This is a genomic window from Pseudomonas sp. P1_C12 (assembly GCF_056406435.1).
This window is the reverse complement of sequence record NZ_JBFUAE010000006.1, coordinates 1-57,671: the sequence shown is the minus strand read 5'-3', so window position 1 is coordinate 57,671 and position 57,671 is coordinate 1. Positions and strand designations below refer to the sequence as shown.

47 protein-coding genes and 5 pseudogenes (1 of these 52 running past the window's edge) are annotated in these 57,671 nt (G+C 52.4%); 23 read left to right on the top strand and 29 right to left on the bottom strand.

Annotation, left to right across the window (positions count from 1 at the left end; translation table 11 throughout):
* The 3 genes from AC1D19_RS12500 to AC1D19_RS12490 all read left to right on the top strand — a co-directional run.
* Window positions 1-266, top strand: partial view of an amidohydrolase family protein gene (locus AC1D19_RS12500; protein ID WP_477763383.1) — the 3' end only. 598 nt of this gene lie to the left of the window's left edge; only the last 266 of its 864 coding nucleotides appear in the window; the start codon falls outside the window, past its left edge; it ends in the stop codon at window positions 264-266.
* A 53-nt stretch (window positions 267-319) separates the two neighbouring features.
* A complete protein-coding gene (locus tag AC1D19_RS12495) occupies window positions 320-1,633 on the top strand; it encodes a dicarboxylate/amino acid:cation symporter (RefSeq protein ID WP_477763382.1) in 1,314 nt (437 codons plus the stop codon).
* 83 nt (window positions 1,634-1,716) lie between these two features.
* Window positions 1,717-2,946 (top strand): OprD family porin, encoded by a 1,230-nt coding sequence (locus AC1D19_RS12490; RefSeq protein ID WP_477763381.1) that lies wholly within the window; start codon window positions 1,717-1,719, stop codon window positions 2,944-2,946.
* A 158-nt stretch (window positions 2,947-3,104) separates the two neighbouring features.
* Here AC1D19_RS12490 and AC1D19_RS12485 read toward each other — a convergent pair whose 3' ends face one another.
* From AC1D19_RS12485 to AC1D19_RS12475, 3 genes are all read right to left on the bottom strand, one after another.
* Window positions 3,105-4,160 (bottom strand): ABC transporter substrate-binding protein, encoded by a 1,056-nt coding sequence (locus AC1D19_RS12485; RefSeq protein ID WP_477763380.1) that lies wholly within the window; start codon window positions 4,158-4,160, stop codon window positions 3,105-3,107.
* Window positions 4,161-4,281: 121 nt separating this feature from the next.
* A complete protein-coding gene (locus AC1D19_RS12480) occupies window positions 4,282-5,934 on the bottom strand; it encodes an electron transfer flavoprotein-ubiquinone oxidoreductase (protein WP_477763379.1) in 1,653 nt (550 codons plus the stop codon).
* Between the two features lie 140 nt (window positions 5,935-6,074).
* Window positions 6,075-6,995 (bottom strand): LysR family transcriptional regulator, encoded by a 921-nt coding sequence (locus tag AC1D19_RS12475; RefSeq protein ID WP_477763378.1) that lies wholly within the window; start codon window positions 6,993-6,995, stop codon window positions 6,075-6,077.
* Window positions 6,996-7,155: 160 nt separating this feature from the next.
* Here AC1D19_RS12475 and aptA point away from each other — a divergent pair, with 160 nt between their 5' ends.
* Both aptA and AC1D19_RS12465 read left to right on the top strand, forming a co-directional pair.
* Window positions 7,156-8,502, top strand: a complete 1,347-nt coding sequence (gene aptA / locus AC1D19_RS12470) for an omega-aminotransferase AptA (RefSeq protein WP_477763377.1) — start codon at window positions 7,156-7,158, stop codon at window positions 8,500-8,502.
* Window positions 8,503-8,589: 87 nt separating this feature from the next.
* Complete coding sequence (locus AC1D19_RS12465; protein WP_477763376.1) at window positions 8,590-10,086, top strand: CoA-acylating methylmalonate-semialdehyde dehydrogenase; 1,497 nt, start codon at window positions 8,590-8,592, stop codon at window positions 10,084-10,086.
* Between the two features lie 43 nt (window positions 10,087-10,129).
* Here the strand turns inward: AC1D19_RS12465 and AC1D19_RS12460 are convergent, their stop codons facing one another.
* Both AC1D19_RS12460 and AC1D19_RS12455 read right to left on the bottom strand, forming a co-directional pair.
* Entirely contained in the window at window positions 10,130-11,803 is a 1,674-nt protein-coding gene (locus tag AC1D19_RS12460) for a Shedu anti-phage system protein SduA domain-containing protein (RefSeq protein WP_477763375.1), read from the bottom strand.
* 46 nt (window positions 11,804-11,849) lie between these two features.
* Window positions 11,850-12,725: a LysR family transcriptional regulator gene (locus AC1D19_RS12455; protein ID WP_477763374.1), complete on the bottom strand. Its 876-nt coding sequence runs from the start codon at window positions 12,723-12,725 to the stop codon at window positions 11,850-11,852.
* A gap of 147 nt (window positions 12,726-12,872) precedes the next feature.
* On the opposite strand from AC1D19_RS12455, the gene AC1D19_RS12450 reads away from it, so the two are divergent.
* Together AC1D19_RS12450 and folD are read left to right on the top strand one after the other, a co-directional pair.
* The gene (locus AC1D19_RS12450; protein WP_477763373.1) at window positions 12,873-15,302 is read left to right on the top strand and encodes an FAD-dependent oxidoreductase; all 2,430 of its coding nucleotides are present in this window, start codon (window positions 12,873-12,875) and stop codon (window positions 15,300-15,302) included.
* A gap of 60 nt (window positions 15,303-15,362) precedes the next feature.
* Complete coding sequence (gene folD / locus AC1D19_RS12445; RefSeq protein ID WP_477763372.1) at window positions 15,363-16,280, top strand: bifunctional methylenetetrahydrofolate dehydrogenase/methenyltetrahydrofolate cyclohydrolase FolD; 918 nt, start codon at window positions 15,363-15,365, stop codon at window positions 16,278-16,280.
* A gap of 462 nt (window positions 16,281-16,742) precedes the next feature.
* Here folD and AC1D19_RS12440 read toward each other — a convergent pair whose 3' ends face one another.
* From AC1D19_RS12440 to AC1D19_RS12405, 8 genes and pseudogenes are all read right to left on the bottom strand, one after another.
* On the bottom strand, window positions 16,743-17,318 hold the full coding sequence (locus AC1D19_RS12440) for an HNH endonuclease signature motif containing protein (RefSeq protein WP_477763371.1): 576 nt from the start codon (window positions 17,316-17,318) through the stop codon (window positions 16,743-16,745).
* A 4-nt stretch (window positions 17,319-17,322) separates the two neighbouring features.
* Entirely contained in the window at window positions 17,323-17,799 is a 477-nt protein-coding gene (locus AC1D19_RS12435; protein WP_477763370.1) for a hypothetical protein, read from the bottom strand.
* A gap of 66 nt (window positions 17,800-17,865) precedes the next feature.
* The gene (locus AC1D19_RS12430) at window positions 17,866-18,234 is read right to left on the bottom strand and encodes a hypothetical protein (RefSeq protein ID WP_477763369.1); all 369 of its coding nucleotides are present in this window, start codon (window positions 18,232-18,234) and stop codon (window positions 17,866-17,868) included.
* A 13-nt stretch (window positions 18,235-18,247) separates the two neighbouring features.
* A complete protein-coding gene (locus AC1D19_RS12425) occupies window positions 18,248-18,703 on the bottom strand; it encodes a hypothetical protein (protein ID WP_477763368.1) in 456 nt (151 codons plus the stop codon).
* A 3-nt stretch (window positions 18,704-18,706) separates the two neighbouring features.
* On the bottom strand, window positions 18,707-19,285 hold the full coding sequence (locus AC1D19_RS12420) for a hypothetical protein (RefSeq protein WP_477763367.1): 579 nt from the start codon (window positions 19,283-19,285) through the stop codon (window positions 18,707-18,709).
* Between the two features lie 100 nt (window positions 19,286-19,385).
* Window positions 19,386-19,574, bottom strand: coding sequence for a hypothetical protein (locus AC1D19_RS12415; protein ID WP_477763366.1), 189 nt, complete (start codon window positions 19,572-19,574; stop codon window positions 19,386-19,388).
* On the bottom strand, window positions 19,571-20,203 hold the full coding sequence (locus AC1D19_RS12410) for a hypothetical protein (RefSeq protein ID WP_477763365.1): 633 nt from the start codon (window positions 20,201-20,203) through the stop codon (window positions 19,571-19,573). Before AC1D19_RS12410 ends, AC1D19_RS12415 begins: the two co-directional genes overlap by 4 nt.
* A 40-nt stretch (window positions 20,204-20,243) precedes the next feature.
* Window positions 20,244-20,462 (bottom strand): annotated as a pseudogene (locus tag AC1D19_RS12405) (hypothetical protein).
* 502 nt (window positions 20,463-20,964) lie between these two features.
* Here AC1D19_RS12405 and AC1D19_RS12400 point away from each other — a divergent pair.
* Window positions 20,965-21,603 carry a hypothetical protein gene (locus AC1D19_RS12400; RefSeq protein WP_477763364.1) on the top strand — a complete coding sequence of 213 codons (639 nt, stop codon included), beginning with the start codon at window positions 20,965-20,967 and terminating at the stop codon, window positions 21,601-21,603.
* 227 nt (window positions 21,604-21,830) lie between these two features.
* Here AC1D19_RS12400 and AC1D19_RS12395 read toward each other — a convergent pair whose 3' ends face one another.
* Both AC1D19_RS12395 and AC1D19_RS12390 read right to left on the bottom strand, forming a co-directional pair.
* Complete coding sequence (locus AC1D19_RS12395) at window positions 21,831-22,154, bottom strand: hypothetical protein (RefSeq protein WP_477763363.1); 324 nt, start codon at window positions 22,152-22,154, stop codon at window positions 21,831-21,833.
* A gap of 285 nt (window positions 22,155-22,439) precedes the next feature.
* On the bottom strand, window positions 22,440-25,922 hold the full coding sequence (locus AC1D19_RS12390) for a tetratricopeptide repeat protein (protein WP_477763362.1): 3,483 nt from the start codon (window positions 25,920-25,922) through the stop codon (window positions 22,440-22,442).
* Between the two features lie 622 nt (window positions 25,923-26,544).
* Between AC1D19_RS12390 and dsr1 the strand changes: the two genes are divergently transcribed.
* The 6 genes from dsr1 to AC1D19_RS12360 all read left to right on the top strand — a co-directional run bounded on the left by dsr1 (window position 26,545) and on the right by AC1D19_RS12360 (window position 35,881).
* On the top strand, window positions 26,545-30,366 hold the full coding sequence (dsr1, locus tag AC1D19_RS12385) for an anti-phage defense-associated sirtuin Dsr1 (protein ID WP_477763361.1): 3,822 nt from the start codon (window positions 26,545-26,547) through the stop codon (window positions 30,364-30,366).
* Between the two features lie 265 nt (window positions 30,367-30,631).
* Window positions 30,632-31,534, top strand: coding sequence for a hypothetical protein (locus tag AC1D19_RS12380; protein ID WP_477763360.1), 903 nt, complete (start codon window positions 30,632-30,634; stop codon window positions 31,532-31,534).
* Between the two features lie 44 nt (window positions 31,535-31,578).
* Window positions 31,579-32,490 carry an HNH endonuclease gene (locus AC1D19_RS12375; protein WP_477763359.1) on the top strand — a complete coding sequence of 304 codons (912 nt, stop codon included), beginning with the start codon at window positions 31,579-31,581 and terminating at the stop codon, window positions 32,488-32,490.
* A 51-nt stretch (window positions 32,491-32,541) separates the two neighbouring features.
* Entirely contained in the window at window positions 32,542-33,945 is a 1,404-nt protein-coding gene (locus AC1D19_RS12370; protein ID WP_477763358.1) for a phospholipase D-like domain-containing protein, read from the top strand.
* 42 nt (window positions 33,946-33,987) lie between these two features.
* Window positions 33,988-34,974, top strand: a complete 987-nt coding sequence (locus AC1D19_RS12365; protein WP_477763357.1) for a hypothetical protein — start codon at window positions 33,988-33,990, stop codon at window positions 34,972-34,974.
* A 145-nt stretch (window positions 34,975-35,119) separates the two neighbouring features.
* A complete protein-coding gene (locus tag AC1D19_RS12360) occupies window positions 35,120-35,881 on the top strand; it encodes a hypothetical protein (RefSeq protein ID WP_477763356.1) in 762 nt (253 codons plus the stop codon).
* Window positions 35,882-35,968: 87 nt separating this feature from the next.
* On the opposite strand, the gene AC1D19_RS12355 is transcribed toward AC1D19_RS12360, so the two are convergent.
* The 4 genes and pseudogenes from AC1D19_RS12355 to AC1D19_RS12340 all read right to left on the bottom strand — a co-directional run bounded on the left by AC1D19_RS12355 (window position 35,969) and on the right by AC1D19_RS12340 (window position 38,687).
* On the bottom strand, window positions 35,969-36,568 hold the full coding sequence (locus tag AC1D19_RS12355; RefSeq protein ID WP_477763355.1) for a restriction endonuclease: 600 nt from the start codon (window positions 36,566-36,568) through the stop codon (window positions 35,969-35,971).
* A 102-nt stretch (window positions 36,569-36,670) separates the two neighbouring features.
* Window positions 36,671-37,411 carry a hypothetical protein gene (locus AC1D19_RS12350; RefSeq protein WP_477763354.1) on the bottom strand — a complete coding sequence of 247 codons (741 nt, stop codon included), beginning with the start codon at window positions 37,409-37,411 and terminating at the stop codon, window positions 36,671-36,673.
* Between the two features lie 164 nt (window positions 37,412-37,575).
* Window positions 37,576-38,376: a DUF5677 domain-containing protein gene (locus AC1D19_RS12345; RefSeq protein WP_477763353.1), complete on the bottom strand. Its 801-nt coding sequence runs from the start codon at window positions 38,374-38,376 to the stop codon at window positions 37,576-37,578.
* A gap of 104 nt (window positions 38,377-38,480) precedes the next feature.
* Window positions 38,481-38,687: pseudogene (locus tag AC1D19_RS12340) on the bottom strand (hypothetical protein).
* 106 nt (window positions 38,688-38,793) lie between these two features.
* On the opposite strand from AC1D19_RS12340, the gene AC1D19_RS12335 reads away from it, so the two are divergent.
* The gene (locus AC1D19_RS12335; protein ID WP_477763352.1) at window positions 38,794-39,846 is read left to right on the top strand and encodes a hypothetical protein; all 1,053 of its coding nucleotides are present in this window, start codon (window positions 38,794-38,796) and stop codon (window positions 39,844-39,846) included.
* 89 nt (window positions 39,847-39,935) lie between these two features.
* Here the strand turns inward: AC1D19_RS12335 and AC1D19_RS12330 are convergent, their stop codons facing one another.
* Window positions 39,936-40,175, bottom strand: coding sequence for a hypothetical protein (locus tag AC1D19_RS12330; protein ID WP_477763351.1), 240 nt, complete (start codon window positions 40,173-40,175; stop codon window positions 39,936-39,938).
* A gap of 242 nt (window positions 40,176-40,417) precedes the next feature.
* On the opposite strand from AC1D19_RS12330, the pseudogene AC1D19_RS12325 reads away from it, so the two are divergent.
* From AC1D19_RS12325 to codA, 4 genes and pseudogenes are all read left to right on the top strand, one after another.
* Window positions 40,418-41,197: pseudogene (locus tag AC1D19_RS12325) on the top strand (patatin-like phospholipase family protein); the annotation flags it as partial.
* Between the two features lie 75 nt (window positions 41,198-41,272).
* The gene (queD, locus tag AC1D19_RS12320; protein WP_008049817.1) at window positions 41,273-41,629 is read left to right on the top strand and encodes a 6-carboxytetrahydropterin synthase QueD; all 357 of its coding nucleotides are present in this window, start codon (window positions 41,273-41,275) and stop codon (window positions 41,627-41,629) included.
* 95 nt (window positions 41,630-41,724) lie between these two features.
* Window positions 41,725-42,555: an alpha/beta fold hydrolase gene (locus AC1D19_RS12315; RefSeq protein WP_477763350.1), complete on the top strand. Its 831-nt coding sequence runs from the start codon at window positions 41,725-41,727 to the stop codon at window positions 42,553-42,555.
* Between the two features lie 95 nt (window positions 42,556-42,650).
* On the top strand, window positions 42,651-43,895 hold the full coding sequence (gene codA / locus AC1D19_RS12310; RefSeq protein WP_477763349.1) for a cytosine deaminase: 1,245 nt from the start codon (window positions 42,651-42,653) through the stop codon (window positions 43,893-43,895).
* 113 nt (window positions 43,896-44,008) lie between these two features.
* Here codA and AC1D19_RS12305 read toward each other — a convergent pair whose 3' ends face one another.
* Window positions 44,009-45,001 carry a diaminopimelate epimerase gene (locus tag AC1D19_RS12305; RefSeq protein ID WP_477763348.1) on the bottom strand — a complete coding sequence of 331 codons (993 nt, stop codon included), beginning with the start codon at window positions 44,999-45,001 and terminating at the stop codon, window positions 44,009-44,011.
* Between the two features lie 165 nt (window positions 45,002-45,166).
* Between AC1D19_RS12305 and AC1D19_RS12300 the strand changes: the two genes are divergently transcribed.
* A complete protein-coding gene (locus tag AC1D19_RS12300) occupies window positions 45,167-46,318 on the top strand; it encodes an MFS transporter (protein ID WP_477763347.1) in 1,152 nt (383 codons plus the stop codon).
* A 175-nt stretch (window positions 46,319-46,493) separates the two neighbouring features.
* On the opposite strand, the gene AC1D19_RS12295 is transcribed toward AC1D19_RS12300, so the two are convergent.
* Window positions 46,494-47,888: an MFS transporter gene (locus AC1D19_RS12295; RefSeq protein ID WP_477763346.1), complete on the bottom strand. Its 1,395-nt coding sequence runs from the start codon at window positions 47,886-47,888 to the stop codon at window positions 46,494-46,496.
* A 579-nt stretch (window positions 47,889-48,467) separates the two neighbouring features.
* On the opposite strand from AC1D19_RS12295, the pseudogene tynA reads away from it, so the two are divergent.
* Window positions 48,468-50,749: pseudogene (tynA, locus tag AC1D19_RS12290) on the top strand (primary-amine oxidase).
* A 134-nt stretch (window positions 50,750-50,883) separates the two neighbouring features.
* On the opposite strand, the gene AC1D19_RS12285 reads toward tynA, so the two are convergent.
* Window positions 50,884-51,192, bottom strand: a complete 309-nt coding sequence (locus tag AC1D19_RS12285; RefSeq protein WP_477763345.1) for a cupredoxin domain-containing protein — start codon at window positions 51,190-51,192, stop codon at window positions 50,884-50,886.
* Between the two features lie 14 nt (window positions 51,193-51,206).
* Window positions 51,207-52,175, bottom strand: coding sequence for a metallophosphoesterase family protein (locus AC1D19_RS12280; RefSeq protein ID WP_477763344.1), 969 nt, complete (start codon window positions 52,173-52,175; stop codon window positions 51,207-51,209).
* Between the two features lie 154 nt (window positions 52,176-52,329).
* Between AC1D19_RS12280 and AC1D19_RS12275 the strand changes: the two genes are divergently transcribed.
* Window positions 52,330-52,842 carry a sigma-70 family RNA polymerase sigma factor gene (locus AC1D19_RS12275; RefSeq protein ID WP_477763343.1) on the top strand — a complete coding sequence of 171 codons (513 nt, stop codon included), beginning with the start codon at window positions 52,330-52,332 and terminating at the stop codon, window positions 52,840-52,842.
* The gene (locus AC1D19_RS12270) at window positions 52,835-53,587 is read left to right on the top strand and encodes an anti-sigma factor family protein (RefSeq protein ID WP_477763342.1); all 753 of its coding nucleotides are present in this window, start codon (window positions 52,835-52,837) and stop codon (window positions 53,585-53,587) included. The genes AC1D19_RS12275 and AC1D19_RS12270 overlap by 8 nt, the downstream gene beginning before the upstream one ends.
* A 99-nt stretch (window positions 53,588-53,686) precedes the next feature.
* Here AC1D19_RS12270 and AC1D19_RS12265 read toward each other — a convergent pair.
* From AC1D19_RS12265 to AC1D19_RS12245, 5 genes and pseudogenes are all read right to left on the bottom strand, one after another.
* Window positions 53,687-53,818: pseudogene (locus AC1D19_RS12265) on the bottom strand (LuxR C-terminal-related transcriptional regulator); the annotation flags it as partial.
* Between the two features lie 21 nt (window positions 53,819-53,839).
* Window positions 53,840-55,075: a protein-tyrosine phosphatase family protein gene (locus AC1D19_RS12260; protein WP_477763341.1), complete on the bottom strand. Its 1,236-nt coding sequence runs from the start codon at window positions 55,073-55,075 to the stop codon at window positions 53,840-53,842.
* Entirely contained in the window at window positions 55,056-55,622 is a 567-nt protein-coding gene (locus AC1D19_RS12255; RefSeq protein ID WP_477763340.1) for a hypothetical protein, read from the bottom strand. Before AC1D19_RS12255 ends, AC1D19_RS12260 begins: the two co-directional genes overlap by 20 nt.
* 183 nt (window positions 55,623-55,805) lie before the next feature.
* Window positions 55,806-56,306, bottom strand: coding sequence for a hypothetical protein (locus AC1D19_RS12250; RefSeq protein ID WP_477763339.1), 501 nt, complete (start codon window positions 56,304-56,306; stop codon window positions 55,806-55,808).
* Between the two features lie 4 nt (window positions 56,307-56,310).
* On the bottom strand, window positions 56,311-57,671 hold a 1,361-nt coding region (locus AC1D19_RS12245), incomplete at its 5' end, for a glycoside hydrolase family 19 protein (protein WP_477763338.1).

Sequence of the window (57,671 nt, the reverse complement as noted above, 5' to 3'; positions counted from 1 at the left end):
ATCCCCTGGCCTGGGTCAAGGTGTGTGGCGCCGAGCGAGTGTCCAGTGGTCGTCGACCGTTCGATGATGCTATCCCCTTCGCCGAACGGCTGATCCAGGTAGCACCGGATCGCGTGCTGTGGGGCACCGATTGGCCCCATCCCAATATCAGCAAAGACATGCCCAACGACGGCGGCCTAGTGGATCTGATGTTCCGCTTCTGCACCGACCCGTCATTGCGCCAGAAACTATTGATCGATAACCCGCTGAAACTGTACGGACGCTGACAGCAGGACCTTTTGCCACACCTCCAACAATAAGATGGCAGTGAGTAAACCTTATGAATCCTATCCCTGTGCCCGCTCAGGTCGAGACACCGACCAGCGCTAACGTAAAGACCAAGCAACCGTTTTACCGTGCGATGTATTTCCAGGTCCTGCTGGGGATCGTCCTCGGTGTGCTTGTCGGTCACTTCTGGCCTGACTTCGCTGCTGACCTCAAACCGTTGGGCGATGCGTTCATCAAACTGATCAAGATGATTATCGGACCCGTCGTTTTCTGTACGGTGGTCACCGGCATCGCTGGCATGCGAGATTTGAAAAAGGTCGGTCGTGTAGGCGGCAAAGCACTCCTGTACTTCGAAATCATTTCGACCGTCTCGCTACTGATCGGGTTGATCGGCGGCCACCTGTTCAACCCGGGTGGCGGCTTCAACGTTGACGTGAATACGCTCGATGCCAAAGCAGTGACCGGGTTCGCGGAAAAAGCCCAGCACCTGCACATGGTCGACTTCCTCATGGGCATAATTCCCACCACCTTCACCCAGGCGTTCACCGAGGGCAACGTACTTTGTATATTGCTGGTATCGGTGCTGTTCGGGTGTGCGCTGTCGGCTATGGGAGAGAAAGGCAAGCCGGTGTACGACATCATCGAAGGCTTGTCAGGTGTGTTTTTCCGCATCGTTCACATCATCGCCAAACTGTCTGCGATTGGCGCTTTCGGTGCCATCGCGTTTACCGTCGGCACTTACGGCGTCGAATCGTTGCTGCCGCTGCTGAAATTGATTGGCAGTTTCTACTTACTCTGCATATTTTTCGTGGTCGTTGTTCTCGGTGGTGTTGCACGACTTTGCGGCTTCAGCATTCTACGCTTCCTCGCCTACATCAAAGAGGAATTGCTGGTAGTGCTGGGGACCAGTTCGTCAGAAGTGGTGTTGCCGCAAATTATGGACAAGATGGAACGCCTGGGCTGCTCCAAACCTGTGGTGGGTTTGGTTATTCCGACCGGTTATTCCTTCAACCTCGATGGCACAAACATCTACCTGACGATGGCGGTGTTGTTCATTGCCCAGGCTTTGAACATCGACTTGACCCTGTCCCAGCAACTGACATTAGTGATCGTGGCGATGCTGACCTCCAAAGGGGCCAGCGGGGTGTCCGGCGCAGCCTTCGTTATGTTGACCAGCACCTTGATGGTCGTACCAATCGTCCCCGTGGCCGGCATGGTGTTGATCCTTGGCATCCACCGCTTCATGGGCACAGGGCTGGCCATGACCAACCTGGTAGGCAACGGCGTGGCAACGCTGGTGGTCTCCGCTTGGGAAAAAGAGCTGGACCGCAAAAAACTGGCTCAAGAGCTGGGCTGCAAGGCTTAACACCCTCCCCCTAACAACTTTCAATCGAGTTCTGTTCGGTCCAGTACCGAACAGCGACTCGTCGCGTCAGGAAAATAATAAAAATGAACCGTACTCTGTCTATCGCAATGTTTGTACCGGGTATCTGCTGGAGTATTTCCTCGATGGCCGCAGGCTTTATTGAGGACAGTAAGGCAAGCATTGAAGCTCGTAACTTCTACTACAACGGCGACTTCCGAGATGGCGTTGGTGTATCCAAACGAGATGAATGGGCTCAAGGCTTTTTGCTCAACTATGAGTCAGGGTTCACCCAAGGCACGATTGGGTTGGGCGTCGACGCACTCGGATACGCCGGCTATCAATTAGACTCCAGCCCCGACCGTACTGGCAGCGGTCTATTGCCCCGTCGCGCCTCCGGTGAAGCAGCTGACGAGTATTCCAAGGGAGGACTGGCGGCAAAAGCCAGAATCTCGAAAACCACCCTAAACTACGGCATTGCACTGCCGAAGGTGCCGGTGCTGCAATTCAATGGCAGTCGACTTTTTCCCCAGACATTCCAGGGCACGCAGGTCAGCTCCAGCGAAATCGAACATCTGACGGTGAACTTCGCTCAATTTGATAAAACTGTCACACCGGACTCTACCGATAAACGGGACATCGGCATCGCGGCCAAGGAAGGACGTTATCGGGCCACCGGCGTCGGTGACCACTTCCGTTATGGTGGTGGCAGCTATCAAATCACTCCGACACTGACCGGTAGCTATTACTACGGAGCACTGGATGATGTGTATCGCCAGCAGTTCCTCGGCCTGATTCACACCACACGCGTCGGTAAAGGCAAACTGACCACCGATCTACGCGCCTTCTCCAGTCGCGATATCGGCGCCGCAAAAGCAGGCGAGGTCGATAACCGGGCCTATTCCGCGGCTGTGGGCTACAACTTCGATAGCGGCCACAGCGTACTGGCCACTTATCAAGTCATGAAGGGTGCAACCGGCTTCCCCTACATCAACAACCCCTACCTGCCCAATTATGTGCAATACCATGACTTTGGCAGTGCTGGCGAACGCAGCTGGCAATTACGCTACGGTTACAACTTCGCGCCGATGGGCATTCCTGGCCTGACCTTTTTCACTGCCTACATACGCGGAACGGGGCTGGACAAACCGGGCGCCGAAAAGGAATGGGAACGCGACATCGATGTGACCTACGCTTTTCAGGACTTCCTGAAAGGCGTCTCTGTCCGCTGGCGCAACGCAACCTACCGCAGCGATGATGGCCGCGACATTGATGAAAACCGGTTGATCGCCAGTTACTCGTTTTCTTTGTTTTAAATAACGCTCAAAAAAAGCCCGACGCAAGCGTCGGGCAAAAGTGCACCAAGCAGAGAGCAATTCCTTTGATCAGCTCGGCTAATAGCCGCTATCCCTCACCGAATCTGGTACTTCGATGGCAAGCCGACCCACACAGCTTAACGGCTAAATTCAGAGGATCATTTTGCAAGCCAGGCGTTGAAGCGTTCGTTCAGCTCGTCAGCATGATCACCCCACCACTCCGAATTCACCTGCAATGCCGTCGCAAAGTTGGCCGGGTCAGTTGGCATACTCGACTTCATATCGGCGTGAACCAGTGGCTGGGACGACTTGCGTGTAGGCCCATAAGCTATGTACTGACTCTGGTCAGCCATAATCTGAGTCGATGTTGCGAAACGCAGGAAATCCATGGCCTTGGCTTTATTGGGCGCACCCACCGGCACGGCCCACACATCGATGTCATACATCTGGCCGTCCCAGATGATTTTGAATGGCTGTTTTTCTTTCGCCTGTGCGGCCCAGATCCGACCATTCCAGGCGGAAGTCATCGTGACCTGACCATCTGCCAGCAACTGCGGCGGTTGCGCGCCAGCTTCCCACCAGATCACCTGGCTCTTGATCGAGTCGAGCTTTTTGAAAGCACGCTGAAGCCCCTCATCGGTCTCCAGTGTTTCGTACACCTGATCACGAGGAACACCATCCGCTAACAGAGCCCACTCAAGGTTGGCCTGGGGCGCTTTGCGCAAGCCACGCTTGCCGGGATATTTTTTGAGGTCGAAGAAATCAGCCAGTGTTGTGGGGGCCTGTCCTTTGAAGGCATTGGTGTTGTAGGCAACCGCCGTGCTCCAGATGTAGGCACCGACTCCGCAATCGTTCAGCGACCCTGGCAGGAAGTCCGTCGCCGTAGAGCCATCGGGCGCGGCGGCAAGATCTTTCGCCGGGTTGATGCGCTCCAACAGGCCGGCATTACAGGCCCGCACAGCATCCGGCATTTCCATATCGATCACATCCCAGGCCACTTTTTTCGAGTCAACCTGAGCTTTGAGCTGGGCAATACCTCCCGAGTAATCTTCGGTACGAATCTTGACGCCTGTTTTATCGGCATAGGGTTTGATCGAGGACTGTTGCTGAGCCGCCGCGACGCTCCCGCCATATGTGACAACCGTGAGGTTTTCTTGCGCCATCACGGTGAAGGAGGTCAAGCCAGAGACGAGGACTAACGCTAATTTTTTCATGATGCTCCCGATAGATTTCTAGTAAGGAAGGCAGTGTGATCATTGAGTTCGTTATTGTTTTGTTCCACGCATCGCACTAGTCACGCTTCGGTCGCTCAATCGCGTAGCGACTCTTTCTCCTCTACATGCTGGTGTAGTTGGGTCCCCCGCCTCCCTCGGGTGCACGCCAAACGATGTTCTGACTCGGGTCCTTGATGTCACAGGTTTTGCAGTGCAGACAGTTCTGCGCATTGATCTGAAATCGGCTCGCTGACGCATCCTCCACAACCTCGTACACACCGGCGGGACAGTACCGTTGAGCCGGCTCGGCATAGGTGGGCAGGTTGAGCGCGATGGGTATCGAGGAGTCCCTGAGCGTCAGGTGGCAGGGCTGATCTTCTTCATGGTTCGTGTTCGATAAATAGACCGAGGAGGTCTTATCGAAGCTCAGGACGTTGTCGGGTTTTGGGTAGTGAATGACCGAAGCACTATCAGCAGGATCCATGGTCGAGTAGTCGGGGCGTTTGTCGTGGAAAGTCCAAGGCAATTTCCCTTTCAACAGGTTCAGATCGACCCAGGCGTAGGCGGCCCCGATCAGACTGCCGAACCGGTGCATGGCGGGACCGAAATTACGCTGCTGGTAAAGCTCGTCATAAATGGACGACGCCCTGAATTTTCCCGCATACGCTGCCAGATCCTGACCGGCCGACTCATTGACGGCAAACGCCTCAAAGATGGTTTCAGCCGCCAGCATTCCGGACTTCATGGCCGTGTGGGAGCCTTTGATCTTGGCAAAATTCAAGGTGCCGGCATCACACCCAATCAGCAGGCCCCCTGGGAAGTGCATCTTCGGCAAAGACTGAAGCCCGCCTTTCGCAATGGCACGGGCGCCGTAGCTGATGCGCGAGCCACCGCGCAGATACTGCTCGTAAAGCGGGTGATGCTTGAGTTGTTGAAGCTCATCAAACGGCGACAGGTAAGGATTGCGATAGTTGAGATCCACGACCTGTCCGATCACCACCGTACCGTCCTCCAGGTGATACATGAAGGCGCCGCCCTGCGTGCCACTCTGGGTCAATGGCCATCCAGTGCTATGAATCACAAGCCCGGGAACATGCTGCTCAGCGGGGATTTCCCAGACTTCCTTGATGCCCAACCCGTAGTGTTGCGGATCAGAGTCTGCATCGAGCTGATACTTGCTGATGAGCTGTTTGCCCAAGTGCCCGCGACAGCCTTCAGCGAAGACGGTTTGCTTGCCGATCAGCTCGATACCCGGCGTAAAGCCGCCTTTCTGCTCTCCGGCTCGACCGACGCCCATGTCGGCGGTCAAGACACCTCGGACCCTGCCCTCCTCGTCGTACAGCACGTCGGACGCAGGAAAGCCTGGAAACACATCGACACCGAGAGCCTCAGCTTGCTGACCCAGCCAACGACATACATTGCCTAGGCTGACGATGAAGTTGCCTTCGTTGTGCATCGTGCTGGGGGCGAAGCCCCCGGGAACCCGGATTGAAAGGCGTGAAGACGACAGGTAGAAAATTTCGTCCGACTGCACCGGGGTGTTTAGTGGCGCCCCCATGTTTCGCCAGTCGGGAAACAATTCATTCAGTGCGGTAGGTTCGAACACAGCACCGGACATGATGTGCGCACCGACCTCTGCGCCTTTTTCGACCAGACATACTGACAACTCCCGCCCTTCTACCATTGCCAATTGACGCAGGCGAATGGCAGTAGATAGCCCGGCAGGCCCTCCTCCTACTACTACGACATCGAATTCCATAGCCTCGCGTTGCATCAAAACCTCCACAGGCATCGAACATAGCCTCTGGAGCGAATCGTACGAGTGGTTTTATGCCTACAACAAACGATGTATCAGGTGCTTATTAATAAGCTGTACTGATTCGTCAGTTGCCACGTGGAAGGCTCCACAATTCGTCAGCCGCTCATCGCGAGGGATTCGAGAAAGGTCTCCAATACCAAATGGGGACGGCGACCTTTTCGGGTGACAGATGCCAGCGTCAGGTCGTAAAAACAGGAATAGGGCTTCAACGCTCTGAGCCTTCCTTCTGCAACCCAGCTCCGCGCGTAGTGATCAGGCAGGTACCCAATGTATTGGCCCGTAAGAATCAGGAATGCCATTCCCTCTCTGTCCGATGCGCTGGCAGTGCAGTTCAGCGCTTGATAATGCTCCTGGATGGTTGCCGGCAAGCGGAATGTCGGGGCTATGGCGTCCTGCTCCTGGATACGCTGCTCATTTAAATCCAGATCCTTGACGAAAAACAAAGGATGGCCAACACCGCAATAGAGCTGAGAACGCTCGCTATACAGCGGCTGATATTCAAGGCCTGAAAGCGCACCGACCTGAGGGATTACGCCTACGTGCAGACGACCGTCCAGCACGCCTTGCTCCACCTCACCTGGTGTACTCATTCGAATCTGGATCTGAACGTCAGGTCCTTTTTTCTTTAGAGAAGCCAATGCATCCGTGACGCGCATGTGAGGCATCGTTACCAGGTTATCCGTCAAGCCTATGATCAACTCGCCCCGGAGATGACTGTGCATCCCGTTGACCTCGCTTCGAAATCCCTCCATCGCCGACAACAAGCGTAAACACGCCTCATACACCTGCTGCCCATCCTCCGTCAGGGAGAACCCTGCACGTCCTCTCTGACATAACCGTAAACCTAATCGCTGCTCAAGCTCTGTCATCTGCTGACTGATTGCTGACCTGCCAACACCGAGAACGCTCTCTGCAACGGAGAATCCACCGCACTCCACGACACTGCGAAATATCTTGAGCATCCGAATATCAAAATCAGTGACTTGAGCAACTGGATTAGGACGGCGCGCTTTCATAGTTTAGGTAACCTGAAACCAAGGGTATCGAAAGGTGTGTTTTATCGAATCTAAGCGCGTGTCAGTTTCTAGGCAAGCCTTGAATTCCACTTCAGGACGCTCAACAAGGCCAACTCTCCGATTGACCACGATGAGTATCTCTCCACGAGGACCACTGCTCATGAACACACAACAGGCTCACGAACTTCCCTTGGCCAGCCAGCTGAAACTGGATTCACACTGGATGCCGTTCTCCTCGAATCGCAACTTTCAGCGTGACCCACGGTTCATCGTCTCTGCGCAAGGCAGCTGGCTGACAGACTCCGAAGGCAGAAAGGTCTACGACAGTCTGTCAGGCCTGTGGACCTGCGGCGCAGGCCATTCGCGCAAGGAAATCCAGGAAGCCGTCGCCCGCCAGTTGGGCACGCTTGATTACTCGCCAGCGTTTCAATACGGCCATCCGTTGTCGTTCATCCTTTCGGAGCGAGTCGCTGACCTCATGCCCGGCGACCTGAACCATGTGTTCTATACCAACTCGGGCTCCGAGTGCGCGGACACTGCGGTCAAAATGGCCCGGGCGTACTGGCGCCTCAAGGGTCAGTCGACCAAGACCAAAATGATCGGCCGAGCACGCGGCTATCACGGCGTGAACATCGCGGGCACGAGCCTGGGTGGCATCGGTGGCAACCGCAAGATGTTCGGTCAATTGATGGATGTCGACCACCTGCCCCATACATTGCAGCCGGGATTGGCCTTCACCAAAGGCATGGCGGAAACCGGTGGTGTGGAACTGGCAAATGAGTTGCTCAAACTCATTGAACTGCATGACGCGACGAACATCGCAGCCGTTATTGTCGAGCCGATGTCGGGCTCCGCAGGTGCCATCGTGCCTCCCAAAGGCTACTTACAGCGCCTTCGTGAGATCTGCACTCAACACAACATCCTGTTGATCTTTGACGAAGTGATCACCGGGTTCGGGCGCATGGGCACCTGGAGCGGCGCGGAGTACTTCGGCGTGAAGCCGGACATCATGAACGTGGCCAAGCAAATCACCAATGGCGCCATTCCAATGGGCGCCGTGATCGCTTCCAGCGAGATCTACCAAACCTTCATGAATCAGACGAGTCCGGAATACGCGGTCGAATTTGGCCACGGCTACACCTACTCGGCGCACCCGGTTGCCTGCGCTGCGGCCCTCGCAACACTGGATCTGTTGGAGAAGGAAAACCTCATCCAGCAATCAGCTGACCTGGCGCAGCATTTCGAACGCACACTGCACGGCGTCAAGGGCGCAAAACACATCGTTGACATCAGGAACTGCGGCCTCGCAGGTGCTATTCAAATTGCACCCCGCGAAGGTGATGCAATTGTTCGCCCATTCGAGGCCGGCATGGCGCTTTGGAAAGCGGGGTTCTACGTGCGCTTCGGTGGAGACACCCTTCAGTTCGGGCCGACCTTCAACGCTAAACCTGAAGATCTTGACCGGATGTTTGACGCCGTCGGGGAAGCCTTGAACCACATCGATTAACGCAACAACGTGCAGGCAAACCACCCCATGCTGGCGGGTCAACTCCGCCAGCATCACTTCTATTTTCAATCTTGCAGGTCTTCATCCATGAGCATCATTCAACACCTGATCAACGGCGAGCATATCGCCACCGCCGGCCGCACCGCGGACGTGTTCAACCCTTCCACTGGCGAGGTCATCCATCAGGTTTCACTCGCGGATCGCGCCACCGTTCAACACGCCATTGACTCCGCGACAGCCGCCTTTCCCGCATGGCGCAAGACGCCGGCCGCCAAGCGCGCTCAGGTCATGTTTCGCTTCAAGCAATTGTTGGAACAGAACGAAGCCAAAATCGCCCGGATGATCAGCGAAGAGCACGGCAAAACCATTGAAGATGCCACCGGAGAACTCAAACGCGGGATTGAGAACGTTGAGTTTGCGTGCGCGGCCCCGGAAATCCTGAAGGGTGAATTCAGCCGCAACGCGGGGCCGAACATCGATGCCTGGAGCGACTTCCAACCTGTTGGCGTGGTGGCCGGTATTACGCCGTTCAACTTTCCGGCGATGGTTCCACTTTGGATGTATCCGTTGGCCATCGTGTGCGGCAATTGCTTTATCCTCAAACCATCGGAGCGCGACCCAAGCTCTACCCTGTACATCGCAGAACTGCTGATTGAAGCCGGTTTGCCTAAAGGGGTGATGAGCGTAATTCACGGCGACAAAGAAGCTGTCGATGCGTTGATCGAGGCGCCGGAAGTGAAAGCATTGAGCTTCGTAGGGTCGACGCCTATCGCTGAATACATCTACGCTGAAGGCACCAAACGCGGCAAGCGTATCCAGGCCTTGGGCGGCGCTAAGAACCATGCGGTGCTGATGCCGGACGCAGACCTGAACAATGCCGTTAGCGCCCTGATGGGGGCGGCTTACGGCTCCTGCGGCGAACGCTGCATGGCGATTTCCGTCGCCGTTTGTGTGGGCGACCAAATCGCCGATGCGCTGATCGATAAGCTAGTGCCGCAGATCCAGGCGCTGAAAATTGGCGCCGGTACATCTTGCGGTCTCGACATGGGACCACTGATCACGGGCGCCCACCGGGACAAAGTGAAGGGCTACGTGGACGAAGGTGTTGAATCCGGGGCCGAGTTGGTCGTCGATGGGCGTGGGCTTCAAGTGCCCAACAACGAAAATGGCTTCTTCCTGGGTGGATGCCTGTTCGACCGCGTGACGCCTGATATGCGCATCTACAAGGAAGAGATTTTCGGCCCAGTGCTGTGCATCGTGCGCGTAGCGAGCCTTGAACAGGCCATGCAACTCATCAACGATCACGAGTACGGCAACGGTACTTGCATCTTCACTCGCGACGGTGAAGCTGCGCGCTTGTTCTGTGACGAGATCGAGGTGGGCATGGTGGGTGTGAACGTTCCGCTACCGGTTCCGGTGGCGTACCACAGCTTTGGCGGCTGGAAGCGCTCACTATTCGGCGATCTTCATGCATACGGCCCAGATGGTGTGCGCTTCTACACCCGTCGCAAGGCGATCACTCAGCGCTGGCCACAGCGTGCCAGCCATGAGGCTGCGCAGTTCGCGTTTCCAAGCAATAGCTAAAATATAAAGGAGCCTGTCTCGGACAGGCTCCTGCTTTCAAAAATCATCCCTCTAACCAATATGGCAACAAGTCAAATGTCGATAAGGACGCAGGATTCTCCATCGGCTTGAAGTCCCACCTATCAAACATAGAAAGCAGTCTATCTAAATTAAATGCACTTTGGATCGAGTGAAATACCTTATTAAGGCATACCCCTTCATCTGTGCAAACCCTGAACTCCCAACGAGCCAAATCCGGGCTTTGTTCATTTACAACAGAAACCAACAATCCACTATCATGCAGCAACCCCTTGGAATGCCTACTAGGATTAAAGCTTTCAGACATCCCATACTCTAAAATCACATATGGATTAACCAAACACTCTCCTGTTTGAAAATCGATATGATAAAACAACGGCAAATAAATTCCCCTCTCAAAACCTGAAATAGATAACACAGCCATAATCCAATTTGTAAAAGCTTTATATATTTCTATACTCAAAGACTCACAAATAAAACCTAAACCGTCTAAATTTTTAGGTAGACAATGTTGCACAACAAATCTCAGCACCGCTTGCCTGGCTATCGAGTCTATCTCAGCATCGAATACACCATCCTCGACGTGAGAGACAGTTGGTGGAAACTCTGAATAGCCATGCTCGCCCAAAGAACAGCCTTCTATATGTTGGCGGCAATACATCCGAACATCCTGCTTATAAATACGACGTTCTGACTCATACCATAACGCATAAGGATCAGGTGTAGAGTACTTATGCTTTACAAAGCCACCATCAAAACAGTTAAAATCAATAGACACCCTGTTAGAGCACCCAATCCACTCACAACAATTTGATGAGCGCTTGAATATCCCCATCAATTCATTAGCTGTAAATTTAGAGTCAAAACCACCTCCATGCCGACCTAACAACTTGATTCTCCATGGGTCAGCCTTTCGATAACCTCCACTGCTCCACTGCTTAATTTCCTCCTGAGCGTTTTGTTCGAGTGTATTGAAAATATCAGACTGAACACTAAGTGAGGCCGGCCCCAGGTTACTTAACAACATCCTACGAGATGCACCAAGCTTTTTCACTGAATAGCCACTGCCAGACCTAGCAAGTATATTTTTCTCGCCCGCACTATAAGGCAACGCTGATATAACATCTTCATAAGTCCAAATATCAATCCCTACGGACTGAGCATAACTGTCTAATGTTTTCTGATACTCAGCCCCTGATGGCAACGCGCCAGAAATAATTAGAAAATACTTAATCTCTGGACAACATCCAGGTATACCCTCGGGCAAAAAACTACGAAGTCTATCCAAAAACTCCGTTTTTCTAGCCGGCGTATATAGGTACCGCTGCCAGCTATTGACTTGGTAAAAAGCCCCAGTAAAATCGCCATGAAATTTATGACTCTTATTTTTCATGAAGATTCTTTTTACGGAGTTCTCAAGTTCCACTAAGGTTATTTGAACTTTCCCCGACGCAACGGAAACGAAGACAAAGTCTGTAATCAAGTTATGACTGACTGGATACTTTGAGATTACAGACTCACAAAACAATCCACCTGACATCAAGCGAGGGGTTGGTATCAGCTCAGAATTAAGCTCCATAAATTCTTGAATACTATTTTCATTCCCTCTTGCCTTCTTAGACCCTGCCATCTCCAAGGAATCGGAATATAGCAACTCTCGAAATTTCAGAATCAACTCTTCGCTACCAGTTGAGCGCATAACTTCTGACTCATAAAAATTAATAAAAAAAACACAGCTTTTTCTTTTAACGAAGTTCTGACTCCAGCCAAGTACAAAACGCCTGAGCAGCACCAGACAATGGCTTATTGTGTGGTTTCAAAAGATAAAATCCAGCAAGGCATTCAATAGTCTGATCAAGGGGAGACACGAGCTGTCCACGAAGCCTGGATTTCTCTACAAGCTCCTCATTGAGCAGACACACCCCCGCATTCTCAATCGCCATACTTGCCGCAATTGCGTAACTGTCGACGTAAAAGCGCTGATAGTTTTCTGCCTCTCCTTGCGGGTAAGTAGCCAACCAGTCGCTCCAGCCATTGGGTGTGCCCAACACATCGATCAAGGGCAGGCTCAGCAATCCCCCGGCACTTCGAAGTTTGGCAGCAACGTCCAGTGAGCAGTACGGTTTCAGCTCAGTCGAGAGCAGTTGCTGGATGTCGTACTGCTGCCAGTTACCCGCACCGTAACGAATCTCCAGCTCTGCGCTGGAAGGTGGAGCATCCGCCTCCCAGTTAACGCCGTACATGCGAAGAGAAATTTGCGGATACAGCTCAGCAAACCGTTCCATACGGGGGGCGAGCCACAACTGCGCAAAGGAGTTGTTGACGCTCAACTCAAGGACGCCTTGGGCGACCGAGCTGAAGATATTGTTCATCCCTTGGTGCATATGCCAAAGGCCTTCCCGGACCACTGCCAAATACGCTCGCCCCGATACGGTCAGCTGGATCGAACGTGTTTGCCTCAAGAACAGCGCCTTGCCAAGTTTGTGTTCGAGCAATTTTATCTGCTGGCTGACCGCCGACTGGCTCATGTTCAGTTCAATCGCCGCAGCCGAAAAGCTCAAATGTCGCCCTACTGATTCAAACGTCCGAAGCCAGTTGAGCTGAAGATTGGTCAACGACATCGCGGCACCCCGGCATAAGCCCTACTTATAAATGACACTGGTATACATCGTTTGTAGTGCCATCTCAAGCGCCTTAGCATCGAATCCAGACGCCCGGAGCCCCGGCGAATCACGTACCCAATAGACCCGTCAAAGGATCCCCCCGAGATGAAATCGGAAGCCAAAGTTTTAGTGATTGGTGGTGGTATTACTGGTGTGAGCACGCTTTACCATCTGGCCAAATCCGGCTGGACGGATGTCATGTTGGTGGAGAAGCTTGAACTTACGTCTGGATCAACCTGGCACGCCGCGGGCAACCTTCCTTCGTTCAGCACCAGTCTGAACATCATGAAGCTTCAGAAAAACAGCATCGAGCTGTATCAACAACTCGCGGAGCAGACTGGTCAATCGGTCGGTCACCACCAAACAGGTTCGATCCGGCTCGCGCATACCAAGGAACGTCTGGATGAGTTCAAACGGGTCGCAGGACTCGCTACGCTTGCCGGTTTGACTGGCGTCGAAGTTGTCGACAATGAGCGCCTGAAGGAACTGCATCCCTTCCTGGACACCACCGGATTGCTGGGTGGGCTTTGGGACCCGTATGACGGTCATATTGATCCGACCAGCGTAACCAATGCCATGGCTCAATTGGCACGTGGTTACGGCGCTACCATTGTTCGGCACAATCCGGTTAGCGCGATTACTCAACTCGCCGACAAAAAATGGGAAGTGACTACCGAACAAGGTGTCATTCACGCAGACATTATCGTGAACGCCGCAGGTTTCAGAGCCAATGAAGTGGCCGCGATGATCGGCCATCAATTCCCCATCTGCTCCTTGGAACATCAGTACCTGGTCACCGACAATATTCCAGCCTTGGTGGACAGACCCCACCACCTTCCCCTTCTTCGCGATCCCGATATTTCCTACTACCTTCGCCAAGAGGGCAAGGGGCTGATCCTCGGCCCGTACGAGCGAGAGCCGGTGGCCTGGGCAGTCGATGGGGTTCCAACGACATTCGGTCAGGAACTGCTGCAACCGGAACTGAACCGTCTCGAAGAAATCATCGGTGCAGCGATGGAGCAGGTAGGCATCATCGGTGACGGCGGGATCAAGACCGTGGTCAATGGCCCTATCGTGTACACCCCGGATGGCCTTCCCCTGCTCGGACCCGTGCATGGCTACGACAACTACTTCGCTTGCGCAGGGTTCAGTTTCGGGATCACTCAGGGTGGCGGCGCTGGCCGTTACCTTGCTCAGTGGATCATCGACGGCCACCCTGAGGTTGAACTTTGGGAGCTGGATTCCCGTCGTTTTGGTAGCTACGCCAATCTTTCCTACACCGTGACCAAGTCGCTTGAACTGTACGCCAACGAGTACCAGTTGAGCTGCCCGAACGAGTACGCGATGCGTCCTGCGTGTCGCGAAATAAAGACGACTCCAGTTTTCGAGATACTCAAACACAAGAATGCCGTGTTCGGCGCCTATTACGGTTGGGAGCGAGCCAGCTGGTTCGCAAAATCTGCCGATGCCCCCGTCGAGAACTTTAGCTACAGCCGGGGTAATTGGGATGCAGCAGTCCGGTCGGAATGCGAAGCCGTGCAGAATCGCGTGGGTATCCTCGACCTGAGTGCCTTCACAAAATTCGAGATTTCTGGAAAGGATGCTCGTTCATTTCTGGATCGGATCAGCCCCAACCAGGTTCCTGCCAAATGCGGGGATGTGGCTCTCGCCCATGTGCTCACCCCATCAGGAAGCGTGGCATGGGAATTCTCCATGACGCTCCTGGAAAGCGGCGCGTTTTACCTGATGTGCCCGGCGGCCTGTGAATTGCTGATTGAGGATTGGCTGCGGCAACGGGCAACGAAGTACGCGGACATCTTCATCGCGAACATCACCAGGGATTGGGGCACGCTGATCCTGGCAGGCCCGAGAGCACGAGAGGTACTGGCAAAACTCACCGACGCCGATCTGAGCAATGAGGCGTTCCCATGGTTTACCGGCCAGGAGATCCAGGTCATCGGCGCTCCCGTTCGAGCATTGCGGATGAACTTTGTCGGCGAACTGGGATGGGAACTCCACCATCCACTCCAACACCAGCAAGCGCTTTACGAAGCACTCGTTTGGGCGGGTGAAGCGCATGGAATCGCCGACTTCGGGCTACGAGCCATGGACTCGATGCGCATCGAAAAGGGCTATCAAATCTGGGGCCGCGAGCTGACAACAGAGTATTCGGCGCTGGCTGCCAACATGGGCTACTTCATCAAGACCGATAAAGGTGATTTTGAAGGGCGTGCGGCAGTGCTGGCAGAAAAAGAGAAGCCGAGTACCCACCGTCTCGTGCTGATGGAAGTGCAAGTGGGGCCTGCTGATGCATTGGGTAGCGAGCCAATTTTTCATCAAGGAAAACTGGTAGGGCTTACCACATCAGGAGCCTATGGTTATCGCGTTAATAAGAGTTTGGCCATGGGCTTTATCAAGCGCGAACTGGCGTCTCTGGATACTGAACTCACCATCACAGTTCTGGGTGAAGAATGCTCCGCGAAAGTTATTCGGGGGTGCCTTTACGATCCTAAAGGCGAACGCCTTAAATCTTGATTATGCAGCTGCCTCCATGAACGAGAGGCAGCTTTCTGACCGCTAATGGGGTAGGACAAAATGACCATTACACAATCTTTGGATAACGCGCCCAATGCGGAGGCTTCCATAATCGATGGGAAGGCGTTTGCTGAAATCTTGCGCAAGAATGTTGCCGTCGGTGCAAGGGCCTTCAGGGAGAAACGCGGCAGAGCACCAGGGCTGGCTGTCGTACTAGTCGGGAGCGATCCTGCCAGCCAGGTTTACGTTAAAACCAAAATGAAAAAGGCGCTTGAGTCCGGGATTGACTCCTTCCCTCACCTACTCGAAAGCGACACGTCCGAAGTGGACCTGCTGAACCTGATCGATAAGCTGAACAATGACCGCTATGTGCATGGGATTTTGGTGCAGCTTCCGCTGCCCGCCCATATCGATGAGTCGAAGGTTATTGCGGCAATCAACCCGGCCAAAGATGTCGACGGTTTCCATCCGATCAACGTGGGTCTGCTGGGTCAGGGTAAAGCCAAACTGATTCCCTGCACGCCTCTGGGATGCCTGATGATGTTGAAGGATCAGATCGGTGACCTCAGTGGCAAAAAAGCGGTAATTGTCGGCAGATCCAACATCGTCGGAAAGCCAATGGCGAATTTGCTCTTGCAGGAAAACTGCACGGTCACAATTGTGCATTCCCGAACGCGAGATCTCATCGCTGAATGTCGTCAGGCCGACATCCTGGTGGTAGCGATTGGACGGGCGGAATTTATTGATGCAAGGGCGATCAAGCCAGGCGCTGTGGTCATTGACGTTGGCATCAACAGAGTCGAGAAAAACGGTGTATCGGTTCTAGTCGGTGATGTCGATTTCGACTCTGCCAAGGACATCGCAGCCGCCATGACTCCAGTTCCTGGCGGCGTTGGCCCCATGACCGTTGCTTGTTTGATGAAGAACACCTTGGCAGCTGCGGAGGCGATTGAGAGTAATACTGCTGCACGCTACTGACCGTCTAAACAGCGACTTGACCTGACAGTGGCGCTTCCGGCTGTGCTTGTCAGGTCAAGATGTTGCTGATCAATACGGCTGTCAAACTTCCTTTCCGGATTAACGTATTAGTCAGCACCTTGTCGCCACAGGCTGCAATCGGCCCAGAGTGTGTAAAAACGCTTCGCCAAAATTGAGGTGTGCGCGTCTACGTTAAATCTGAAATTTATCGGCACGTCAGCAGATGTGGATTTTTCGTAGAAGCGCGATTTCCAGTCCGGTTTTGAGTACCTGTCGCGCTGAAAACGTTTTTACACAGCCTCGGCCAAAAGCGGTCATTCCGTTTTTCTTCGAAACAGTGGCAATTCAGTCACCGGCAGGGCTTGAAACTGTACGCTGTGAGTTTAAAGGGTATCTATAAAACCCAAATCAATCAGTCTTCACTAGTGCTAAACCCGCTTTTTGGTATTGCAAAAGGCTCAATCAAGGGCTGGTGGTATGCAGCGGATAATTCCTAGCTATTGCAACTAATGGAAGAGTTGAGGCCTCAGTAGCAGGTCCGATGACAAACTCACCGTGAAGATGTGCGACTTCTAGCATGACCTGCCCCTCGGGGCTAACTAGCAGAACCGGTTGTCCGCTGCCTATCTTGATTGCCCGCCTCAGGTTGCGAACACCGTAAATTACTTCATAACCAAGTCCGGCCAAAAAATCTACGACATCCTCATCACCAAAGCTGGCGTGCTTCTTGACGTTAACAGCCTTTGTTATCACTCGCAGATTCCAAGGTATGTGTAGTCCGCAGACCTTTTTACCTTGGAGCGGAATGATGTGATCAACGTCATGCTTAACACCAGTCTCGGCTGACAGCCGCCTAGCCTCCGTGTAAACAGCATCAATCGCCTTATGATCAGCCCATAGGGGCGTGGCGTACTTCAACGCTGTCCTGCGCTCTTGGGCATTCCACTTCAGCACGTCCTTGCGTCTTTGCACTCTTAACAAGGCATCTGCGTCCCCAGCCGCAGCCCGAGGCACATCATCTCGTTCGAACTGTCGCATGGCGTCATTTCCTATAGTTCAGCCCGCGCCCAGCGCAGTCTGCTGATCGCTTTGAATTGACTGATACCGACTGAGCCACGTTCGTTCGAGCCTTTGACCCAGGCCTTTTCAGTAACGCCTCAACCGCAGAGCGATCCGCTTCAAAAATCTGGAAAGCGTTGTAATCCGCGTCGAGAAGAACCAGTAAAACAGTATCGAAGGGTTGCCTTAAATCGATTGATCCCACTCGGCCGCTTCGCATTCGTGGACTGGTGAAATACCGCCCCTTGATTTGAATTCTGACTGTCAGCCCATCTCTCACTTCTGTCGCGTCGTACCCAGCTTGCCTAGCCAGTTCCAACTCGACGTTGAGGTGCCGAGCTGCCTCGTACTCTGCGATTTCCCCAGTCACACCCAGCGGTTTGCGAGTGAGTTGGTAATAACGGCGAGCCAAAACCTTGGTGTCTCGAAGGATCTGGTACACCTCATCGGCGTCCTCCATGTGACTTTCCTATCGTTGGCCTCGGTTCATTAGCCTGATTGTTTAGATTTGATCAGGGGCTTCCGCCTAGTCGTTAATCTTTTCAACAACTGGGACATTCACCCAATATCCCGCAAATACGCAATCGCGCATGACGGGCCAAAGTACGCGATTCACGTACTCTCGATCATTAACTCTCCACGCAGCGACACGGGAACGTTGTAGGTAATCCGTGACGTCTTGCGATGCAGTAAATTTGCTGCCTGCTGATCGCCATTTTTCACAATCGTCGTCAAATCGAATTTTGCGCAAATGCAAGACGTCCATCGGTTGCTCTGGTATTGGCGGGGTAAGTGCCTTTTCTTCCATGCCAGATGGCATCGGTGGTTCGGCAGCGGCTGATACATTGCTGCCTGCTGCAATCGCCAAAATGAGCGCTACAAACATCCGTTTCAAGTTTTTTTCCTATTTAATCCGGCTTACAGATCAGCCCTACTTTCTTGGCCTCTTCGCGGGCAGCCTTATAGCCATCCAACGGGTACGCCGGCCACCCGGAGGGCATGCAAAACCCCTGACGGCGCTCCTGGGATCGGAACTGCGCATGCCAGCCATCGTTACGGTCGAAAACCCAGCCGAATAGTCCAGTAGCTTGAAACTGGTCGTATGTGATATCGATGATGAAATCACCGACCTCAAACCATGCGTGGGTCGCTCCGTCTTTCAGCTTTGGGTGACGTGTACCGCAGACGTACTCCCCTTCATACTGAAGCGTTTCCCAAACTACTCGCCCCAAAATGTCGGAAGCGACCCCGCACGCGCCTGAGGGAAATCCGTTAAAGGTTGAGCCGTTTGCATCAACGAGGCTAATGAGCCCAACCCTGCACGCAAGGGCCACCTTCTCAAGCTCTGTCCTGATTGCATTCATGGTCTAATCCGCGTTCGAGCCCTTTGGCTTCGAGCCAAGTTCTTTAGACCTGATCAAGGCATCCAAATTTGGCACGACATTGGCGTCGAGGTGATCCTGCATTTGCTGGCTCATATGGTGCTCGCTGGGAATACTAATGCCCTCTTGCTTCGCCCATTCCCGCAAAACGCCCAGCAATACCATGCTGACGGTCTGACCATCATCCATGTACTGGAGCAGGAAAGCCTTTAGCCTCCCCCGTCCTTCATCGGAATGCAGGTCAAGACCTCCGGGCACATCATGTAGCCGATGCGCGATGACGTTGCGATACTGGAGGAAGCGATCCAACTTGTCGTCGAAGGTGGGATGCAGGTCTACCCGCTTCCGCAGCGCATTGAGCAGTTGTCCCAAAGTGGCTTTTGAATGTCGCTCAAGCAGGATCTGAAGCTGTTCCACAGTTTGCAGTGGCTCGCCGTGCAATGGAAACGTTAGGCAGCTGCTCAACAGACGCTCAACACCCTGCCCCGTGATCACCGCAAGGCCCAATGTCTTCAGCACATCGTCCTGCACAGGCTTATAGCCCGATTGCGCTTCATCTTTCATGATCAAGTCAGTCCTTGACGTGCTGGAAGCCAAAGCGGCAGCGTTTACGGCCTCAGCCCCACAGATGCGGGACTTGGGCGAGAATTTCCTGTAACCAGGATTACCCTGCGTAGCGCTCCCATTTTTGGATTGCTGCTCTTGCTTCTACCTGATCGACGCCGCTTATCAATGAATCAGCAAATGCCAAGTGGGCATCCATGTAGCGGTCAAAATCTTTCTCCGGAACACCATTTTTTGTCCCCATTTTTTCGAACCACTTGTAACGTAGTCCGATGATCGACTTGCTCACCGCTTCCCATGTCCGAAGCTACCCGGCAGGCGTGCCCACGAGTCGAGCATATCAACACGCTTTGGCGCCTTCCTCTCCTTCGTAGCAACAGGCTTCACCGGCACTTTTGCTTTAAATTTCGCTCCTGCAAACTCTTCCACACTTACCTTAAAGCTCATATGCGTATTGGGAGGTTTCCCGTTCCTGGCGAAGACGGTTCCCACCGACCCCATTTTGCTTGTTAGCCCAAGGCGTTCACAGATCCATGCTGAAACGAACAGCTTGAAGTCACGACCTTCGAATACGTTCACCAATGCACCAAGAAGGGTGTAATCACCATGCTTCTCCGAATGCTCTATACAGTGCGTAAGCGCCTGGCTATAGAGGTAGGACATGAGAACCTTCTTTTCGTCGAGAAGTGTTCGTACAGTGCCTTTGCTCAGGGCTACGATTTGTTTATATGAGTCCTTCATACTGCTTCCAGCTCCTGCCGTTCGTGTATTGAAGTCAATTAAACCTAAAAAGCAGGGTTTTGAATCGTCCATCGTTTCGTAGGCAAACCATAACTCAATTTTTGCCAGAAGCCACCAAGGCTGATGGTCCGCTTTTAGCCGATCTCTGCCTGTCGCGAAGGAAATCCATCGACCCATTACTACAATCATTTGTGTCTACGGAATCAGGAGCAATTCATTAGGACTGCCGTAGTCGCATAATCGCTGCTGTAATAGCTTCTGCATTATTGTCCAAGGTTTCCATGGCCGCTGCTGCGTTAACTGCAACACTCTATAGGCCATTCTCCGAAAATAATTTAGTGATCTCTTCTATCGCCGCACCTAGGGCGTGCTGATTGTGCAGGAGCAACGTCAGAGCATCTGCCGCGGTAACATTGCATTCTGAGTTATCTGGCATGGCGGTTGTCCTTGATGAGCGGTGCAGAGAGCCTAGTTCATCTCGACACTGGTTAAGCCTGGGCTGGTAATTGCACAGATGCTTAATTGTTCGCGTTCGTGCTGACCAGCCTTATGCACTGAACACCCGCGGTCTCATGCCCGGTCGAAAGCCGTGCGTGCGCATTTCCGTTACGGGTCGTCGAGGTAGGAGTTTCGTGCGGACAGAAGCGACAAATAGCCACTTTCCGAGGATTGACACTCAATTTTCTCCGTATTAAATCATCTCATTAGGAAGCTTTCATCGAAACTCGAACAATACGGAGGCCCTGAAAATGATGCGTAGAGGTTCCAATATTGGCTCTGAATGGATTGTGAGTTGCACTGTCGGTCACACGATGAGGTGCTAGCTAGTTGTTATTCGTGCAATCGAAGCAACGTCTGGAAAAACAGGCACTTTGAGATTCTTGTGCCATCCTTCTCTGCTGAGTGGTTGATAAACTCGCCCACAGGGAGCACGGATTATGATTCTACGACTCGTCGCGATTTCGTTGATCGCAGCAAGCATGGGTGGCTGCTCAGGAAAAATCGTGAACTACATGGATGCACGCCAAGGCTGTGATAAGGGAGTATGCGACGGCATTCTCTACTATCGGCTGAAGCAACAAATCACGACGTATATTCAGGACAAAATCGTCGACAAAGATGGAAACCTTCTTCGCTTTTCTGGAGGCTCAGGTGACAAATCCTGTATTCCAGTTGAGATCACAGAAACCAAATTTGTACCCGAAGACCTTCCTAGCCTGATCACCTACAAACCGGGGATCTTTGAGGATTCAAAATTTAATCTCGGACTTGGGGCTTCTGGAAATATTACCTCTGTGGGGGTAGACGCCACATCTGGAGCAAAGGCGGCTATTGAAGCAGTATCCACAATCGCCACTACGGCAAAGGTGCTCAAAGCCGACGCAAAGATACTCTCTGGTGATCAGCGTCCTGATTGGGCTTTACCGTCCGATCAACCCCTCGCAAGCGCCCCTTATTGCAACGCTGGCAGAATTCCCACCGAGCCATTTCACAAGAACTCAGGAAACCCCCCCCATAAGCCGCCCTCCGGGCCGGATTGTTCCATGGGGGTGAACCGAGAGGTTTGCACGAGGTAGTGATGCTCGCGTTTGCTGAGATTATCGAAGACGTGGCGTCATACCCTATCATCCTGTATGGCGGATCAGCCCCTAAAAAATCCATAGGACACCTCAACTGCCTCCTGGGGTATATCCAGGTAGTGGAAGCCGCATCTGGGCGGATTTAGGGGAATGACAGGTGTCATCAGCTCAATGCTTAATTTAAGACGGCGCTGACGCTTGCTGTTGAAGGTATCGTCGTCGGGCTACTCGATCGGCTTGATCGACATCAATTCGAAATATTTGTATTTCTTCTTTTTCGCTTCAGTTTTGGCCTCCTGTTCGGCGGCAAATGTGCTCAAAGTATTTGCATCATGGATGAAAACCTCTGCCTCACCTTCGAACTCCTTCGTCACACGCATCGTAACCCTCAGCTTTGGCGAGAGTGATTTTGGTGGTTTTCGAGGCTTTGAAACAGGCTGATGAACTGACGTTGCAGGCAGCTCCGGCGCTTTTGGCGGATCCGGCTGATTAGCTTGTGGGCCGAAGAGCGCTTGGCGCATCTCTTCTTCACTCAATTTTTCTTTCATCGAGATTTCTCGCTGCACCTTTTTAAGACTGATCGGCAAAAACAGACGGGAATTTTAACACCCCGATTGATGCGACAAGGAGGCTGGCAGCTAAACAAAATAGTCGTGTCCAGCGGTGCTCGAATGAGCAGCTTCCTCTGTCTAGCTGGGATGAACGAAGGTTCGCGTCACCAATTGCTCAGGGACGAGTTGATGCAACTAGCAAGGAAAACTACAAAATACTGGCCAAATAGCTCGACGGTTTTGAGCCCAGAGCAGTTCATGCTGCTAGGCTCAGCATTCCACTTAGGCTTGGTAAAAATGGCCTTTCCACCATTTTATTGCAAAGTCCTTTAACCTAAGAATGGGCATATCGACTAAATCATTTAATAAATGCATTCCACCTGGAAGCTTAATCAGCCTCTCGAACATTATGGAAGTAGCTTTTAGTCCTTTCGCGATTGGAAATGCATCCCCGTGACTTTTTCCTAACATTTTCTCTAATGCTTGATCAAATGTCGGATTATAGTCGAACACCCAGTGTCGCAAAATAAATCTAGATATCAACTGATAGTGGCTTTCAATATCTGCGTTTTGCCCACCGATGTACTCAGAAATTTCTGAAAAATCGTGCAAACCCGACGTTTCGTCGTTCTCATAAATATTCTCTAACACAAATGAGCTAACCGAAACAAAGTTATGCCTGTGGCGACACAACCCTAAAATTGATTTAGCGTAGAAATCCCCAGACATATAGCCATCTTGAACAAGCAAATTTACAACTGGCTGCAACCAAGCACTATCAACCAAGTTATATATATTTCCCGCAAACCCTCTAGAATATGCGTCTTCAGAAATAAAAATCGCCTCATGTTCTTTGACAAGAAAATACGGTACAACTGCTTCTGCCCTTATCTTGACTAACTGCTCCGTTAACTCGTCAAGATCGCTGGAAAAATCATAGTGTGCAACTGTACATTTTTCTTCGAGCAATTTAATATTTGTAGCAATTCGATCTCGTTGAGCGTTTGTATCTTCTACAGTAAACTCTGATCTTGTAAAAACTCCATTTTTCCATCCAACACTCATGCCAGAACCGGAAAGTCCTTCAAACTCATTCATCATTAACTGCATTGTGTGGATTGTACCTTGAGAAATTATAACCTCACTAAAGTACTCACTTAGCGCGTCTACAAGGCCCAACTCTGCGGCAACCCACGCCGTATAACTGTCCAGCACAACCGGTTTACCCTTAAACTTCTTTACCGACTCAACTGCTAATTCTCCTTCTTCCGCAGTTCCTGCACACGTTTGAATATGCCCCGTGGTCGACCGCATCAGGTCGACGACTTGAAAGATATTTTTACTCCACATTCCTGCTGCTATTTCTAGGGGAATATTTTTTTCTAGAATTGTTGCAAGAAATTCTTCATCTCTCTCAGCCTTACCCTTAACAATATCAAGAAGCGGCTGGATATTTCCTTCCTCGACCTTGAGAGACCACAAGCCTCCCTCATCCGGAAACTGACTTTCGTAAGTGGTACACACTTGATGAAACGCTTGAACGAAACGGTGCTTTACCTCTTCAAGCTTCCAAGTCACCTCTCCTTGTAGCTTAGATTGTGTATATTCGTAACCCACATTAGCCCCAAGCACTTTCCTGATATATGGGTCTACAGATTTTGGGTCCAATGCCAGATCATCCTCAACGGAGCTTCCAACCATTCTCTCAATTGAAACACCATCAGAAGATACTAATTTAAAATAACATCCAGGGCCAACAGGCGCTGACTCTTCCGACAGCACATCTTTATTAGCCAAAAGAAAAACGTGAAAATAGCCGAGCGCCACTTTGGGCTGATTTTGATTAGCTTCATAAATATCATAAGCAAGCGTTAGTGCTTCCGCTGACTTCCCAACTGATACAAGATACTTAGCAACCTGTATAAATTGCTCAGGTGTTCCTTCTAACTCTTTCGGATCGTAAATCGAAAAAGCATCGGCCAAGCCAGCGCTATCTCCGTTAAGTTTTGCCATTTCACATAGCAGTAGGAATCCATAAAGATCTCTGCCGCCCGAAGAATAATATTGTTTGATAAATGAGACCGCGCTCGGATATTCCTTTCTCTTAAAATAGAATATCCCTAATAAAAGCTCAAACCCTCTTGGCTCTTGCTTCAAAGATTCAAAAAAATTTGCCCCTTCCACTCTTATCGGATACTCATTCACATACGCAAGCCCCAGCATATGTTTTAATTCATAATTCTCATGAACCTCAGGCAGCGGACTGAGCCTGGTTATTATTTCTTTCCAATCGAGAAGAAAGCGCACCAACTTCATATAGTGATGAAGTTCTATCACATCAGTATCACTTCCTACCCTTGAGTACCCATAGCTGTGGGCTAATAAAGCAATTGACTGAATCCTGCTCTCAACTGCAAACTCAAAGAGCAATAAGCGTGCTCGACTATCCAACTCTTTCTCAGCCAAGAGTCTTTCTAAATCAATTTTACCTTGGGCGTTGCCCTTATATGCTCGCGATATATATACGACTATCTTAGCATGCAGTAAAAATGCCCCATTAAACTTTGAAAAGCTATAATCCTGAAATTTATTCAGCCCATCCCAGTCCTTTCGCGCAACCATGCTGAGAAACTTAAACTCTCTTGCACTTTCCGCGCTGACGACCTTCTTTATGGCCTCATCGCACAACTCATTCTGATTTAGATCCAGCAAGCACTTCACTGTTGTTTCGATCAAATCTTGATCATGCGTTAAATTCGCAAGAACATATTCGCACTCTACTCGTAGGGCTTCAATATTGTTACTTAACTTATAGAGTATCAACAATCCCTGCACGGTTTGTAAGTCACCAGAATTTGCAGCTCTATCACTATCCTTAAACGCCGACCATTCAACATAAAAATATTCAGCCGCGAGCCTAATCTGGTCTACATCTTCCTTTGAAAATTTAAATCCATTCGGGCTTTGTCTATTTTGAATATAGTGCTGCAAAATCCCCGTGGCAACTAGATTCTTTGCCTGCGGATCGTCAGGATACTCTTCAAGTAAGGCACCCGCCAACTCCCTCCAATTAGAAGTCTCACGGGAGGCTAGAAGGTGGATGTGTGCCAAACGAACACTCTTTGCCTGCTTAACCTCTTCGGAAAACCCTGGGAAAGGATCCTCAAAACCGTCGGAGTCCTGGTATTTAATACGCGTAGCTTGAAGCATAAATCCTGCAAGCAACTCATTACTTGGCTTTTCAGCTAGTTTTTCCAACCCATAGGTCAAAGCCTGGTCTAGCTTTCCGTCAAGAATGTATGCGAGCGCCTTATATGCTATGGCTCTATGATCTTCTGGAGCATATGTACAAGCTTCGTACAGAAGCCGGATTGCCTGCTCCGTCTCACCAAGTTGATGTTTACAAATCGCGATATTGGCTTTAATTCTAAAAATCAGCGTAGGAGATAGATTTTTCGCCTGATGCTCAAGCAGTTTCACAAATAGATCTAGCGCCGCACTTACCATACCGGAGTTCATCTTGTCTCGGTACTCATTGACTTGCCTATCTATCTCTGTTTCCAGCTCCCCGGGCACTCCTTGATTAATAATAGCTGTCTGTTTAGCAATGACCTTAGTTACAACCGCCTCAATTTCTTCGGTGTCGTTGACAATAATCACCCCGTTATTGGGACCATTAACGGCGACTCCCGACCGGCTGGCCTTTATGCTTGTTGACGGGCCGGGTTGAGTTAGCCTTTTTAAGAGATCCCAGATGCCTGCCATTTACTTACCTTTTCGGCTTTTTACTGTGATATTCCCGTTATTTTTTCCATTTATCGACACAGAACCTTTCTTGGCCTTCACATTTACGTTTCGATTCCATACAAACTTAAAAGTTATAAAAACCAACAAGACTATGCCCACAGCCAATCCAACTGCCAATTCTGGTTTGTCGATCAGAGAAAAATTCATTTTTGCCTCTAGGTCAGATCAATCAAAGATATTGGATCCTACCTTACCAGAGTAGCAATCTGCCACGTAGCCCTCAGATCATTAGCAGGAAGCATGCATGCCCAATTCAATGCAACTTGCTGGCTAGGTCATATGCAGTCTTGTGGGGCAAGTCCGTGCATTTGCGAAGCTATTTCTTCAGCACCGTCTCGGTTCAATGCGGCGGAACATCGCATCGTCACGGCAGCGTCTCCCTCACCGGTTGCGCTGTTTCAGCTCTACGAACTCGTTACCATGATCACCAGTGCGGTGGATGGTTACCCATTTCTGCGTCGCGTCAGCATCTGTTTCCCTACCATCATTCTCGCCACAACAACGGCAAGATGGCTAATCGCCTTGCGTGCATGCTAAATAGGCGCCAGCGCATATTTGGCAAGGTTGATGGGGATAGGGAATGCAATTTGTAACTGACGGACCAGACATCCCGGACGAGCTGCTTCAGGCCCACGAGGAGGGCCGCGTGGTGTTCTTCTGCGGAGCAGGTATTTCTTATCCCGCAGGCTTAACCGACTTCAAAGGCCTGGTGGAACAGATCTATAAAGAAGTCCACGATGAGCTTGGCGGTGCCGAAGAAAAAGCCTTCAAGAATTACCAATTCGACGCCACTCTTGATCTGCTCGAACGACGAATCAACGGAGGCCGTTTCGCCGTCCGACAAGCTCTTTGCAGGGCTCTAAAACCAAACTTACGTAAGAAAGGTGCCGTTGACACACACGCCGCATTGCTGAGGCTCGCCCGTACCCGGCATGGCACGCTTCGCCTAGTGACGACAAACTTCGACCGCATTTTCGATACCGCAGCGAGAAAAGTCTCCCAGAAATTTCAGTCCTATTCGGCCCCGATGCTGCCTATTCCGAAAAATAGTCGCTGGGACGGATTGGTCTACTTGCATGGTGTATTGCCTAAAATTCCTGATGAGGCAGGCTTGAACCGTCTCGTAGTCACAAGTGGCGATTTCGGTCTGGCCTACTTGGTCGAACGGTGGGCGGCTCGATTCGTAAGCGAACTCTTTCGTAACTATGTCGTTTGCTTCGTTGGGTACAGCATTAATGACCCCGTTCTCAGGTACATGAGGGATGCGATAGCTGCTGACAGGATGCAGGGTGAGATCACCCCAAACGCATGGGCCTTCGGCTCAAGCTCTCCTGGAGAAGAGGAAGCCCGGCAAGAAGAGTGGGAAGCGAAAGGTGTTACCCCGATACTCTACAACGTACCGGCTGGTACCTATGATCATTCGGCGCTGCACTTGACGCTCCAAGCTTGGGGAGAAGTGTACAGAGACGGGGTAATGGGTAAGGAGCGCTTTGTCGTCACTCATGCTCAAAGTCGCCCATCGGCCAGCACAAGGCAGGATGACTATGTAGGCCGGGTGCTATGGGCCCTTTCTGATAAATCTGGTTTACCAGCTCGTCTTTTTGCCGATTTCAATCCGGTCCCTCCTCTTGACTGGCTTGAGGCTTTTGCAGACTACCGATACCGCCATACTGACTTGAATCGGTTTGGTGTAACTCCCCAAAATGAAACTGATAAAAAACTAAAATTTAGCCTCGTACAACGACCGGCGCCCTACCCACTCGCTCCCTCCATGTCACTGGTTTCGTCGAATGATTCCGGCTCACAGTGGGATGACGTAATGGGTCACATCGGCCGTTGGCTGGCTCGGCATCTAGATAATCCCGACCTACTTCTATGGATAGTGGATCGCGGCGGGCGAATGAATGACCAGTTCCGCTGGAGAATAGAGGAGCGGTTGGGCTTTTTTTCTCGACTGGAGACCGGAGGACAGACCTCTGAGCTGGCAGAAATCTTAAAAAATGCTCCAAAAGCACAACCAAGCCGGTTGATGCAGATTCTATGGCGGCTGTTGTTAACTGGTAGGGTCAAACAGCCATGGCGCGACTCAGCCCTTTACGATTGGCAAGAGCGTTTCAAACGGGATGGATTAACGCTGACTGCACGGCTTCAGCTACGCGAGTTGCTCGCTCCAATGATCGCGCTATCGAAACCATTTCGCTGGCAAGAAGAGTCCGACCAGCCCTCCGTACCTAGAGGAATTCGTGACCTTGTTGAATGGAAATTAACGCTGGCGTCGGACGACATCTATTCGGTGTTTCGTAATTTCAAGAGCAGCCGATGGCAAGCTGCATTGCCTCTGCTACAGAGAGATCTCCAGCAGCTTTTAACGGATGCGCTGGAATTGCTTTGTGAACTGGGCGAAGCGGACGAAGAAAACGATCGATCTCATTGGGATCTTCCATCAATCGCACCCCATACTCAGAACCGCAAGAATCGTGATTGGGTAGCTTTGGTCGAACTCCTGCGGGACTCTTGGCTATCCGTCTACGATCAGAATATCCCGCTGGCCCACCATATTGCGAATGAGTGGTCCGAACTTCCGTTCGCGACTTACAAGCGTCTCGCACTATTCGCTGCCAGTCAGGAAAATTGCATCTCCCCCAATCAGTGGGTCGAGTGGCTTTTGGCAAATCATGCGTGGTGGCTTTGGTCTGTGGCTACTAAGCGCGAAATGTTTCGACTCATCGTGTTGCAGGGACGCTTCTTAGCGCCCGCGGATCAGAAACGGCTTGAGACCGCAATATTGGTAGGCCCACCACGTCGCATGTATCGCGATGACATCCTGCCTGAAGCATGGAAAGACCTCGCAGACAGCGCCGTGTGGCGTAGGCTCGCCAAGTTGCAAAGCTCCGGCGTATCGCTGGGTAAGGCAGCATCTGCACGATTGAAAGCCTTGTCACGTGCGTATCCAAAATGGCGCCTTGCATCCAACGAAAGCGACGAGTTCTCTCATTGGATGAGCATGAGTGGTGAACCTGACCACGAAGAAACCCAGAGCATTGACGTCGCACCAAGCAAAAGAGATGAGTTAGTCCAGTGGCTTAAAGCCCCGCCCTCTGAATCAGGACATTACGAAGACACCTGGCGCGAAACCTGCCGTAAGCATCCATTGAACGCAATGTACGCATTGAGAGATCTCGCGGAAGAAGGAGTATGGCCAGCTAATCGATGGCGGCAGGCTATTCAGACTTGGGGCGAAAAAGGTCGTACCAGGAGGTCGTGGCAGTATTCAGCTTCTTGGATACTGACCCTGCCAGATGACCTGCTGACAGAGATCGTCCACAGCGTTACATATTGGATCGATGCTGTGTCCAAAGTTATCAGCCATGACGAATCGACCCTTTTGGAATTGTGCGGGCGGATTATGGCTCTGCCGCTTGAGCCAAAATCAGGAATTACAAGCAACGGCGAGCCGCTGAACGATCCAGTGACCGATGCCATTAACCATCCGATTGGACACGTCACCCAGGCGTTGTTGAGTCTTTGGCTGGCCAAACAACCCAACGATAACGATGGTCTACCGACTCAGATCAAAGACCTTTTCACCGAGCTGTGTGACACCACAATAGAAAAATACCGACATGGCAGAGTGATTCTCGGTTCGAGGTTGATCGTCCTTTTCCGTGTTGATAGCCCCTGGACAGAATCGTGCTTGCTTCCATTATTCGACTGGAACACTCATCCATTTGAAGCAAAGGGCGTATGGGAGGGTTTCCTATGGTCGCCTCGTTTGTACCGCCCTCTATTGCTAGCCTTCAAAAATCAATTCTTGGACACAGCCAAGCACTTTGAAGAATTGGGTGAGCACGCACAGCAATTCGCAGCTTTTCTCACGTACGCAGCGTTAGGCCCGCTTGAGGGCTATGCCGACATGGAATTTAGATCTGCCTTCAAAGAGTTGCCTAAGCGGGGCCTCGAAGACGCAGCGCAGGCTCTGACACAAGCTTTAGAAGGCGCTGCCGAGCAAAAGGAATCTTACTGGGAAAATCGAGTTCTCCCTTTTTGGCGAGACGTCTGGCCGAAGTCAAAGCAACTGGTAAGTCCGGCTATTGCCTCCTCACTGGCAACCCTAGCCGTTGCATCTGGCGAAAAATTTCCAGCGGCCTTGGCCTCGGTTCAAGACTGGCTGCTGCCCATTGAGCATCCCCATTCGTTGCTTCACGAAATGAATGAAAGCTCCGTTTGCACCGACTTCCCGGCAGAAGCCTTATTGCTGCTGAGCCTCACGATAGAGGATCAATCATGGATTCCATCGGACCTCACATCCTGCCTGAGCAAAATTGTCCAAGCCGCACCGAATCTCATCCACGATGAAAAATACAGAAAATTGATGGTGGGTGTGCGTCGTCGAGGCGGATGACGCCGGACGCATACATGACTCACGTCAAAGTGACATTCATCATTCGAAGGCAGCGCAAAAAACCTTAAAAAACAAACGTCTCACATCTGTTTTGACTGATAACAGGGCACGTTGCGCAAACGGTTCAGGTGCGTTGCGGAACCGATGGATTTCCATTCCGCTCCATTCCGGACCGTCCGACAGGCATAACACAGGGAGTACATCATCCTTCAGCCTCTCTGTAAGGTGCCCTGTCGCGAGTTAATTTCACTTTTTGGAGCTTAAGATGTCTGAGGCGCAAGCAGCAATTGCTACCGACAATGAAAACGGAATTGCAGACGGAGGCGAAAATGGGGACTGTGCCCTTTGTGATTCTAAAAATATAATATTGAAGGAATCACATAGCATCCCAAAATTTGTGTTCGACTGGCTGAAAATCACTTCAGCCACTCCATATATTCGATGCAGCGACGACGTCAACATCCGTCACCAAGATGGTCCTAAAGAATACCTACTCTGCGGAACATGCGAAGGTACTCTTTCAACCCTTGAAAAAGAGTTAGCCGAACAGCTGTTCAAAAAGATAGCTAATTATCGACAACAGAAACCAGTCATTGTAGTCACAGAAACAATGCAAGTAGCGGTACTTTCAATCTTTTGGCGGGCTATCCTTACCACCAAGAACCGTGCAAATAATCGCACAGGGGAAGACAGTCAAAAGCTTGAGGAATTTCTTGCTTCAATGAAAGCAGACATTGTTGCGAACCGGTGTTCAACCAAGATCTTTTTCACACCATTTTTTGGAGAACCTCCCTATTACGACTTGTCGGGGCCGGTAGTTTACTCAATAGAACGCTCCATCGGCGGACAAGACATACGATTTTTTGATGAGCCGCATAGATTTTTCGCTACGTTTAAGCTGCCTTTCATGTACTTCCATATTTTTGCCCATGGCTGGTCAGCGGCAGAAATTTCAAAATCCACCGAGTTCACCGTTGGAAGCCTTACACTAACCGATATAAAAAAAATACCTGATGTACTAAGATACTACCTCCAGCACCTACACGATAATTTTGTTGCGTCAATACCGTCAATGGATGAAAAAAATCTAGAACAAATAAGGAATGATGTAGCAAAAAACAATACTATCTCAGGCTCAGACAAATCCAGACGTCGTTCAGAATTGTGAGTCTTTGTGCAGCTTCACTCGATTAATAACCATTTGAGGTAATTGTGCGCTGTTTATTCTGCAAGGTAGCGAGTCATGACACCAAGGGTGTCGAGCACCTAATTCCCGAATCTATAGGAAGCAAAAAACTGGTCCTTCCAAAAGGACTGGTTTGCGACAAGTGCAACAATTATTTCGCTAGAAAAGTAGAAAACCCCGTACTTTCCCATCCCTCGATAAGAAACCTCAGAGGTTGGTACCAAGTCCCCAATAAGAAGGGCACTTACCCATCCGTTTTAGGATGGATTGCTGGAACTGATATAGAAGTTAATTTACGAAAAGGTACAGATGGGAAATTACAGGTCATCGCTGAAAAGCTATCTGAGCAAAAATTCGTTGACGCACATCTTTCCAGCATAACTACAGGTTCAGATTTTTCACCATTTTTATTTAAGATTGAGATTGATCCACCACAAAAAGAGATGTCTCGTTTTTTAGCGATGATGGCTTTGGAAGCGTTGGCTCTTCGCTATGTAAAACTAGGAGACGTCGACGTTATCATTGACCATCCAGCTTACGACACAATTAGACGATTCGCTAGATACGGTGAAGGCGTAAAACATTGGCCTTACCATCGGCAAGTTCTGTTTTCGATGGATGCACAAATGAAGCATCCAGATACAGGCCAGTGGGTTCAAGCTGGCTTTGGGCATGATTTGATTTTTACTCCTCCCCCCGAAACATACTTTACATTTTTACTGTACGGCGTCAATTTCACTATCAATCTAGGGGGGCCCTCAATTCATGGATATGAATTGTGGCTTCAGGAACATGATCCGCTAAAACGCATCGGTGTAAAGTTGATAAAAAAGCTCGTTGACGGAAAGGAAGTAGATTTTCTCAAAGGCAGCTTTAGCGCTATTAACGGGGCCAAGTATGATCGGAAAGCTCAACTGATGAAAAAGAAATCTGTGTAAAACAGAGGCTCCAAGGAAAAGCGATCGACAATTGAAATGGAATAAATACAGATGAGCTTTGATTTACTGTCGGTCCCGGAAGGATACCAACTGAATTTGGCGTTGGTTATCGCGCCCTACGTAGACGTGACATTCATGGATACGCTGGTAAAACGAATGAATCCCCGGCGGCTCTGTTTGTTAGTGGATGATGGGATCAGACCCGAGGACCTACAAGGTTTCCATAAAGCTCGCCGCAAGGGTGTAAAACTTGAGGTTCGTCTAGGCCGGGCAGCAGGCCTCATGCACATGAAAGCTTTTTATTTCGAATTCATCCGCGAGGAGGCACCGAAAAGACGAAAGCGCAGATTATTATTCGGTTCGGCAAACGCTACGAATGCAGCATTTCTCGGCAGCAGGAATGCGGAGCTGATCGCAGACCTCGACTTAGCTATTCAACACGATGCGGATATTGCAGATTATTTTTCTAGAATCCTCGCAACCTTCGATACGAAATCTACGACGGTGATTGAGGGTGCGGAGGTCTGGCCGAGTCAAATACCTAAGCTCTACCTTCCAAGATTCAAGAGCATTATGCCTAGCGCGATGCCTTTTGGATTCGACACCTGGCTGCAACGTGGTCTGCTTGCCGCTCAATATAGAAACGCCCCGCAGTTCGCGATATTGAGTATCCAGCTAAAGAAGGCCTTACCTCAAGACATGGTTGCAAAGATCTTCGCCAGTCGCAGCTTCACCGAGAAAGGAGATCGGGACATCGTACGGTACGGCTACATGAACGGCAGCAGCGACATCGCTGTGGATGAAGCTGAAATACCTCGTTGGAAATCTCGGTATGGCGTGTGGACCCACTTGGGCGACTGGATTTCGTATGAATGCTACAAGTCACATAGCACACACATGAAGTCGAAAGCCTCATCTGCCCGTCATGCAAAAATATCCAAGCTATTAGGCAGCGCTCATGATATTGGTTGGCGTCGGGAAAGGATCGATGCTTTGTTGAGGGCGCTAGCGGAGGTATGGAACGATTTGGAGGCATCTGGAGTTGTTCCTAGTCTGTACCTCGAAAGCAAAAACGGAAATTTGAACTCAACCTATTATGAGCAACGACTGATACAAAAATTAGAGCAGGATCTCCATCTTGCCCAAGACGAGGATTTTAAAAATCGGTATGTAAACGGCTACGACTTTCCGGACGTTCCAAGATTTAGGCAAGATGTAATTGCATGGGAACGCTTTGTATACTCCTGGTGTGAGTCGATTGCAGTTGAGGCGGTAAAAAAACTAACACCATCGTTAGTAGCTCAACGAATCCGCCACGCGATGAAACGCGAGGGGCTTAACCTGTTTGATTTGGAGCCAAAAGAAATCGGTAGCTTTCTGAGAGAGAACTGGGAAAAGGAGTGGGAGGATTATGATATGACCCTGGGCGAATGGATAATTGCCTACCATGAATAAAACTGACCTAGGCCGAATCAACAAAGTAAAGGAATCCCTTTGATGCATTTCTTGGCACAAGTATCGGAAGAAATTAATAAAAAGTCAAAATCATATAAAGTCGGAAATTTACAAAGCATTCGAAAAAAAATCAATAAATTGTCTAGGACTCCATCCAGCCAATTGTTCGATCAAAGAACTGTATTTGAAAATTGGGGGTGGCATTATGGGGGACGGAAAGAGCTTCAGTTTAACATCGGCATTGAGGGGGAGTTCGTAAGGTACGGTGTCGCCTTTTCCCTAGAGTGTAGCCAATCGCTTCCCAACATCGATGTGCTCGTTCCCAAAATAGCGCGGTTTAATGAGTACCTAAACGAGTTCTGTGAAAACTTTTCTGACTTGCGTATGTGGCATTACGAAAGTGATGTCCGAAGCTCCGAATATATGCCCTCTTCCATTCCTCAGGAACGAGTGAAAGAAGGGATTTTTATATTCCTTGGAGCGAGATCAGAAAAGAACGCAATCGACTATGACCAGATACTGCAAATTCTTGATCGACTACTTCCAATCTATTTATTCACGGAGGGAGACCTTCCTGAGATAGCTTTGGAAAAGAGGCTAAACGATTTTAGATTTAGCGCTGGTTGTACAAAAAAACCATCGCAAACGTCTGGCCTACTCACCCAAAGAGAACTGGACATTCGACTGAGACATAACGATTATCAAAGCAACCTTTATATAGAACTGTCAGCTTTATACGGAGAAGATAATGTTGGCACTGAAATATACGCGAACGGATTAAGCATAGATTTGGTAGTCAAACAGGGTGAAAGCTATTGGTTTTACGAAATTAAGACGGCATCTACTGCCAGAGCCTGCATTCGACAGGCACTTGGACAGATAATGGAATATTCTTACTGGCCTGGTCATCAACGCGCCGCAAAATTGATTATCATCGGTTCTGCGGTGGCGACTGCGGAGGAGATTTCGTACATCGAGTATTTACAAGAAACATTTAACCTGCCACTCGAATACAAGGCGGTTAGCTAATAATCAATTCAATGAATTATTTTTTATAGAAATAAACAACTTTGTATCAGCGCGCCTAGCTAGCGCAGACTAGGATGGTACGTTTACAGTTCATGTGTTCATCTTCGACTAAAATGCATCCGCCACAATTCCAAGCAGGTATCCCATGAAGCCAGTTCCCCCTGCAAATAGCAAACCCGCCAATGATTGGAGACTACAAACATTCACGTATTTAGCAGAGAATTGGGTATCGCCTTGGTCCGGAGTTTTGTCACCTAAGGGTACACGAATCACAGTATCTTCTGTCATTTCTTTAACTAAAAAAAAACAGCTTACTATCCCGTTACCAAATGCTTCAGCATTGCTACTCAATTCATCTGCTTTGGCGTTCATTTCTGCACGCAAAATTCGCGACCGAAGCGGTATTGATAAAACCTTACATACCGAAGTCAATTTCCCATCTGACGAGGAAGCCTTCGACTATATTGAAAAAATGATTGAATCGATTGTTTTAGCCTTCACGGCACTTGAGGCATTTGTTAACGAGACTATACCTTCAGACTATTTTTATGCACGCCACCACAGAAGTGACATCGTATTAGAGGCCGCTAGCAAACAAACGATTGAACGCCATACCACGTTAGACGAAAAGCTAACAAATGTTCTGCCGGAAATCTTGAGCTGCACCTCACCAAAAGGTGGGAGATGCTGGCATGGATATAAAACTTTAAAAAATGCTCGAAACCGCATAATTCATATGAAAACAGAAGACCGTCGATCATCAGGTACCGAGATAGACACAGTATGGAAGGCCATTATTCTTGCACCCGCCCCCCACATTGCGGCAAAAGCAGTTATTGATCACTTCGTAAGCACGATGAAAGAGAAACCGAATTGGCACCAACACTTCCCCTATTCCATGCCATGAATGATGAACATGGAGTGGAATAGGCAGTCATGTTGCGTATTAGGCTTGCACGCTGTATCAGGCGGACAACCTGTGCCTTTTCATTTGTTAGGCGCTGCCACTGAGAGAGTGCCTTACCAAGCCTACCCAACTTCCAAAAATATAACCATCATACGCAGAATAGAAGCTCCGCTCTTTGGCTTGATAACCATCGTTGGACAAGGCCACTCTGAATTCACGAGGATTGAGCTTATCTTGAATCGGCGCCGAACCGGACATAACGCAGTAAATAAACCAAGAAACTTGATCCTTCGGCATAATGCGAACCAAACCTAAGCCCTGGTTCCTCGCATATGTAATCGCGCCTTCCTGAAAAGCATTCCTTGTAGCGACAACCCCTTTAATATTTTTTCCAGCTATTTGATCCAGCTTTGACTTAAATTCTTCCACATCATCAACTGGGACACTACGACCATAATCTTTACATTCACAAACCCAAAGCATGGAGTAGTTATCTGCACCGGGCAGCCAGACCTCAATTGAAATATCAACGACGATATCTTTCTCGCGATCTTTCGAATAATACCCTTTTCTCTTAAAAATTTTCCCTGACGAAGGAGAAATTCCGAGGCGACCTGCCTCCAGCTCTTTCTTGAGAAGTAAAAAAATCTCTTCTTCAAACGCATCTCCTTTTGCAACGGTGCTCATAACCTTCCTTATTTAAAATATATTTTTTAACGCATCATCAACACACTCGATTCTCTCCCCAGAGACGACGGGGAGAATCATCGAATAGAAGCTGGGACACATTCAAGACAAAACGAGCGCTTCATAAACATAGACGAGCCCAAGAAGCACAATAATAGGCAAAATACCAACTACCAACGCCAAAAACTTAGAGTTCGAATACGCTGCCGCCATACCGTGACTACTATTGATTGACGCCCGGTATGTTGCTGCCCCAATGAAAAGAAGTAATCCCAAGGATCGGTATGGGTGCTCCGAGGTTAATGTGTTGAAGTAACCAGAAAGATCACCATTTGAAAACCAAATACTGTAGTCGATCCCTTTGACCATCAGTCCCACCCACAATCCCCAGGCGGCCGTTGTGACCACGAAGTATAGAAGGGAGATCGGTGCGCAGCTAAATCCCATTTTCTTGCACACAGACACTGCACCTGCATGGTAGCCCCAACGCAAAGCAGCAATTGCATAGATACTGAAAATCGCTACAGCAAGGGCTACCAACCCGATCCAGCCTTGGGTGCTGTGCAAATGATTCCAAATGTCACTTTGGTTTATGCCATTTGCTAAGTGTTCGCTTTCTCGCTTTCCAAGCCATTGGTAGATCGAAACAGTCGTGGATTGCCAAAGCGTCCCAACAAACACTGGTAACGTCATTAAGCCCTTCAACCGAGTGTAAACAGGTCGGTCCGGTGCCTTAGAAAAATGGAGCGGGCGTGCGAACAATGGGATAAAGACCAGCATCGCGTAGCGCAATACAGAAAGCTCTCGGAGGTGCCGCCAAGATCGTAAGACGATTGTGCTCATGAATGCTGCCATAGCCTGATGTGATTAATGTAGTGGCATATTGGCATGACAGATTCAACCTGAATAGCCTTCGAGACGATTCTCGGAGGGCGCTTCCGAGAGCGCCTTCAGCGGGCATTTCTGGATAAATTTGACTGTCCCGATCCCTGCCTAAATCGCCTGCCTTAAATCCCTCGTTGAGGCAAAGCCTCAAGGCGTTGAAGGATGGGCTCAAACATGCCGTTAAACGACTTGAGTTGGAGAAGCTCCACAATCCCAACCGCGATCGGCAGGACGGCTTGAATAGCGGTCTGTAGAGTCGCTGCGTTTGCCTCCACATCCGCTATCTTCCAGGCATAGCACCACCCCTCCTTGTCCGGCTGCGTATAAACGTGGTGGGCCAGTGACGTAGCGGACGGATGCGCGGAGTCGTTAGAGAGGCGTTGATACATCAAATATTGAGTATCTAGCGGGCTATCCTTTGCGAGCGCACCGGGACTCAGGGAGTTGCCTCTTGGTGTGTCGTTGTACTTGTCCATCAAAGTCTTGTGTAAAGCCTTGTCACCAAGCTTTCGGTCAGTAACGAACTTGAGTTGCCTCTTGTTCGCACCATTGAAATCCTCCTCATACTTGGAGAGAAAATCCACGGGGTCGGCCATTATTGCGGCGAGCGCAAAGGCGTCTTCTAGGCAGCTTCGTACAAGAGTCCTGGCGTCGGCCACTAACCCGCGCTCGGCAAGCAGCACGGCGCCTTGAAATGTGCCGGCAGCCCTCAGTACCAGACGGACAGCAATAGACTCGGGTGCCTGAAGGTTCGTCTTAGCAGCATCTGCGGCTGCATGAGCAATGCTCATCAGCAGCCGGTTCACGTCCTCAGCCAGGTTGAACAGGTCGGCATTTGCATCCCGAAATTCAGGTATGGCGTCTTGTGTTTCGGTGCTGAGGAAGCCCTCGTCCAAGAAGGTCGACTCATCGTTGCTTAACATTCTGTACCTCCTCCCGGTCCACACTGGCGCGACTCACCCAACCTTACCCACCTGAAACCCTAGCACTATAAGCACACCACCCCTTGGCTCAATCCAGCATTGAGTCAATTTCGGTCTAGTCGGAATTTTGCGAGCCCCTGCTTTATAGAGCCTGCATTCTTCACTATGGCATGAAGAGCACTACGTACATTCTCCCCTACTTTGACTTCTCCTTTTTGCTACGCCAGGAGCGTTAGCTCCATCACCGCAGCTTCATTAGCTAACTGATTTATATACAGTCTTTGAAGCACATCATGCAGCGATGTATTCATTTTCCATGGTGTGAGCCCCCCTTAAAAGCCAACCTATCCTTTCTGTCCTATCCTCGCTTCAGCGAATCGTTCAGCCATTCACCTCAACACGAAATGGAGCTGCCGAATGGAAAGGTTACTGGAGAAGAACACAGTGCTACCACCGCAATTTCATGCGGCATACAAATTCTGTTTCACAGCTCATGACGTCATCGCTCAGTTGCTAGCATCAGGAATGCAGCATGGGATATTCGTGACGGATCTGTCCTTTAAAGATGAGCAGGATAAGGCAGCTTTCGAGCAAGCTGAGGACTTGTTCGATTGGTTAAGCCTGAGTGAACGTATGGAAGAGGAACATGACGTTTTAGTAACGATGGCGTTTCCCGCAGTGTTGTCCGACATGCTGCACTGCATTTTTGAGGCGCTCGAAGCTTCTAGAAAAGGAAAGCTCGCTATAGCTTACATGCTGTTAAGAAAACCACTTCAAGAAAGTCTATACCTTCTGGAGGCTGTAGTTGCGGACAAAGCTGCTTTCTCAGAAATGATTGCTAATGATCCTTTAAAGCTGCGTCCTAAAAACGCAGGAGGGCTGGATGGTCATACGCGACGCATACAGAAAGTGCTCGATGCGATAGGTGAGTCTTGGCGATTTGATGCTAACTATATAGCGAAGCTCCGTTACGACAAATCCGACCGGGATAGTTTTGATGGTATATGCAACAAGGCAATGCACCTATTTACCGAACACAAAGCCATCAAGACCGAGCAATACAACGTTAACTTTATATTTTCCCAGTCCGACCAGACATATACCCAATGGAATTACCTTTATTCACGCCTACCCTACCTGCTTACCTACATAACATCGATTGTTGAGCACGTAGCCGAGCGTTTTGCGGCAACGCTACAGGAGTACGCTGATGACATGAAGCGTCGATTAAGTGCTGCGCTCTTGATCTGTACATCATCTATCGATGGTCGTTACGAAGCGGAGCCACTTACGGTCCTTGCGATAAAGACATATCACTGGCTTACGGAACATTGCATTCAACACGGATTTGCAGAGCCTTTGGCTGAGCATTTAGAGCGCATGGCTGTTTGTGGGGCATTTCCAGGCGAAGATCAAAAAGGCGTTGAATCGAGAGACGATCTTTATAAACGCCTCGCCGAGCAAGACTAATTTCAGCACAAAACGCTAGAAAGGTACTCAACAAGAAATCTTTTTATCCGCTGCAACAACTTACAACTACAATTCCCGCTATTAGGTGATTACCTTTTGCGCTGACACTTAGACCGCACCGCTTCCTGAATTATATGAACATCATCAATACTACTCGCAATCGACTTAAGTTCCGCCAATGAAAGCGACGTAATAATTTCAACTTCACAATCCGGAAACATCGGATCTTGATTTACAGCCAGGGATATTACCCTTGCGGTTTCTGCCACGACAGCGGTGAAATCCAAGACATCATGGATGCATTCGGCACGAAAAGAATATTTATTCATGGTATGTCCCTTATATCGTTGCGGATATTTCTAAGAAGTTGGCGCCTTTCTTTTCGAATCGAGCTTGAAGCCATTAGGTAGCGGCCAACGGGAGGAGTAATCCGAGCATGACGTTAACTACCGAATTGGCCGCGATGTCATCTGTCCATCCAGATGCAGAAAAACGGACAGGACAGGAAATCTGGTAAGTCGTTGAAAGCATTGAAGTCCATTGTCCATTTTTTGGTTGCAATTCACGGATGCAGAACTTCGCCAAGGGCGTGACCATGGCGCAGATCAGCCAGAGCTCCCGGCGCATGCTCAATGACCTGCTCGACGGTCGCGATGCCTCGATCCTCGGCAACAGCGATTACCGCCTGAACATCATGGTGGTCAAAAGCCACGGCCTGCTCGCCGACGATCATCGCGCTCGCCTGGGGCTGGGCCTGTCCTCGGTCATCGCCGACAACCTGCGTGGCCGGGCGCGGCTGGCCCGGCACTTCGAACGCCTGATCATCCACGACCCGCGCCTGGCGCCGCCGGTCAATGCCTTGAATGACTTCCCGTCGCGCTTCGTCGCCCTCAACACCGGCAATTTGCGCCAGGCCTTGCTCGCTTCGGGCTCGATTCCGATGGTGATGGAAGGCGTGCGTGACCTGCCGGGTGCCGGTGCGGGAACCTACCGCGACGGCGGCCTGCTGGACTATCACTTGGACCTGCCCTACAGCGGCAACGACATCGTGCTCTACCCGCACTTCACCGACCGGGTGATTCCCGGCTGGTTCGACAAGACCCTGCCGTGGCGCCGCGCCTGCCCGGCTCGCTTGCAAAACGTGCTGCTGCTGGCGCCGTCGAAGGACTACCTGGCGCGCCTGCCCTACGGCAAACTGCCGGACCGTAACGACTTCAAACGCTTCATGGGCGACGCCCCGAGCCGGCAGAAATACTGGCGCACGACCATGGACGAAAGCCGCCGCATGGGCGACGAATTCCTCGAACTGGCCGCCAACGGTCGCCTCGGCGAGCGCTTGCTGACCCTTTAGTCAGGACAAACTGGTAAACTCGCCGCCTGCCCGAATCGCTGCGGCGAACGCCACCTGAACAGAGCTGAAAACACTGTGGAAATCTTCAAGGAATTTACTTTCGAATCCGCCCACCGCCTGCCCCACGTACCGGACGGCCACAAGTGCGGCCGCCTGCACGGTCACTCGTTCAAAGTGGCGATCCACCTGAGCGGCGACCTCGACCCGCACACTGGCTGGATCCGCGACTTCTCGGAAATCAAGGCGATCTTCAAGCCGCTGTACGAGCGACTGGACCACAACTACCTGAACGACATTCCCGGCCTGGAAAACCCGACCAGCGAAGTGTTGGCCAAGTTTATCTGGCAGGAAATGAAGCCCCTGCTGCCGGAGCTCAGTGCAATCCGCATCCACGAGACCTGCACCAGCGGTTGCATCTATCGCGGCGAATAAGCCAGCGTTTCGTCAGTGACATGAAAAACAGCCTTCATCGGCTGTTTTTTTATGCCTATGCTTTTTGCCTCTTCCCCCGCCAAGAGGACAAGCCCATGACTGACTGGCCGCTGGATCAGGTCTTTGCCTTCAACGGACATCAAGTGCGCTACGCCGTGCGCGGTGACGGCCCGCCGCTGGTGTTCGTGCATGGCACGCCCTTTTCTTCCTGTGTATGGCACCGGATCGCGCCGTACTTCACGGCCACTCACCGCGTCTACTACTTCGATCTGCTGGGCTACGGGCAGTCGGCACAACCCGACGACGATGTCTCGCTCGGTGTGCAAAACCAGTTGTTGGCGCAGTTGCTGGAGCATTGGCGCCTGGATTGCCCCGACGTGGTGGCCCACGACTTCGGCGGCGCCACCGCCCTGCGCGCGCATCTGCTCAATGGCAAGGATTACCGCAGCCTGACGCTGATCGACCCGGTGGCGCTGACGCCCTGGGGTTCGCCGTTCGTGCAGCATGTGCGTCAGCATGAAGCCGCGTTCAGCGGACTGCCCGATTACATCCAGCGCGCCATCGTGCCGACCTATATTCGCGGGGCGATCAAGCGGGAAATTCCCGACGCCGAACTCGCCCCCTACGTTCAGCCATGGCTGGGAGAGCCGGGGCAAGCGGCGTTCTACCGGCAGATCGCGCAGATGGACGAGCGCTATACCTGCGAGGCCGAGGGCCTGTACCCGACGATTCGCTGCCCGGTGCAGATCCTGTGGGGAGAGGATGACCAGTGGATTCCCATCGAACGCGGGCAGGCGCTGCATCGGATGATTCCCGGATCGCAGTTTTATCCGATTCCCAACGCCGGTCATCTGGTTCAGGAAGACGCGCCCGAAGCGGTAGTCGCCGCTCTTATGCGATTTTTACCCCTGCAACTATCTACCTGAACAAACCCGCTCCCACATTTTGAACTGGCGGGATTCGCCGCAGGCGAGCTAACGTAAGGATATTGCCTACACGATTCGCTAAAAGGATCTGCCCGATGCACATCATCAACGCCCGTCTGCGCAACCAGGAAGGCCTGCATGAGTTGTACCTGGAAAACGGCCTGATCAGCAGCATCACCCGCCAGATCGAAGCCCCGACCCTGGGCCCTGACGATCTGGACGCCGGCGGCAATCTGGTGGTGCCGCCCTTTGTCGAGCCGCACATCCACCTCGACGCGACCCTGACCGCCGGTGATCCGCGCTGGAACATGAGCGGCACGCTGTTCGAAGGCATCGAGTGCTGGGGCGAACGCAAGGCGACCATCACCCTGGAAGATACCAGGACCCGCGCGAAGAAAACCATTCAGACCCTCGCCGCCCACGGCATCCAGCATGTGCGCACCCACGTCGACGTCACCGACCCGCAATTGACCGCGCTCAAGGCGATGCTCGAAGTCCGCGAGGAAAGCCGGCATCTGATCGATATGCAAATCGTCGCGTTCCCCCAGGAAGGCATCGAGTCCTACCGCAATGGTCGAGAATTGATGGAGGAAGCCATCCGCATGGGCGCGGACGTGGTGGGTGGTATTCCGCATTTCGAGTACACCCGCGACCAGGGCGTCAGCTCGGTGAAGTTCCTCATGGACCTGGCCGAGCGCAGCGGTTGCCTGGTGGACGTGCATTGCGACGAAACCGACGATCCGCATTCGCGCTTTCTCGAAGTACTCGCCGAAGAGGCCCGCAGCCGCGACATGGGTTCGCGGGTCACGGCCAGCCACACCACCGCCATGGGCTCCTACGACAACGCCTACTGCGCCAAACTGTTTCGCCTGCTCGGCCATTCGGGGATCAGCTTTGTCTCCTGCCCCACTGAAAGCATCCACCTGCAAGGTCGCTTCGACAATTTCCCGAAACGCCGGGGCGTGACCCGGGTCAACGAGTTGCTGGAAGCGGGCATGAACGTGTGCTTCGGCCAGGATTCGATCGTCGATCCGTGGTATCCGCTGGGTAATGGCAACATTTTGCGGGTGCTGGAAGCCGGGCTGCACATCTGCCACATGCTCGGTTATCGCAACCTGCAAAGTGCGCTGGACCTGGTGACGGACAATAGCGCCAGAGCCATGAACCTCGGCGATCGCTATGGCCTGGAACGTGGGCGGCCGGCGAATCTGCTGATTCTGTCGGCAGAGAGTGATTACGAGGTGATCCGCAGCCAGGGGTTGCCGTTGTATTCGGTGCGTGCGGGCAAGGTGTTGATGAAGCGGACGATGCCGGTGGTGGAGTTCAGTGGTCTGAGCTGAAATTTGCGTTGACCGGATTGGCCCCTTCGCGGGCAAGCCCGCTCCTACAGGGAATTTGTGAACGACACCGATCCACTGTAGGAGCGGGCTTGCCCGCGAAGGCTATCTAACCGTCAGCCAATCATTCGAGCCGTACCAAACAGGCTGACCCGACTCAATTCCCCCAACTCTTCCTCCAGCAAGATCGGCGCCGTGCCACCCGGCATCGTCACCTTGACCTCCCCGGCGCCGACCCAACCTGCCCGCCAGGCCGCACAGGCCACCGCGCTGGCACTGGTCCCCGACGACGCCGTCGGCCCCTCGCCCCGCTCGAATACCCGTGCGGCGATGTGCCCTTCGGACACGCGCATTGCCCATTGCAGATTGATCCCCGCCGGACAAGGTTTGCCTGCACCAACCGGCATGGCATAGGCAATCCGCGTCAGCCCCTCACCCAGCGCCGGCTCACGCATCTGCTCGTTGCTCGGCAGGTCCTCGGCACTTTCCACCAGCGTCACGCAATGGGGATTGCCGACCCGCGCGAACTGGCTGCGCGACCATGCACTATTGAGTACCGCCAATTGTTCAACGTGGCTGAGTTCGCGACCATTGAACACCACCGCTTCAACCCCGTGAGCACTGACCGCCGACGGCCCGAATCCCGGCTGGCCCAGGTCGAGCCAGAAACCCTTTACGCCATCGACCTCTGCGGCTTTCACCGAAGTCTGCCCCGGCGAAGGCGTATCAGCCTTGTCGTGATGAACCCTGAGCAGACAGGCTTCGTTCTGCGGCAACAGCCCTTGATCGCTGAGGGCCTGGGAAAAAATCGTCAGCCCGTTGCCACTGCGCTCGGCCAGGGTACCGTCGGTGTTGACGATCAACAGATCAAAGGGAGGCGACGACTGAAACGGTCCGACCAGCAAACCGTCGCTGCGATGATCTTTGCTGCCGGACGGTTGAGTACCTGGAGCCCAGCTGCAGCAAGCCTCGATCGCGGCTATCGCCCAGGCTTCCAGGGTTTGCGCTGCCTGGCTGGCCTGATGGGGCAAGTCGATGCCCTGGCGGCGCAATTCTTCTGGCGCTACCACGATGTAAATATTGCCCCGTGCATCGTACCTCTGCGCCATGGCGCCCTCCGCGTGTCATTGGAATGGCTCAACATATCGCGAAAAACACCGGCGCTGTGCAACGATGTCGTCCTGTACGACTGTAGAACTTTCCGGGCACTGATCGAACCCTCACAGGCCGATCACTGTCCGTTGAGGACGCGACGCTTTTTGCCAAGGATTGTTATGACCAGCCTCAACAGCCAAACCACCTTCGTTCCCGGCCGCCTGGAACAAATGTCCACGCGCATCGCCTTTTTCATCGCCGGGTTCGGCATCGCCGCGTGGGCGCCGTTGGTGCCCTATGCCAAGTCCCGGGCCGGGCTGGATGAAGGCACCCTGGGATTGTTGCTGCTGTGCCTGGGGGTGGGTTCGATTCTGGCGATGCCGCTGGCCGGGATCCTGGCCACACGTTTCGGTTGCCGACGGGTGACGACCGGCGGCACCCTGATGATCTGTGCCGCCCTGCCATTGCTGGCGACGGTGTCGTCGATTCCGGCCCTGATCGCAGCCTTGTTCATGTTCGGCGCGGGTCTTGGCACCGTGGATTCGACGGTCAACCTGCAAGCGGTGATCGTCGAGCGCGCCAGCGGCAAAAACATGATGTCGGGGTTCCATGGCCTGTTCAGCCTGGGCGGGATTGTCGGTGCGGCGGGCGTCAGCGGGTTGCTTGGCCTGGGGATTTCCCCGCTGGGGGCCACGCTGGTGGTGATCGTGATGCTGCTGATCGCGCTGGCCAGGGCCGTGCCGCATCTGTTGCCCTACGGCAGCGAGAGTTCGGGACCGGCGTTTGCGGTACCCCATGGCATCGTCCTGTTTATCGGCGGCATGTGCTTCATCGTGTTCCTCGCCGAAGGCGCGGCGCTGGACTGGAGCGCGGTGTTCCTGGCACAGGAACGCGGTATCGACACGGCGTATGCGGGGCTCGGGTATGCGGCGTTTGCCCTGACCATGACCGCCGGGCGTTTGACCGGTGACAAAATCGTACGGCGGTTGGGCGCGACACGGGTGATTGTGTTCGGCGGGTTGACGGCTGCCGCAGGCTTGTTCCTGGCGACGTTCGCACCAAGCTGGGAGGCGGCGCTGGTGGGTTATGCGCTGTTGGGCGCCGGTTGTTCGAACATTGTGCCGGTTCTGTACACCGCTGTCGGCAAACAGACGGTCATGCCCGAAAGCATCGCCGTGCCGGCCATTACCACCCTGGGTTATGCGGGCATTCTGGCGGGGCCGGCCGTGATCGGCTTCATCGCCCATGGCAGCAGCCTGAGTTTTGCCTTTGCCTTGATGGCGCTGTTGCTGGTGGCGGTGGCCATTGGCGGGAAAGTGTTGAAGGTCTGAAAAAATTCCACCGGTAAGCCCCCGAACCCAATGTGGGAGATCAATCGCCTCCGACTACAAAATCCCCGCCATTCAAAGCGCACCAAACCTGAAACGCAAAAGGCCGCTGATTGCTCAGCGGCCTTGTTCAATCCGATGGGTTACTCCGTTTTGCAGACGTCATCGAAGCCGTCATTCACAGGTCGGTAATTTCCTTATGGCGAGGCACCAGCATCTTCATCACACTCCACGCCACCAGATAGGCCAGCGCGCAGACGGCGAACATGATCATGTAGCCGGTACGGATTTCACCCACCGATTTGTAATAGTCAAACACCCAGCCACCGATCTTGGTCAGCAAGACTCCGCCCAACCCACCCGCCATACCGCCAATGCCGACCACGGACGCGACGGTCTTTTGCGGAAACATGTCGGACACCGTGGTGAAGATGTTGGCCGACCAGGCCTGATGCGCCGACGCGCCCACACCAATCAGCAACACCGGTACCCAGACGCTGATGTGACCCAATGGCTGCGCCAACAGCACCACCAATGGGAAAACGGCAATCACCAGCATGGCTTTCATGCGGCCGTCATACGGCTTGTCGCCACGTGCCATGAAATAGCTGGGGAACCAGCCGCCGCCAATACTGCCCACCATGGTCATGCTGTACAGCACGGCCAGTGGCACCACGATGGCTGCGCCTTTCAGGCCGTACTGCTCCGACAGGTAGGTCGGAAGCCAGAATAGAAAGAACCACCACACACCATCGGTCATGAACTTGCCGAAGGCAAACGCCCACGTCTGACGGTATTTCAGCAATTGGAACCACGAAACCTTTTTGCCAACGCCCGTCTGCACAGCGGCGCCAGCGTGGGAATCACTGCGGATGTGCGCCAGTTCCTGCGCCGACAGGCGCTTCTGCTGCTCCGGCTTGTCGTAAAACGCCAGCCATACGCCCATCCAGATAAAGCCCAGCATGCCGATTACGATGAACGCTGCCTGCCAGCCCCACAGGCCAGCGATCAGCGGCACCGAAATGGGTGCCAGGATCGCGCCGACGTTGGCCCCGGAGTTGAAAATGCCGGTGGCGAAGGAGCGTTCCTTCTTCGGAAAATACTCAGCGGTGACCTTGATTGCGGTCGGGAAGTTGGCCGATTCACCGACCGCCAGCACAGCGCGCGACAGCATGAAGCCGGCGATCGAGACCGGGATGACCGCAATACCGAGCGCGCCACAGATGGCGGCGATGCCCTCGCCCATGGGTTCTGCAAAGGCGTGCATGATCGCGCCGGTCGACCAAATACAAATCGCCACCACAAAAGCAGCCTTGGTGCCGATCTTGTCGACCACTCGCCCCGCGAACAGCATGGAAATCGCGTACGTGAACTGGAACACGGCGGCAATGTTGGCGTAATCCGTGTTGCTCCAGCCAAATTGCCTCGACAGATCCGGCGCCAACAGGCTGAGCACCTGGCGGTCGAGGTAATTGACGGTGGTTGCAAAAAACAACAATGCACAAATGGTCCATCGGTATTTACCGACAGACTGGCTGACGCGTTGCGCGGTAATTGGCTCGTTCAGGTTCATGGCATCACTTTATTGTAGATTTTTGGTGATGATCTCTCGGTATAAAACGAGATCGATTGGGCCGCGGGGCTTCAGTTCAATGCATCAGTCCACGACGAAACGGGCCATATTCCGCGGAGAGATTGGGCCAACTCGGAACATCAGGGGCGAGAGGGAGGCGATTGGATTCATGTTGATATCGACACTCTTATTATTTTTAAAATTAGACCTGTATGTCATACGTCGTCGTATGACATGTGAGATTTATAGACAGTCCCATGGGGCACTGTCAACAAGAAAACCCCTTAGATCTGAACGCCCTGACCGCCCTAAAAATGCGACATACAATCGAATAACTTCGTTAAACAGGCTCTCGGACCCAGGTTACGCGACTCTCCGCTCGCTCCCTTGTCAGTTTTTAACGTGGTTATCGACCCCTCCTCGTTGTACGACAACTAACAGCAAACCAGTCAGGATCCGCGCCACTACGCTAATCAGGCACAGATCCAAAGTATTTTGGCAGGATTCCCAATGCAGCCATTCACCGGCTGTAGCAAAGTGCGGGCATGCCTGTTATCGGCTTTTCCGAAGAAACCCAGAATGCTCGCCTCCCTTGCACTGCGAAACAGAACACCGCTTGCCCGCCTCGCCCTGGCCATCACCTTGAGCACCCTTGGCCTGCCTTTCTGGGCGGGCAATGCCCTGGCCCACGGCGGTCACGCCAAAATGGTGCCGCTGCAAGCGGGTCTTGAGGAATTTGGCGCCACGGTGAAACGGGACGACTACGCCAATCTGTTCACCATCGCCAAGGACGGGGTCTACCTCAAGGTCAAGCCCGACAGCAAAGTGGCGATGCTCAACGGCAAGCGTATCGAGCTGACGGTACCGGTGGTGTTCAAGGACCATACGGCGTTCATGTCCAAGGACTTTATCAACCAGGTGTTCCAGTCCGGGCTGGACAAGACCTTCGTCGTCGAGACCCGCCCCAACCCGCCCAATCCCCTGAGCGCAGCCGAAATCACCACGGCCGTGGACATCGTCAAGAAATCGGAAAACTACAAGCCCGGTTTCCGCGTCACCGAAGTCTCGGTCAAGGAGCCGCCGAAGGATCAGGTGTGGAACTTCGTCTTCACCGGGCAGAACGTCACCCAGCCGCGTGAGGCCTCAATCGTGGTGCTCGACGGCAAGCACGTGATCGAAGAGCCCTGGTCGATCTCGACACCAAAGCACTCAAGTTCTGGAAGCCGATCGAAGGCGCCCACGGCATGGTGCTGCTGGACGATTTCGCCACGGTGCAGACGGCTGTGGAAACCAGCCCGGAATACGCCCAGGCCCTGGCCAAGCGCGGCATCAACGACGTGAAAAAAGTCGTGGCCACGCCGCTGACCGTCGGTTACTTCGACGGCAAGGACGGCCTGGCGCAGGACAAGCGCCTGCTGAAAATCGTCAGCTACCTCAACACCGGTGACGGCAACTACTGGGCGCACCCGATCGAGGGCCTGGTGGCGATTGTCGATCTGGAACAGAAGAAGCTGATCAAGATTGAAGACGAAGCGCTCATTCCGGTGCCGATGAAACCGACGCCGTATGACGGGCGCGGGCGCCAGGGTGTGGCGGTCAAACCGCTGGAAATCATCGAGCCCGAGGGCAAGAACTACACCATCAGCGGCAACAGCATTCACTGGCGGAACTGGGACTTCCACGTTCGCCTCGATTCGCGGGTCGGGCCGATCCTGTCCACCGTCACCTACGACGACAAGGGCAAGAAACGCAAAATCATGTACGAAGGCTCGCTGGGCGGCATGATCGTGCCTTACGGTGACCCGGATATCGGCTGGTACTTCAAGGCCTACCTCGACTACGGCATGGGCACCCTGACGTCACCGATTGCCCGTGGCAAAGATGCACCGCAAAACGCCGTGCTACTGGACGCGACCATCGCCGACTACACCGGCGCACCGACCGAGATCCCGCGCGCCATGGCGGTGTTCGAGCGCTACGCCGGCCCCGAATACAAACACCAGGAAATGGGCCAGCCCAACCTCAGCACCGAGCGTCGTGAACTGGTGGTGCGCTGGATCAGCACCGTGGGCAACTACGACTACATCTTCGACTGGGTCTTCCAGCAGAACGGCACCATCGGCATCGACGCCGGCGCCACCGGCATCGAAGCGGTCAAGGGCGTGAAATCCAAAACCATGCACGAAGACACCGCCAAGGAAGATACGCGCTACGGCACCCTGCTGGACCACAACATCGTCGGCACTACGCACCAGCACATCTACAACTTCCGCCTCGATATGGACGTGGACGGTGAGCAGAACTCACTGGTGGAAGTGAACCCGGTGGTGTTGCCCAACGACCGTGGCGGTCCGCGCACCAGCACCATGCAGACCGAAACCAAAGTGGTCGGCACCGAGCAACAGGCGGCGCAGAAATTCGACCCGTCGACCGTGCGCCTGCTGACCAACTCCAACAAGGAGAACAAGGTCGGCAACCCGGTTTCCTATCAGCTGATTCCTTATGCCGGCGGCACGCACCCGGTGGCCAAGGGCGCCAACTTCGGCAAGGACGAATGGCTCTACCACCGCCTCAGCTTCACGGACAAGCAGCTGTGGGTGACCCAATACAACCCGGAGGAAAAGTACCCGGAAGGCAAATACCCGAACCGTTCGGACAAGGACTCGGGCCTGGGGCAATTCACTCAGGACAACCACTCCATCGAAAACACCGACGATGTGGTCTGGCTGACCACCGGCACCACCCACATCGCCCGCGCCGAGGAATGGCCGATCATGCCGACCGAATGGGTGCATGTGCTGTTGAAGCCGTGGAACTTCTTCGATGAAACGCCGACGCTGAACCTCAGCGCACCGAAGTAAGCAGGTCATACACAACTCCTTGTAGGAGCGAGCTTGCTCGCGAAGGTGGGTCAGCTACCTTGGTGTCGGCTGAAACACCATCGCGAGCAAGCTCGCTCCTACAGGGTTACACCGTCTTAAGGTGAACCCTCCGCTTATTGGCTGACCACAATCTTCCCCAGCATCTGTGGATGCAGCGCACAAAAATACTCAAACTCCCCCGGAGTGTTGAACACCCAGGAATAACTGTCTCCGGTATCCAGCGCCCCGGAGCGAAACATCTTGTGGGTTTCCGCCACTGTGTGCGGGATCTCGTCATCGTTTACCCACGTGACTTTGGTGCCCACGGCCACGGTCAGATCCTTGGGCCCGAACATGAATTCCTTGATATCGACTTTCACCTCATTAGCCCATACAGGCATCGACAACATCAGGCAGACAGCGGCCAATAATCGCGCTTTCATCCCAGTCCCCTCCGTTAAACCAGTGTCGAATCGATCAGCGCCAGCGGATGATCAACCTGGGTCGCTCGCACTTCGGTGACCCCCAAATAATTGCGCAGTTGATCAGCCGCCACGGTCATCGGCCCCGGCGTCGGCGCCGCGCCCGGTGCGGGTTGTGGATAGGCCGTGCCGCGAGCGGTGTGGAAGGTGATATTGCCTTCGACTTTCTGGATGACCTGATGGATGTGCCCGTTCAACACCGTTACCGAACCGTACTTGCGCAGCATCGCAATCGCCTGATCGCCATCCTCGGTACCCCAGCCCCACGGCTGATAAATCGTCCACAACGGAATATGGGTAAACACCACGACGGGCGTGCTGCTGCTCACGGCTCGCAAGTCATCGGCCAGCCACGCCAGTTGATCGGCGCCAAGGGTCGCTTCATGGCCGGCCTGGAAGTTGAAGACATTCACCAGTGCAATGAAGTGCACGCCGTGGTCGTCGAAGCTGTACCAGCCATTGCCTTTGGTGCCCTTGCCGTAACGTTCCAGATAGAGCTTGCCGCCGCCTTCGTCGAGGGTGTCGTGCTCGCCCGGCACGTAGTGCACGGGGGACGGCAAGCCTTTGAGCAACTGGGCGGCGGTGTCGAACTCCTCGGCTTTGGACAGATGGGTAATATCGCCGGTATGCAGGATCAACGACGGCCGTTTCGGCAGGGCAATGACCTTGTCGATAGCCACCTGCAAGGTCTTCAGCGGTTCCGGATTGGCCTCCTTGTTGAAACCGATGTGCGAGTCGCTAATCTGCACAAACTGAAACGTGCTGGCGAGTGCCTTGGGGTCGGTGACGTTCCCCGCCTGATCCAGAGCGAAGGCCCTGGGAATACCGCCACTCAAGGCCCAGATCACGCCCGCCCCGGCCCACGCGGAGCACTTGAGCAGCGTTCGGCGGTCAGGGTTCAACGGGCCGTCGGTACGTCGTTGGTGTTTTGAAAGAATGTCCATCGGTGTTCCCTCGCTGAGAACTACAGTGATGTAGCTGGCACGAGGTAAAACCTGGCGGGACAGGCCTTTATTCCCGATCGAAAAAAATATTTTTCCCAGGGAATAAACTGCAACGCAGCACAGTTATAAGAGGTGGGACAGTGCGGGAACCACTATGAAGCGATTTGAGGAATTGTTTGCGCCCCACCTGGACGCGGCCTACAACCTCGCGTGCTGGCTCACTGGCAACGACAGCGCCGCGCACGATGTCGTGCAGGAAAGCGCCTTGCGCGCCTTCAGGTTTGCGCATCGTTTTGCCGATGGCAACGCCAAGGCCTGGTTCCTGACCATCGTGCGCAACGAAAGCTACACCTGGCTCAAAGCTTCAGCCGGGCGCCGTTGGGTGCCTTTTGGCGACGAACTGGCCGAAAACGACGAGACGCCGAGCCACAGCCAGACCCCGGAACTGCTGGCCATTCACACGGAAAATGCGGCGCTGATCCAGCAAGCCCTGTGCGCCCTGCCGCCGGCGTTTCGTGAGGTGATTGTGCTGAAGGAACTCGAAGATCTGCCCTACAAGGACATCGCCCTGGTGGTCGACATCCCCATCGGTACCGTCATGTCGAGACTGGCCAGGGCTCGCGCCATGCTCAAGCTCGAACTACTGAAGTTGCACGATCATGAATGAACTCGACTGCACGGTTTGCCAGCCCCTGATACATGGCTATCTTGACAAGGAACTCGATCCTGCAACGGCAGCGAATGTGGCCACGCATTTGGCCGAATGCGCCGAGTGCGCACGGTTGCATGATCAGGCGAGGCTGTTGATTGTCAGTGTGAAAAAGCGGGCGCGGTATTACGCGGCGCCAGCGTCGTTGACTGCAAGTGTGCTCGCGCCTGTTGCCCCTGTTACCAAAGCGCCGCGATCTGTCGATGGCTGGCGTAGATGGTTCGCTCCGGCTTTTTCAGCGACGGCCCTGGCCTTGGCGATGGTGCTTTATGTGGCCACGCCGGCCAGCGAACAACCGTTGATGGATGAGGCGGTATCCAGCCATGTCCGCTCATTGATGGGCGAACATATGAACGATGTGGTTTCGTCCGACCGCCATACCGTCAAGCCTTGGTTTACCGGCAAGCTCGACTTCTCGCCGCCGGTACTCGATTACTCGGCGCAGGGTTTTCCATTGCTGGGCGGACGCCTGGACTATCTGCAACATCAGACCGCGGCAGCCCTGAGTTATGGGCGGGCCAAGCACATTATCAATGTGTTCATCCTGCCCACGAGCGAGGCTGACAAGCCGCGGCAAAGCCAGACGATTCGTGGCTTCAACGTCGTGTCTTGGCAAGAGAACCACATGCGGTTCGTGCTGGTTTCCGATCTTGAGAAAAGCGAGCTGGAAGCGTTCAGCCAATTGCTCAAGAATGGCGCCTGACACACACCACTTTGTAGGAACTGGCTTCCCAGCCAAGACGCCCGCAAGATCGATGCACGGCTCGCTCCTACAGGGGTATCGATAGGCCAAAAATGTTGGTCAGTGCCTGCGCAACCACTCGATAAACAGCGCAAACAACTCCGACTGCGAACCCACCTCCAGTTTCAGGTACAGGTTCTTGCGGTGCATGCGCACGGTTTCCGGCGAGATGTTCATCTGGCTGGCGGTAGAACTAACCCGTCAGAACCATGTTCAAGACTCCAATTTCAAAAGTGCTGATGCTGGCATCAACACCGTGCCCCAGAGACCAGCCGCAGCCGCTCCGCCACTGAAGATGAATTGTGGCCCGGCACCGCGCCGAATCGCCTGCGTCCCGGCAGCGACGGCTAGCCAAGGCGAAGCGCAGCCTGGATGACCCAGTATTGCATCGAGGTTGCACAATCCCGGCCTATTGACTGACATGGGGACTTCAGACAACACGCCTGCAATGGCGGCAGCCCGTCGCCCATCAATACCCACTCGCCAAACCTGCTCGATTGATGTCGATTCAAGCGGCACCCAATCCAGAGCCTGGCGCGTAGCGTAAAGCAGGTCATCGGAGGTGGGCTTGCGCTCCTGCTCCGGGCGGTGAAGATAGGCTATCGGCGGTAATGTGGTTTGCGTCAGACGGTTGCCAAACAACAACCCGACGGCGGCTTCCGCCGTGCCTTCAGGCTGCTGCGGCGCAAACTGCACGGCCAAAACCAACAACAACGCCCGATCACCGATACGCTGGTCAAGCCACTGGTCCAGTGCAGCCAGATCGCTTCCATCGACAGATGTAACGGGCTGGCGAATGCCGGATTCGCGCCATGCCTGTCGCCAAACTCGGCGCCATTGCTTCTCCGGCAAACCGGTATCGACGTCCAGCAACAGGGCCAGCGGTTGATCATCAGGCAACTGCGCCAAAGTTGGCGCCAGGTCGGCGAGCGTCTGCGCCCATATACTCAGTAATATTGCTTCCGGATTTTCATCTGCATCGTTAGATAAACAACTATGGCGAAGTGGTGCTCCATCCATCCTGGACGCTTGTGACTTCAGCGCCGTCGTCCCACTCAGCAGAGCGTCCAGCTGTATTTCCGGACCATCCGCAGATTCTTCAAGAGCAGTCTGCAAGCTCACGCCCAACACCTGCTGCGGACGACGCCCCTGACGAATCTTGCGGATCAGGTCTTCTTCACGAGCCTCATCCCAACCATCGGCGGCACCTTGTTCGCCGGCATACAACAACACTCGCGCGAAACCCAGCACACACCAAACCAGGATTGGAATGCTTAAGGCCCAGCTCCAGAAATCCGAAGGCCGCTGAGGTAACGTTTCGTCGCCGAACAACAGCGTCCCTACCGTTCCCAGCAAACAACAGAGCAACAACATACCAAGCCAAAATAAAAACCGAGGTCGTTGAGGGCGCTGTGCGAGAGGAGGCATTTTATCCAGTCTGATTGGCATGATTAAACAACTCTCCCTTTAAATTAGGTGCCCCATCTAATACATTGCTCTCAGGCGGGAATAAAAACCCGGACTCTCTCACATCACTATCCTCTACCTCTTTTATCGCCTCGCTAATAATAGATTTTCTTCCATAAGAGTTATCAGTACATGTGCGACTCATCACAGGCCTATTCAAACTAGTCACTTCCAAAAAAGCCTTCGCTCCTAGAGTCTCCTGCGGAACACCAAAAACATATGCATACCCTGACGATCTGAATCCAAAATATGTTGTGTACGTCGCAGCATCTACCCACCGAAAAACTGGATTTTTGCTTGAAAAACCTCTTACCAACTCAATCGTTGATCTCGTGCCAAACCGATAAAATATCGTTTTGCTATCAGCGCTAGTACAAAAAGATAAAACTCTATTTTTCTTCTCATCTAAGCGACATGACGCAACTATTACTTCATCAGGCTCACACAAATTATCTTTAGAATCATTTGCGACCACACCCTCAAAAACCAAAGTTAGAATAGAACACAGCAGCGGCTTAGTTAAATTCATATCCAGACACCTCCGGTCAACTTGAGCTCAGCTTCTCCCCCCTCGATCATAATCAGTAACATCCAACTCCAAAAGTTTGCGCCTTTCATCTTTCGCCCTTGCGACAACCCCAAATGCAACTTTTACGAGTTTGCGAACCGACGAGCACTGCTTGACATTTTATACATCTCGTATTGCGCACAATCAGTCTTCTATAAAGAAACTTTCGTAACCCGCTCTCCGCACCTCCGAATCATTATTGAGGCATTTTATGGAATCAAGAACTTCCTCATCACGCCTGACTATTATTTCGCTGAAACCTTCGAAACCCTCCTCCGCCACTGGAGCATCTCGTTCATGAATGGTGTACAAAAATCCATTATTTGAAAATTTAATTTCAACATCAATTCCACCCGGCAGCGGCTGAGTCGCCATAATAAAATTTCGGCCAGGGGGTATCGGTTTTTCTGGAAAAACAAACTCGATCATGTTTTTACCTATATCAAAAACTCTATATTGAGCAAACCCTGTTGAATTGCTAAGGTTTTTAGATGCACAGACGCCTGCAATTTTATATTCTGTCTTGCAGAAGAAAATGGTTTGCTCTCCTGACAAACATATATCATTTTCCTTGGAAGTAACTGTTTCCTCCGCAGCAATGGCCGCAGAAACAAACAAGAAGAAAAATATTAAGAATACTTTCATGACCTCATACCCCCATAATCTTTTTCATACTGTTCAGAATTTCTTTTCGCTCATGCAGACCATTGTGCCCACCGTTAATTATCAGCGTTGTCTTTTTTATATCATCTTCATCCGCAGCCAAATTAAAATTAGTCATTGAGCAATACACAAATGCCGACTCCACTCCATATTGCAGCTCATCAACTATGAGATCGGGATTTCCTACAAAATCTTTCAAGTCACTTGGATTTGCGGCGTTGTGAATTCTAGTGTAGCGCTCGTAGTTAAAGCGCCCAGTAAGTTGAATAATTCCTCTGCCTCGGTATTTATATCCGTCCTGCGTTTCTTCCCCTCCATTACCCATTCGATCGGCATACACATAGCTGAGTAAGTTTATCGCGTTATTGGCGTAGGTGTTTTCATGACTCCAAAGTTTGCTCCGAAGCCGACCAAAATCGCAGTCATCCTCTCCAGTGTTGTAATTTTTTTGACCGCCTTTACATCCAAATATTTCGCGCATTCTCCTAGCGCTGAAGTTACCGTTTTCGCTTTTTACTTTGAATTTGCTTTCATGACAAACTTGTGCGAGAAAATGTGCAATACGCAATGGGGTATCGATTTTATATATAGGAGCATACATATTTAGATAAGGTAAAATTTCTTGATGATAATTGGAGGCCCCATGCGGATCTGCTGCTCTCAGCATCTCTATGGTGATTACTTCACGCTTCTCCAAAAACAAACCTACCAACCCAATCGGATGAAAGTGATATGCACTCCCCCACGAAGGCAACCCCACTTTCTCCGCGACGTCCCCCCACCACCCCATCTGCGCAATCCGCTGCTTCTCCGCCAGCCAGTTCAAATGCGGCGTCGAGCCGCTATGGCCGAGCAATTCATCCAGTGCGTCCCAAATCTGCGGCTGCTGAAACCACTCGCTTTCCTTGTACAGGATCATCTGCGAAATCGACTGCGCATGAGCCGGTCGCTCAAGGGCCGCTTGCAGTTCAGTGGCCGTCATCTTGCCGTCGCGGTTGCGATCGAGGATCTCGTACAACCGGCTTTTCATCGGGCCCTTGTCGTCTTTTTCGGCAATGGCACGATAACGCTCGCGTTCCTCGTCGCTGAAACGGCCAATGGTGCTGAGAAAAGAGGCCAGCAAGTGTTTGGGTCTGCTGAAGTCGATGATGACGTCATAGCCTTCCCAAGCCCACGGACTGACCCAAGGCGTTACGCCTGGCTCTTCACACACCCAGCCATCAAGAAGATTGTTGTCGGCGTCGTGAAGCAAATGTTTCAGGTGATACCAGGTGCGAGCTTTGCGCGTCGGGCTCGCGGGCACCTGGATTTTTCGGTCCGCCGGCAGATCATCGAGCAGCTTTTTGG

What these genes read in the sequence shown, in the direction of transcription:
- AC1D19_RS12305 (WP_477763348.1), bottom strand. Translation starts at nt 45,001, where the DNA reads ATGGCGCAGAGGTACGATGCACGGGGCAATATTTACATCGTGGTAGCG.
- AC1D19_RS12380 (WP_477763360.1), top strand. Translation starts at nt 30,632, where the DNA reads ATGTCTGAGGCGCAAGCAGCAATTGCTACCGACAATGAAAACGGAATT.
- AC1D19_RS12395 (WP_477763363.1), bottom strand. Translation starts at nt 22,154, where the DNA reads ATGAAAGAAAAATTGAGTGAAGAAGAGATGCGCCAAGCGCTCTTCGGC.
- AC1D19_RS12450 (WP_477763373.1), top strand. Translation starts at nt 12,873, where the DNA reads ATGAAATCGGAAGCCAAAGTTTTAGTGATTGGTGGTGGTATTACTGGT.
- AC1D19_RS12370 (WP_477763358.1), top strand. Translation starts at nt 32,542, where the DNA reads ATGAGCTTTGATTTACTGTCGGTCCCGGAAGGATACCAACTGAATTTG.
- AC1D19_RS12410 (WP_477763365.1), bottom strand. Translation starts at nt 20,203, where the DNA reads ATGGGTCGATGGATTTCCTTCGCGACAGGCAGAGATCGGCTAAAAGCG.
- AC1D19_RS12355 (WP_477763355.1), bottom strand. Translation starts at nt 36,568, where the DNA reads ATGAGCACCGTTGCAAAAGGAGATGCGTTTGAAGAAGAGATTTTTTTA.
- AC1D19_RS12270 (WP_477763342.1), top strand. Translation starts at nt 52,835, where the DNA reads ATGAATGAACTCGACTGCACGGTTTGCCAGCCCCTGATACATGGCTAT.
- AC1D19_RS12285 (WP_477763345.1), bottom strand. Translation starts at nt 51,192, where the DNA reads ATGAAAGCGCGATTATTGGCCGCTGTCTGCCTGATGTTGTCGATGCCT.
- AC1D19_RS12435 (WP_477763370.1), bottom strand. Translation starts at nt 17,799, where the DNA reads ATGGAGGACGCCGATGAGGTGTACCAGATCCTTCGAGACACCAAGGTT.
- AC1D19_RS12455 (WP_477763374.1), bottom strand. Translation starts at nt 12,725, where the DNA reads ATGTCGTTGACCAATCTTCAGCTCAACTGGCTTCGGACGTTTGAATCA.
- folD (WP_477763372.1), top strand. Translation starts at nt 15,363, where the DNA reads ATGACCATTACACAATCTTTGGATAACGCGCCCAATGCGGAGGCTTCC.
- AC1D19_RS12295 (WP_477763346.1), bottom strand. Translation starts at nt 47,888, where the DNA reads ATGAACCTGAACGAGCCAATTACCGCGCAACGCGTCAGCCAGTCTGTC.
- AC1D19_RS12390 (WP_477763362.1), bottom strand. Translation starts at nt 25,922, where the DNA reads ATGGCAGGCATCTGGGATCTCTTAAAAAGGCTAACTCAACCCGGCCCG.
- AC1D19_RS12315 (WP_477763350.1), top strand. Translation starts at nt 41,725, where the DNA reads ATGACTGACTGGCCGCTGGATCAGGTCTTTGCCTTCAACGGACATCAA.
- AC1D19_RS12260 (WP_477763341.1), bottom strand. Translation starts at nt 55,075, where the DNA reads ATGCCAATCAGACTGGATAAAATGCCTCCTCTCGCACAGCGCCCTCAA.
- AC1D19_RS12365 (WP_477763357.1), top strand. Translation starts at nt 33,988, where the DNA reads ATGCATTTCTTGGCACAAGTATCGGAAGAAATTAATAAAAAGTCAAAA.
- aptA (WP_477763377.1), top strand. Translation starts at nt 7,156, where the DNA reads ATGAACACACAACAGGCTCACGAACTTCCCTTGGCCAGCCAGCTGAAA.
- AC1D19_RS12475 (WP_477763378.1), bottom strand. Translation starts at nt 6,995, where the DNA reads ATGAAAGCGCGCCGTCCTAATCCAGTTGCTCAAGTCACTGATTTTGAT.
- AC1D19_RS12280 (WP_477763344.1), bottom strand. Translation starts at nt 52,175, where the DNA reads ATGGACATTCTTTCAAAACACCAACGACGTACCGACGGCCCGTTGAAC.
- AC1D19_RS12255 (WP_477763340.1), bottom strand. Translation starts at nt 55,622, where the DNA reads ATGAATTTAACTAAGCCGCTGCTGTGTTCTATTCTAACTTTGGTTTTT.
- AC1D19_RS12350 (WP_477763354.1), bottom strand. Translation starts at nt 37,411, where the DNA reads ATGAGCACAATCGTCTTACGATCTTGGCGGCACCTCCGAGAGCTTTCT.
- AC1D19_RS12250 (WP_477763339.1), bottom strand. Translation starts at nt 56,306, where the DNA reads ATGAAAGTATTCTTAATATTTTTCTTCTTGTTTGTTTCTGCGGCCATT.
- AC1D19_RS12335 (WP_477763352.1), top strand. Translation starts at nt 38,794, where the DNA reads ATGGAAAGGTTACTGGAGAAGAACACAGTGCTACCACCGCAATTTCAT.
- AC1D19_RS12300 (WP_477763347.1), top strand. Translation starts at nt 45,167, where the DNA reads ATGACCAGCCTCAACAGCCAAACCACCTTCGTTCCCGGCCGCCTGGAA.
- AC1D19_RS12420 (WP_477763367.1), bottom strand. Translation starts at nt 19,285, where the DNA reads ATGAAAGATGAAGCGCAATCGGGCTATAAGCCTGTGCAGGACGATGTG.
- AC1D19_RS12480 (WP_477763379.1), bottom strand. Translation starts at nt 5,934, where the DNA reads ATGCAACGCGAGGCTATGGAATTCGATGTCGTAGTAGTAGGAGGAGGG.
- AC1D19_RS12345 (WP_477763353.1), bottom strand. Translation starts at nt 38,376, where the DNA reads ATGTTAAGCAACGATGAGTCGACCTTCTTGGACGAGGGCTTCCTCAGC.
- AC1D19_RS12330 (WP_477763351.1), bottom strand. Translation starts at nt 40,175, where the DNA reads ATGAATAAATATTCTTTTCGTGCCGAATGCATCCATGATGTCTTGGAT.
- AC1D19_RS12460 (WP_477763375.1), bottom strand. Translation starts at nt 11,803, where the DNA reads ATGCGCTCAACTGGTAGCGAAGAGTTGATTCTGAAATTTCGAGAGTTG.
- AC1D19_RS12465 (WP_477763376.1), top strand. Translation starts at nt 8,590, where the DNA reads ATGAGCATCATTCAACACCTGATCAACGGCGAGCATATCGCCACCGCC.
- AC1D19_RS12275 (WP_477763343.1), top strand. Translation starts at nt 52,330, where the DNA reads ATGAAGCGATTTGAGGAATTGTTTGCGCCCCACCTGGACGCGGCCTAC.
- AC1D19_RS12440 (WP_477763371.1), bottom strand. Translation starts at nt 17,318, where the DNA reads ATGCGACAGTTCGAACGAGATGATGTGCCTCGGGCTGCGGCTGGGGAC.
- AC1D19_RS12400 (WP_477763364.1), top strand. Translation starts at nt 20,965, where the DNA reads ATGATTCTACGACTCGTCGCGATTTCGTTGATCGCAGCAAGCATGGGT.
- AC1D19_RS12495 (WP_477763382.1), top strand. Translation starts at nt 320, where the DNA reads ATGAATCCTATCCCTGTGCCCGCTCAGGTCGAGACACCGACCAGCGCT.
- AC1D19_RS12485 (WP_477763380.1), bottom strand. Translation starts at nt 4,160, where the DNA reads ATGAAAAAATTAGCGTTAGTCCTCGTCTCTGGCTTGACCTCCTTCACC.
- AC1D19_RS12425 (WP_477763368.1), bottom strand. Translation starts at nt 18,703, where the DNA reads ATGAATGCAATCAGGACAGAGCTTGAGAAGGTGGCCCTTGCGTGCAGG.
- dsr1 (WP_477763361.1), top strand. Translation starts at nt 26,545, where the DNA reads ATGCAATTTGTAACTGACGGACCAGACATCCCGGACGAGCTGCTTCAG.
- codA (WP_477763349.1), top strand. Translation starts at nt 42,651, where the DNA reads ATGCACATCATCAACGCCCGTCTGCGCAACCAGGAAGGCCTGCATGAG.
- AC1D19_RS12360 (WP_477763356.1), top strand. Translation starts at nt 35,120, where the DNA reads ATGAAGCCAGTTCCCCCTGCAAATAGCAAACCCGCCAATGATTGGAGA.
- AC1D19_RS12490 (WP_477763381.1), top strand. Translation starts at nt 1,717, where the DNA reads ATGAACCGTACTCTGTCTATCGCAATGTTTGTACCGGGTATCTGCTGG.